The sequence below is a fragment of the Streptomyces sp. 4N509B genome (assembly GCF_052245655.1).
Classification (GTDB): Bacteria; Actinomycetota; Actinomycetes; order Streptomycetales; family Streptomycetaceae; genus Streptomyces.
In genome coordinates, this window is the sequence record NZ_JBQQBZ010000052.1 from 1 (window position 1) to 40,907 (window position 40,907).

Annotated in this window: 27 protein-coding genes; 8 read left to right on the forward strand and 19 right to left on the reverse strand. The window is 73.8% G+C overall.

Annotated features, from left to right (window positions below; translation table 11 throughout):
* A partial coding sequence (locus ACTWP5_RS29695; RefSeq protein ID WP_443224258.1) for an SDR family NAD(P)-dependent oxidoreductase occupies nt 1-11,059 on the reverse strand: 11,059 nt, incomplete at its 3' end.
* A 517-nt stretch (nt 11,060-11,576) separates the two neighbouring features.
* Here ACTWP5_RS29695 and ACTWP5_RS29700 point away from each other — a divergent pair.
* The gene (locus ACTWP5_RS29700; RefSeq protein WP_443224259.1) at nt 11,577-12,020 is read left to right on the forward strand and encodes a nuclear transport factor 2 family protein; all 444 of its coding nucleotides are present in this window, start codon (nt 11,577-11,579) and stop codon (nt 12,018-12,020) included.
* A gap of 51 nt (nt 12,021-12,071) precedes the next feature.
* Nucleotides 12,072-12,494, forward strand: a complete 423-nt coding sequence (locus ACTWP5_RS29705) for a nuclear transport factor 2 family protein (RefSeq protein ID WP_443224260.1) — start codon at nt 12,072-12,074, stop codon at nt 12,492-12,494.
* 166 nt (nt 12,495-12,660) lie between these two features.
* Here the strand turns inward: ACTWP5_RS29705 and ACTWP5_RS29710 are convergent, their stop codons facing one another.
* Together ACTWP5_RS29710 and ACTWP5_RS29715 are read right to left on the reverse strand one after the other, a co-directional pair.
* Nucleotides 12,661-14,076, reverse strand: a complete 1,416-nt coding sequence (locus ACTWP5_RS29710) for an NAD(P)/FAD-dependent oxidoreductase (RefSeq protein ID WP_443224261.1) — start codon at nt 14,074-14,076, stop codon at nt 12,661-12,663.
* A 340-nt stretch (nt 14,077-14,416) separates the two neighbouring features.
* Entirely contained in the window at nt 14,417-14,962 is a 546-nt protein-coding gene (locus ACTWP5_RS29715) for a GbsR/MarR family transcriptional regulator (RefSeq protein WP_443224262.1), read from the reverse strand.
* Between the two features lie 96 nt (nt 14,963-15,058).
* Between ACTWP5_RS29715 and ACTWP5_RS29720 the strand changes: the two genes are divergently transcribed.
* From ACTWP5_RS29720 to ACTWP5_RS29730, 3 genes are all read left to right on the forward strand, one after another.
* On the forward strand, nt 15,059-15,979 hold the full coding sequence (locus ACTWP5_RS29720) for an ATP-binding cassette domain-containing protein (protein ID WP_443224263.1): 921 nt from the start codon (nt 15,059-15,061) through the stop codon (nt 15,977-15,979).
* A complete protein-coding gene (locus ACTWP5_RS29725; RefSeq protein WP_443224264.1) occupies nt 15,976-17,586 on the forward strand; it encodes an ABC transporter permease in 1,611 nt (536 codons plus the stop codon). Before ACTWP5_RS29720 ends, ACTWP5_RS29725 begins: the two co-directional genes overlap by 4 nt.
* 1,035 nt (nt 17,587-18,621) lie before the next feature.
* Complete coding sequence (locus ACTWP5_RS29730; RefSeq protein ID WP_443224265.1) at nt 18,622-21,183, forward strand: AAA family ATPase; 2,562 nt, start codon at nt 18,622-18,624, stop codon at nt 21,181-21,183.
* A 45-nt stretch (nt 21,184-21,228) separates the two neighbouring features.
* On the opposite strand, the gene ACTWP5_RS29735 is transcribed toward ACTWP5_RS29730, so the two are convergent.
* From ACTWP5_RS29735 to ACTWP5_RS29770, 8 genes are all read right to left on the reverse strand, one after another.
* The gene (locus tag ACTWP5_RS29735) at nt 21,229-22,032 is read right to left on the reverse strand and encodes a thioesterase II family protein (protein ID WP_443224266.1); all 804 of its coding nucleotides are present in this window, start codon (nt 22,030-22,032) and stop codon (nt 21,229-21,231) included.
* On the reverse strand, nt 22,029-22,172 hold the full coding sequence (locus ACTWP5_RS29740; protein WP_443224267.1) for a hypothetical protein: 144 nt from the start codon (nt 22,170-22,172) through the stop codon (nt 22,029-22,031). Before ACTWP5_RS29740 ends, ACTWP5_RS29735 begins: the two co-directional genes overlap by 4 nt.
* Nucleotides 22,173-22,307: 135 nt before the next feature.
* Nucleotides 22,308-23,702, reverse strand: a complete 1,395-nt coding sequence (locus tag ACTWP5_RS29745; RefSeq protein ID WP_443224268.1) for a sulfatase family protein — start codon at nt 23,700-23,702, stop codon at nt 22,308-22,310.
* 144 nt (nt 23,703-23,846) lie between these two features.
* Nucleotides 23,847-26,147 (reverse strand): MMPL family transporter, encoded by a 2,301-nt coding sequence (locus ACTWP5_RS29750; RefSeq protein WP_443224269.1) that lies wholly within the window; start codon nt 26,145-26,147, stop codon nt 23,847-23,849.
* A 26-nt stretch (nt 26,148-26,173) separates the two neighbouring features.
* Nucleotides 26,174-26,719, reverse strand: a complete 546-nt coding sequence (locus tag ACTWP5_RS29755) for an ester cyclase (protein ID WP_443224270.1) — start codon at nt 26,717-26,719, stop codon at nt 26,174-26,176.
* Nucleotides 26,720-26,806: 87 nt separating this feature from the next.
* Nucleotides 26,807-28,024 carry a cytochrome P450 gene (locus tag ACTWP5_RS29760; RefSeq protein ID WP_443224271.1) on the reverse strand — a complete coding sequence of 406 codons (1,218 nt, stop codon included), beginning with the start codon at nt 28,022-28,024 and terminating at the stop codon, nt 26,807-26,809.
* Nucleotides 28,021-29,550, reverse strand: coding sequence for an NAD(P)/FAD-dependent oxidoreductase (locus ACTWP5_RS29765; RefSeq protein ID WP_443224272.1), 1,530 nt, complete (start codon nt 29,548-29,550; stop codon nt 28,021-28,023). The genes ACTWP5_RS29760 and ACTWP5_RS29765 overlap by 4 nt, the downstream gene beginning before the upstream one ends.
* Nucleotides 29,537-30,490: a prenyltransferase gene (locus ACTWP5_RS29770; RefSeq protein WP_443224273.1), complete on the reverse strand. Its 954-nt coding sequence runs from the start codon at nt 30,488-30,490 to the stop codon at nt 29,537-29,539. The genes ACTWP5_RS29765 and ACTWP5_RS29770 overlap by 14 nt, the downstream gene beginning before the upstream one ends.
* 242 nt (nt 30,491-30,732) lie before the next feature.
* Here ACTWP5_RS29770 and ACTWP5_RS29775 point away from each other — a divergent pair, with 242 nt between their 5' ends.
* On the forward strand, nt 30,733-31,098 hold the full coding sequence (locus tag ACTWP5_RS29775; RefSeq protein WP_443224274.1) for a hypothetical protein: 366 nt from the start codon (nt 30,733-30,735) through the stop codon (nt 31,096-31,098).
* Nucleotides 31,099-31,133: 35 nt separating this feature from the next.
* Here the strand turns inward: ACTWP5_RS29775 and ACTWP5_RS29780 are convergent, their stop codons facing one another.
* Genes ACTWP5_RS29780 through ACTWP5_RS29815 form a run of 8 tightly spaced genes read right to left on the reverse strand, consistent with a single transcriptional unit; the run spans nt 31,134 to nt 38,735 of the window.
* Nucleotides 31,134-32,648 (reverse strand): PEP-utilizing enzyme, encoded by a 1,515-nt coding sequence (locus tag ACTWP5_RS29780; RefSeq protein WP_443224275.1) that lies wholly within the window; start codon nt 32,646-32,648, stop codon nt 31,134-31,136.
* A complete protein-coding gene (locus ACTWP5_RS29785) occupies nt 32,645-33,646 on the reverse strand; it encodes an NAD-dependent epimerase/dehydratase family protein (RefSeq protein WP_443224276.1) in 1,002 nt (333 codons plus the stop codon). Before ACTWP5_RS29785 ends, ACTWP5_RS29780 begins: the two co-directional genes overlap by 4 nt.
* On the reverse strand, nt 33,643-34,707 hold the full coding sequence (locus ACTWP5_RS29790; RefSeq protein WP_443224277.1) for an SDR family oxidoreductase: 1,065 nt from the start codon (nt 34,705-34,707) through the stop codon (nt 33,643-33,645). Before ACTWP5_RS29790 ends, ACTWP5_RS29785 begins: the two co-directional genes overlap by 4 nt.
* On the reverse strand, nt 34,704-35,675 hold the full coding sequence (locus ACTWP5_RS29795; protein ID WP_443224278.1) for an ACP S-malonyltransferase: 972 nt from the start codon (nt 35,673-35,675) through the stop codon (nt 34,704-34,706). The genes ACTWP5_RS29790 and ACTWP5_RS29795 overlap by 4 nt, the downstream gene beginning before the upstream one ends.
* On the reverse strand, nt 35,672-36,397 hold the full coding sequence (locus ACTWP5_RS29800) for an SDR family oxidoreductase (RefSeq protein ID WP_443224279.1): 726 nt from the start codon (nt 36,395-36,397) through the stop codon (nt 35,672-35,674). Before ACTWP5_RS29800 ends, ACTWP5_RS29795 begins: the two co-directional genes overlap by 4 nt.
* Entirely contained in the window at nt 36,394-37,215 is an 822-nt protein-coding gene (locus ACTWP5_RS29805; RefSeq protein WP_443224280.1) for a hypothetical protein, read from the reverse strand. Before ACTWP5_RS29805 ends, ACTWP5_RS29800 begins: the two co-directional genes overlap by 4 nt.
* 7 nt (nt 37,216-37,222) lie before the next feature.
* A complete protein-coding gene (locus tag ACTWP5_RS29810) occupies nt 37,223-38,395 on the reverse strand; it encodes a beta-ketoacyl-[acyl-carrier-protein] synthase family protein (protein ID WP_443224281.1) in 1,173 nt (390 codons plus the stop codon).
* Entirely contained in the window at nt 38,388-38,735 is a 348-nt protein-coding gene (locus ACTWP5_RS29815) for a phosphopantetheine-binding protein (protein ID WP_443224282.1), read from the reverse strand. Before ACTWP5_RS29815 ends, ACTWP5_RS29810 begins: the two co-directional genes overlap by 8 nt.
* Before the next feature lie 327 nt (nt 38,736-39,062).
* Between ACTWP5_RS29815 and ACTWP5_RS29820 the strand changes: the two genes are divergently transcribed.
* Nucleotides 39,063-39,890: a MaoC/PaaZ C-terminal domain-containing protein gene (locus ACTWP5_RS29820; protein ID WP_443224283.1), complete on the forward strand. Its 828-nt coding sequence runs from the start codon at nt 39,063-39,065 to the stop codon at nt 39,888-39,890.
* 4 nt (nt 39,891-39,894) lie between these two features.
* Nucleotides 39,895-40,907, forward strand: a 1,013-nt coding sequence (locus ACTWP5_RS29825) for a PEP/pyruvate-binding domain-containing protein (protein WP_443224284.1), incomplete at its 3' end; no start/stop codon positions are given.

A 40,907-nucleotide genomic window follows, 5' to 3' on the forward strand; every position in this document is an offset into this window, starting at 1 on the left:
CCCCCAGCGCGCCCAGGCCCGCGACCAACTCCGACGGATCGGCACCCCACACCACCGCCCGGTGCTCCAACACCGACCGCGACGACACGAGGCTCCACCCCACGTCCACCGCGTCCAGCCCGCCCACAGCCTCGGCCAACCGCTCCGCCTGCCCCGCCAACGCCTCCGGGCTCGCCGCGGACACCACCCAGGGCACGACCGGGCCTTCCCACACCGGCCCGCCGTCGGCACCCCGCACCACCAGCGGCGCGTCGGCGGGCCCCACCGCCGGCGCCTGCTCGACGATCACGTGCGCGTTGGTGCCGCTGATACCGAACGACGACACACCCGCCCGGCGCGGCCGGCCGTCGGCGACGTCCCAGTCCCGCGCCTCGGACAGCAGCGACACGCCGCCGCCCGCCCACTCCACGTGCGGGGTCGGCGCGTCGATGTTGAGGCTGCGCGGCAGAACACCCGCCCGCATCGCCATGACCATCTTGATGACGCCGCCGACACCGGCCGCGGCCTGCGTGTGGCCGATGTTCGACTTCAGGGACCCCAGCCACAGCGGCTGGTCCTCGGAGCGGTCCTGGCCGTAGGTGGCGATCAGAGCCTCGGCCTCGATCGGGTCGCCCAGCCGGGTGCCGGTGCCGTGCGCCTCGACCACGTCCACGTCGGCCGTCGACAGGCCACCACTGGCCAGCGCCTGGCGGATGACGCGCTGCTGCGACGGACCGTTCGGCGCCGTCAGGCCGTTGGAGGCGCCGTCCTGGTTGATGGCGGAGCCACGGACCACCGCGAGCACGCGGTGCCCCTTGCGCCGCGCGTCGGAGAGTCGCTCGACCACGAGCACGCCGACGCCCTCGGCCCAGCCGGTGCCGTCGGCCGCCGCCGCGAACGGCTTGCACCGCCCGTCGGCCGCGAGCCCACGCTGCCGGCTGAACTCCACGAACATGCCGGGCGTCGACATCACGGTGACGCCGCCCGCCAAGGCCATCTCGCACTCGCCCTGCCGCAGCGACTGCACCGCCAGGTGCAGCGCCACCAGCGACGACGAACACGCCGTGTCCACCGTCACCGCCGGGCCCTCGAGCCCCAGCGTGTAGGCGATCCGGCCCGACACCACACTCGCCGTGCCGCCGGTCAGCGCGTAGCCCTCGACCTGCTCGGACGCCTCGTGCAGGCGCGCTCCGTACTCCTGGGCGATGGCGCCCGCGAACACGCCGGTGCGGCTGCCCCTCAGGGACAGCGGGGCGACGCCCGCGCGCTCCAGCGCCTCCCAGGAGGTTTCGAGGAGGAGCCGCTGCTGCGGGTCCATCGCCAGCGCCTCACGCGGCGACACCCCGAAGAAGCCGGCGTCGAACTCGGCCGCCTCGTAGAGGAAGCCGCCCTCGCGGGCGTAGGAGGTGCCCGACTGCGACGGGTCCGGGTTGTACAGGCCGTCCAGGTCCCAGCCACGGTCGTCGGGGAAGCCGCCGACGGCGTCCACGCCCTCCTCGACCAGCCGCCACAGATCCTCCGGCGAGGACACCCCACCCGGGAACCGACACGCCATCCCGACGATCGCGATCGGCTCGTCCACCGCCACAACCGAACCGGACACCGCCGGACGGCCTCCGGCCAGACCGTCGGCGTCGTCGCCCTCGGACCACACCTGTCCCAGCACGTAGCCGGCCAGGGCCGTCGGGGTCGGGTAGTCGAACACCACGCCGGCGGGGAGCCGCAGGCCGGTGGCGGCGATCATGCGGTTGCGCAGTTCGACGCCCGTGAGGGAGTCGAAGCCGAGGTCCTTGAACGTCCGGTCGGCCGCGATGGACTGTCCGGAGCCGTGCCCGAGGACCGCCGCGACGTGGCCCCGCACCACGTCCACGACGTGGCGCTCGCGCTCCTCCGCCGAGCCCAGCGCGGCGACGGCCGCGCCCAGCAGGCCGCTGCCCGCGGCGGCACCCGCCTCGACGGCGCGCCGCCCGGAGACCCGCACGAGTCCCCGCAGCGGAGCGGGCACGACGCCGTCCCGCTCGGCACGCCGCCGCAATGCGGCGAGGTCCATACGCGCGGCGACCAGAAGGCTTTCGTCCACGCCGCGCGTGGCGTCGAAGAGGCCGAGGCCGTCCTCCGCGGAGACGCCGACGACGCCCAGCCGGCCGAACCGCGCCACGTCGGCCTCGCCGAGGGCGCTGCCCATGCCGCCGACCTCGCCCGACCACAGGCCCCAGGCCACGGACACGGCGGCCAGGCCGAGGCTGCGGCGGTGCGCGGCGAGCGCGTCGAGGTAGGCGTTGGCGGCGGCGTAGTTGGCCTGGCCCGCGGTGCCCAGGACGCTGGCGACCGACGAGTACATGAGGAAGAGTCGCAGGTCGGCGTCGCGGGTCAGCTCGTGGAGGTTGACGGCGGCCTGGACCTTCGGCCGCAGGACGCGGCGGACCTGCTCCTCGGTCAGCGAGCCGATGACGCCGTCCGCCACCACGCCGGCCGCGTGGACGACGCCCGTCAGGGCGTGTTCGGCGGGGATCGCGGCCAGCACGGCGGCCAGCTGCTCGCGGTCGGCCGCGTCACAGGCCGCGACGCGCACCGTCGCGCCGTGCTGCTCCAGCTCCGCCACCAGCTCGGCGACGCCCGGGGCCTCGCCGCCGCGGCGGCTGGTCAGCACCAGCGACCGGACGCCGTGCTCCGTCACCAGGTGACGGGCGAGGAGGGAGCCGAGGGCGCCGGTGCCGCCGGTGATCAGGACGGTGCCGTCCGGGGCGAGCCCGGCCGGGATCGTCAGCACGATCTTGCCGACGTGGCGGGCCTGGCTCATGAAGCGGAACGCCTCGGGCGCCCGCCGCACGTCCCAGGTCCGGATCGGGGCCGGCCGCAGCACGCCCCGCGCGAAGAGCTCGACGAGTTCCGTCAGCATCTCGCCGGTGCGCTCGGGCCCGGCCTCCGCCAGGTCGAACGCCTGGTAGCGGACGCCGGGGTGGTCCTGCGCGACCTGCTCCGGGTCACGCTTGTCGATCTTGCCCATCTCCAGGAACCGCCCGCCGCGCGGCAGCAGCTCCAGCGACGCGTCGACGAACTCGCGCGCGAGGGAGTCCAGCACCACGTCCATGCCGGCGCCGTCGGTGGCGCTCAGGAAGGTGTCGCGGAAGTCCAGGTCGCGCGAGGACGCGATCCGCTCGGCGGGGACGCCCAGTTCGGCGACGGTCGCCTGCTTCGGCGCGCTCGCCGTCGCGTAGACGGTGGCGCCCAGGTGCTGGGCGAGCTGCACGGCGGCCATGCCGACGCCGCCGGCCGCGGCGTGGATCAGGACGGACTCGCCGGCCTGGAGGCCCGCGAGGTCCACCAGGCCGTAGTAGGCCGTCAGGAACACCAGCGGCACGGAGGCCGCCTGCTCGAACGACCAGTCCTCCGGCATCCGCACCACGAGCCGCGCGTCGACCACGGCCAGGGGACCGAAGCTCCTGGGCACGAGCCCCATGACGCGGTCGCCGACGGCGAGGCCGGTGACGCCCTCGCCGACCTCGACGACCACGCCGGCGCCCTCGCTGCCCAGCATGGTCTCCTCGGGATACATGCCGAGGCCCATCAGCACGTCGCGGAAGTTCAGGCCCGCGGCGCGCACCGCGACCCGCACCTCGCCGGCCGCCAAGGCACCGGTCGCGGCCGGCGCCGGCACCAACGCCAGCGACTCCAAGGTCCCGCCACCGGCGGGGGTGTCCAGGCGCCACGCCGTCTCGTTCGCCGGCGGCACCAGCGCTCCCCCGCCAGCCAGGGCACGCGTCAGGCGTGGCGCCAGCACCTCGCCGTCACGCACCGCGAGCTGCGGCTCGTCGCCGGCGAGAGCCAGCGACACGGCTCGCGCGAGCTGCTCGGTCGCCGCTCCGCGGGCGGCGTCGGCGGCTGCGTCGACGGCGGGGTCGTCTGCGGGGTCGAGGTCGACCAGCAGCAGCCTGCCGGGCTGTTCGGTCTGCGCGGAACGGACCACGCCCCAGACCGGGGCGAGCGCCAGATCCGACACGTCGCCGTCGTTGACCGACACCGCGCCCCGGGTGACCACCACGAGCCGCGAGCCGGACAGACGGTCCTCCGCCAGCCACTCGCCGACCAGCGTGACGGCGGCGAGGGCGGACTCCTCGGCGGCGGTCGCCTCGGCCGTGGCCTCGCCGGCCTGCGGCACGACCACCACGACGGGCGGCACCTCGCCGTCCGCCGTGGCTTCGGCCAGCGTGGCGATCCGCTCGTGGACCCGGGCGCCCAGCCCGAGTTCGTCGGTCTCGCCGAGGACGGCCCAGTCGGTCGTCGACGCCGGGCCCTCCGCGGTGTCGCCGCCGGCGAGCGGAGTCCAGTCGAGACGGAACAGGGCTTCCCGTTCGACCGACGTGACCGCGGACAGCTGCTCGGCGGAGGCCGGCCGCATCACCAGCGACTCCGCCGAGGCCACGGGCTGGCCGAGCGTGTCGGTCACCAGCACCGACACCGCGTCGGATCCGACCGACGCGAACCGCACGCGGAGCGACGTGGCGCCGGACGCCACGAGCGACACTCCCGACCACGCGAACGGCAGGCGGAGCCCGGCCTCGTGGTCCGTCAGCAGGGCGTGCAGGGTGGCGTCCAACAGCGCCGGGTGAATCCCGTAGCGGGAGGCCTCGGCCTGGACGCCGTCGGGCAGCGCGACCTCGGCGAAGATCTCCTCGCCGCGCCGCCACACCGCCCGCAGGCCCTGGAAGACGGGACCGTAGCCGTAGCCGGTCGCGGCGGCGGCCGGGTAGAAGCCGGAGACATCCACCGCTTCCGCGCCGGCTGGCGGCCACACGGCCAGCGCCGCGGCGTCGGGCAGCGCCGCCGGCTCCTCGCCGAGGAGCCCCTCGACGTGGCAGACCCACGCCTCGTCTCCCGAGGTCTGTTCGGGGCGGGAGTAGATGCGCAGCTCCCGCTGGCCGGCGTGGTCCGGCGCGCCGACGACGACCTGGACCTGCACTCCCCCGCGCTCGGGCAGGACGAGCGGCGCCTGGAACATCAGCTCACGGACTTCCGCGCAGCCGACCTCGTCACCGGCGCGGACGGCCAGCTCGACGAAGCCGGTGCCCGGGAAGAGAACGTTGCCGGCGATCGCGTGGTCCGCCAGCCAGGCGTGGCTGTTCAGGGAGAGTCGACCGGTGAGGACGACGCCGCCCTCGGCGGCCAGGCTCACGGCCGCGCCCAGCAGCGGGTGGCCGGCCGCGCTCTGACCGAGACCGGCCGGGTCGCCGGCCGTCTCGTTCTCCAGCCAGTAGCGCTGGCGCTGGAAGGCGTAGGTGGGCAGGTCGACGCGCTGGACGGCGCGGCCGGCGAAGGCCGTACGCCAGTCGACGTGGACGCCGCGCTGCCACAGGCGGGAGAGGGCGGTGGTGAACGTCTCCACCTCGTCCCGGTCCCGACGGGTGGAGGGAACGAACGCGGCTGTGGTGTCCCCGTCCTCCAGGCACTCGGCACCCATCGCGGTCAACGTGGCGTCGGGACCGAGTTCCAGGAACGTCGACACCCCGGCACGGCGAAGCGCGGCGACACCGTCGGCGAACCGCACGGCCTCCCGCACATGCCGCACCCAGTACTCCGCCTCGGTGACCTCAAGCTCCGCCAGCTCACCCGTCACGTTCGACACCAACGGAATGCGCGGCGCGTGGAAGGTGATCTCACCCGCGACCTGACCGAACTCGGCCAGCATCGGCTCCATCAGACGAGAGTGGAACGCGTGCGACACACTCAGACGACGCGTCTTCACCCCGTCCTCGGTAAAGCGCTCCGCGACCGCATCCAGCGCCTCCACCGGACCGGCCACCACGACGGAGGCCGGGCCGTTGACAGCGGCGACGTCCACACCGGAAACGGCTTCCAGCGTCTCCCGCACCTGCTCGGCGCTCGCCTGGACCGACAGCATCCCGCCACCAGCCGGCAACGCCTGCATCAACGACCCGCGCGCGGCGACGAGACGACAGGCGTCCGACAGATCGAACACCCCAGCCACATGCGCGGCGACGATCTCACCAATCGAATGACCCGCCACGAAGTCCGGACGGACACCGAACGACTCCGCCAACCGCCACGCCGCCACCTCCACCGCGAACAAACCAGCCTGCGTGAACACCGTCTGGTCGAGCAGAGCAGCCGTCTCACTACCCGGCTCAGCCGTCAGCACCTCCGCGAGCGAACGCGGCAGCAGACCCTCAAAGCCCGCACACACCTCCGCCAACGCCTCAGCGAACACCGGGAACGCCTCAGCCAAACCAGCGCCCATCCGCGCCCGCTGCGCACCCTGACCCGTGAACAGCACAGCCAGACGCCCCTGGGTCACCGCCTCACGCGCGCCACCACCGTCGGCGAACCCACGCAGCGCCGCGACCAACTCCTCGCCGTCCCGGCCCCACACCACCGCACGGTGCGACAGCTCAGCCCGACCCGACACCAACGACCAACCCACATCCACCGCGTCCAGCCCACCCGCAGCGTCCGCCAGGCGCCCGGCCTGCGCCGCCAACGCCTCACCACTCCGGGCAGAAACCACCCACGGAACGGTCGGCAGCGCCTCACCCGGCAGGACCACCGGACCCGGCACCGCGTCCTCCGGCGCCTGCTCCAGGATCACGTGCGCGTTCGTGCCACTGATCCCGAACGACGACACGCCCACCCGGCGCGGACGGCCGTCGTGCTCCGGCCAGTCCCGCGCCTCCGTCAGCAGCTCGACCTCGCCGGCCGACCAGTCCACGTGCGGCGTCGGCGCGTCGATGTTGAGGCTCCGCGGCAGCACACCCGCCCGCATCGCCATGATCATCTTGATGACGCCCGCGACACCCGCCGCCGCCTGCGTGTGACCGACGTTGGACTTCAGGGACCCCAGCCACAACGGCTGGCCCTCCGGCCGCCCCTGGCCGTAGGTCGTGAGCAGCGCCTGCGCCTCGATCGGATCACCCAGCGAGGTGCCCGTCCCGTGCGCCTCCACCGCGTCCACATCAGCCGTCGACAGACCAGCACTGCTCAACGCCTGCCGGATCACCCGCTGCTGCGACGGACCGTTCGGCGCCGTCAAACCATTCGACGCACCGTCCTGGTTGATCGCCGAACCCCGCAGCACGGCCAGCACGCGGTGGCCCCGGCGGCGGGCGTCCGACAGCCGCTCGACGACGAGGACACCCACGCCCTCCGCCCAGCTGGTGCCGTCAGCGGCCGACGCGAAGGGCTTGCAGCGCCCGTCGGCCGCGAGCCCGCGCTGCCGGCTGAACTCCACGAACATGCCCGAGGTGGCCATGACGGTGACGCCGCTGGCCAGGGCGAGGTCGCACTCGCCGTTGCGCAGCGCCTGCGCCGCCAGGTGCAGCGCCACCAGCGACGACGAACACGCCGTGTCGACGGTCAGGGCCGGGCCTTCGAGCCCGAACGAGTAGGACACCCGGCCCGAGACGACGCTCGCGGCGCCGCCGGTCAGGCCGTAGCCCTCGACGCGCTCGGACGCCTCGTGCAGGCGGGACCCGTACTCCATGGACGTGGCGCCGGCGAACACGCCGGTGCGGCTGCCGCGCAGCGAGGTGGGCGCGATGCCGGCGCGCTCCAGGGCCTCCCAGGACGCCTCCAGCAGCAGCCGCTGCTGCGGGTCCATCGCCAGCGCCTCACGCGGCGAGATGCCGAAGAAGTCGGCGTCGAACTCCCCGGCCTCGTGGAGGAAGCCGCCCTGACGGGCGTAGGTGGTGCCGGAACGGGACAGGTCCGGGTCGAAGAGCGCGTCGAGGTTCCAGCCGCGGTCGGTCGGGAAGGGGGTGAGGACGTCGCGACCCTCGGAGACGACGCGCCAGAGGTCCTCGGGGGAGGAGACGTCGCCGGGCAGGCGGCAGGCCATGCCGACGATGGCGATGGGCTCGTCGGAGGCGGACGGGGCCGTGACGAGGTCGGCGGTGTCCTGGTTGAGGTCGAGGAGCTCGGCTCGCAGGTGGGCGGCGAGCGCGGCGGGGGTGGGGTAGTCGAACAGCAGGCCCGCGGGCAGGGACAGTTCGGTCGCGGCGGCGAGCCGGTTGCGGAGTTCGACGGAGCTCAGGGAGTCGAAGCCGAGGGCCTTGAAGGTCCAGCCGGTGTCGACGCTGTCGTCGGCGCCGTGGCCGAGGACGATGCCGATCTCGGCGCAGACCCGGTCGAGCACGGTGCGGATCTGTTCGGCCGCGGGCAGGCCGACCAGGCGCTGGCCCCACGCGGTGACGGGCTCGCGTCCGGCGTCGCCCTCGCCGTCGGCGTCGGTGTCGGCGAGGTACGCGGCGCCTGCCGTCCCGCCCGCTGTCTCGTCGGCGGCCGGGGTGGCCGTCAGGGCAGCGGGGGGCGGGGCGTCGTTGGGCGCGATCCAGTAGCGCTTGCGCTGGAAGGCGTAGGTGGGCAGGTCGACGCGCTGGACGGCGCGGCCGGCGTGGAGGGCGGTCCAGTCGACGGTGGCGCCGTTGACCCACAGCTCGGCGGCGTTCGCCAGGAGGCGGTTCGTCTCCTCCTCGGCGCGGCGGAGCGTGCCGACGACGAGGGTCGAGCCGGTCTCCGTCTCGGTGGACTCCTCGGCGATGGTCTGGACGCTCATCGTCAGCACGGGGTGGGCGCTGACCTCGACGAAGCGGCGGTGGCCCTCGGCGAGGGCGGCCTGGATCGCGGTGGCGAACCGGACCGGCTGGCGCAGGTTGCGGAACCAGTAGCCCGCGTCCATGTGGGTGGTGTCGATGGCCTCGCCGGTGACGGTGGAGATGATCGGCACGCGGGAGGGCAGGGGCCGCATGGGTGCGAGTGCCTCGGCCAGCTGCTCCTCGACGGCCTCGACCTGGGAGGAGTGGGAGGCGTAGGTGATGGGGACGCGGCGGGCGCGCACGCCGGCGGCCTCGGCGGTGGCCGTGACCGTCTCCAGCGCGTCGAGGTCGCCGGCGACGACGGTGGCCGTCGGGCCGTTGAACGCCGCGATCGAGACGCGGTCCGCGACGTCCGCGGCGGCCAGGAGTTCCTCGGCCCGCTGAGGGCTGGCGGCCAGGGACAGCATGCCGCCCTGGCCGGCGATCGCCTGGATGACGACGGCACGCAGGGCGACGGCGCGGGCGCCGTCCTCCAGCGACAGGGCGCCCGCGACGACGGCGGCCGCGATCTCGCCCTGCGAGTGGCCGATGACGGCCGACGGGCGCACGCCCACCGACTCCCACACCGCCGCCAACGACACCATCACCGCCCACAGCACCGGCTGGAGCACGTCGTCCCGCTCCAGCCAGGCGTCGTCCTCGGACGCCAGCACCTCGCTCAGCGACCAGTCGACGAACGGCGCGAGCGCCGCCTCGCACTCCGCGAGTCGGGCGGCGAAGACGGGGGAGGCGGCGAGGAGGCCGCGTCCCATGCCGAGCCACTGCGAGCCCTGGCCGGGGAAGACGAACACGGTGCCGGCGCCCACGGTGCCGGTGTCGGGGGAGACGACGCCGCGCGTGACGTGGGCGGCCGGGTCGCCGGCCTCCAGGGCCCGCAGGCCGTCGACGAGTTCGGGGGTTCCCGCACCCCAGACCACGGCCCGGTGTTCGAGCGCGGAGCGGGTGGAGGTCAGCGACCATCCCACGTCGGCGGGGTTCAGGCCGGCGTCGGTGACGGCGTCGGCGAGGCGGCCGGCCTGCCGCTCCAGGGCCCTGGCGCCGCGTGCGGACACGGGCCACGGCACGAGCGGGGTGCCGGGCAGCGCCGGCTCGCCGGACAGGACCCGCGGGCCGCGGGCGGCGGCCTCCGGTGGGGCCTCGGCCAGGACGACGTGACAGTTGGTGCCGCCCATGCCGAAGGAGGAGACGCCGGCGAGGAGCGGCTGGTCGTCGTGGGGCCAGTCGCTCAGCTCGGTCTGGACGCGCAGGCGCAGCTCGTCGAGCGGGATCGCCGGGTGGGGCGTTTCGAAGTTGAGGCTGGCGGGCAACTTGCGGTGGTGCAGCGACAGAGCGACCTTGAGCAGCCCGGCGACGCCGGCCGCGCCTTCGAGGTGGCCGATGTTGGTCTTGACGGATCCGACGGCGAGCGGGGTGTCGGCGTCGCGGTCGGCGCCGAGGACCGCGCCGAGGGCCGCGGCCTCGACGGGGTCGCCCCGGCGGGTGCCGGTGCCGTGGAGTTCGACGTACTGGACGCGGGTGGGGTCGACGCCGGCCTGCTCGTAGGCGTCGCGGAGGACCTGCTCCTGGCCGTCGGAGGTGGGGACGGTGAGTCCCTCGCCGCCGCCGTCGTTGTTCATGGCGCTGCCGAGGATGACGGCGTAGACGGTGTCGCCGTCGGCGATGGCGCGGTCGAGGCGCTTGAGGACGACGAGGCCGGCGCCCTCGCCGCGGACGTAGCCGTTGGCGCGGGCGTCGAAGGTGTAGCAGCGGCCGTCCGGGGAGAGGGCGCCGAACTTGGCGGTGCCCACGGTGCTCTCGGGTATGAGGTTGAGGTTGACGCCGCCGGCCAGGGCGATGTCGCAGGCTCCGCTGCGGAGGTTCTCGCAGGCGAGGTGGACGGCGACGAGCGAGGAGGACTGGCCGCTGTCGACGGTCATGCTGGGGCCGCGCAGGCGCAGCGCGTAGGAGACGCGGTTGGCGATGATGCTGCGGTGGAGGCCGGTGACGGTGTGGGCGGTGATGTCCTGGGCGCCGTGGCGGTACAGGAGGGTGGCGTAGTCGTCCCAGATGGCGCCGAAGAAGACGCCGGTGCGGGCGTCGGCCAGCGAGGTGGGGGCGATACCGGCGTGTTCCATGCCCTCCCAGCTCAGTTCGAGCATGAGCCGCTGCTGGGGGTCCATGGCGGTGGCTTCGCGCGGCGAGATGCCGAAGAAGGTGGGGTCGAAGCGGTCGACGTGGTCGAGGAAGCCGCCCCACCGGGTGTTCATCGTGCCGCGGCGTGAGAGGTCCTCGTCGAAGTAGGTGTCGGCGTCCCACCGGTCGGCCGGCACGGGGGTGACGGCGTTGGCGCCTTCCGTGAGGAGGCGCCAGAACGCGGCCGGGTTGGCCGCTCCCGGCAGGCGGGATGCGAGACCGACGATGGCGACACGCCGGTCGGGTCCCTCGTTCGTCCGTCCGGAAGTCGTGGTCGTCGCGGGGATACCCGTATCTGCCACCGTTGCTCCATGGGGGATCTAGCGAAAACACCTAGACGCGGACTGAAGGACCGCACGTCCTGGCGGGGACCGCCTCCGGCCATGACGCCGGTGGGCATGGTGGTCCTCAAGATGCGGCAGGACGCGGCTCACAGTAGGAGGAGCCTTCGAGAGGGCACTACCCCTAATCTTGCGGTCGCGGGGGCGGCTTCCGGTTCTCGGCGGCGGGGTCTGCGCAGGTCGCGGGCCTGTGTCCGTGGGCTGGCGGCGCTCGACGGGTGGCCGGTGGGGTCGCTGTGGGGCGTGTCGGCCGGTTCGTGCCGGGATGGCCCGGGTGCTCGGGGGCCGGTGGGCGTGTAGGGGCACCGTTGGCGATCTTTAGGGGTTCCCCTGACCCGGCGGTGCGCTGTGGGCTTGTCGGGTGGAGGGAGCCGTGGCGTGGTGTCGCGGGCGGCCCTCCGCGACGCCGTGGGTCTGGGTCGGCCGTGGGTCTGACGGCTCGTGTGTGTGCCGGGCCGTGAGTGTGCTGGGAGTGTTCGTGCCTGAGGAAGTGACGAGCAAGCAGTTGGCCGTGGAGCACTGCCGCCGGGTCAACACGGGTGATCCCGAGGCGGTGCTGAAGCTGTACGCGCCCGCCGTGCGGTTCGAGGACCCGGTGGGTTCCGGGGAGCGGATCGGGCTCGGCGCGCTCCGTTCCCACGTGCGGAACGCGATCGAGTGCCGGGTCAACGAGGTGCCCGACGAGCCGGTGGGGTCGCCGACCGGCCGGTACGCGGCGGTCGAGGTGACGTCGACCATGAACTACCTGCCGAACGGTCCGTTCATCGCCAGGACAGGCGTCATCGCGCCGCCGAGCAACCCGGAGACGGCGCGGATCGAGATCGTGTGCGTGATGGTGATCCAGGTCGGCGCGGACGGCCTGATCGAGGACATGCGCTCGTACTGGGGGCCCTCGGACGTGCGGGTGTTGGAGGACTCATGACCGTCACGACCGTCATGACCGTTGAGGATCGCTTCCCGGAGGTGTGCCGTCATGCCTGACGACGCGACGCGTAAGGCGTTGGCGCTGGAGTACTGCCGTCTGCTGAACGAGGGCGACCTGGAGGGTGTGCTCGCGCTGTTCGACCCGGCCGTCCGGTTCGAGGATCCGGCGGGGACGCCGCCGCGGGTGGGGAAGGCGGCGGTGCGGGAGTACCTGGCCAAGGTCATCGGGGCGCACACCAAGGAGGTGCCGGGGACGCCGAGGACCTCGATGGAGGGCCAGATGGTGGTGCTTCCGGTGACGGGTGAGATGGACGCGCCGCCGGAGGTGAACGCGCCGCCGGGGGCGCGGATGCGGTTCCGGATGGTGAGCCTCATCCGGGTGGGGCCGTCGGGCCTGGTGACCGAGGTGCGGGTGTTGGTCGGGCGGACCGACTGTCAGGTGGTGGACGCGTCGGGGGCGCCGGTCGGCTGACGCCGGCCGGCCCCGCGCCGTGGGGCGGCCCCGGTTCGTGTACGTCGCGTACGGGGTGCCGCACGGGGCGGCGCTGACGCGACTGAGAACGCGACTGGGAGAGGCCGGGTGGTCGGCCACGGGGGGACCGTGGCCGACCGGCGCAGTGACGGCTCGTTCTCGCGGTTCAGTCCTCGGGGTCGGCCGTGACCTGGGCCCATTCCTCGTCGGTGAGGGTGGGTCCTGTCGGCGCGCCGCCGGTTCCGTTGCGCAGGGCGCCGAGGACGGCGGGGGCCTGGAGGCTGGTGGCCGGGGCGGCGAGGGCGCTGACGCCGGCGACGGCCGCGGCGACCGGGGCGGACTGGAGGCCGGCGGTGCAGACGAGTTCGGTGAAGCGCTCCTGGCTGTTGAGCTCCTCCTCCAGGCGCGGGTCGTCGGCGTCGATGCGGCAGCCGGGGTAGAAGATGTCCTGCGCGGTGGCGAGGTTCCACGGGTCGTCGACGGCCTTGGATATGCCGCGCAGCGCGGTGGCGGTGAAGTCGGGTGTGCCGCGGTGGCGCTGGAGGGCGCGGTCGAGGGCGGCGGCGCTGCGGGCGGCGGAGGACATGCCGTGGCCGTAGATCGGGTTGAAGCCGGCGACGGCGTCGCCGAGGGTGACGAGTTGGGCGGGCCAGACGGTGTTGCGCTCGACGTAACGCCGGCGGTTGGCCGTGCTGCGGGAGCCCTGGACGGGGGTGAGGGGGGTGGCGGCGCCGATCAGCTCGCTGATCAGGGGGTGGTTGAGGTTCTTGGCGAAGGTGGTGAAGCCCTCCTCGTCCGTGGGCGGTTCGCCGCCGCGGGTGCCGGAGAGGGTGACGATCCACTGGCCGTCCTCGATGGGCAGGATGAGGCCGAACCGTCCCGGCTCGCGGGTGCGGTAGTCGCTGTGGACGCTCACCATCGGGAACTTCGCGGCGGTGCGGCCCGGGGCGCGGTAGTAGCGGGTCGCGTAGGTGATGCCGGAGTCGACGACGTCCTCCTGCGGCGGGGGCACGCCGAGGGCTTCGAGCCACTGGCGCAGCCGGGAGCCGCGGCCCGTGGTGTCGATGACGACGTCGGCGGCGAGGTCGGCGGTGTCGCCGCTGTCGAGGTCGCGGACGGACGCGCCGGTGACCCGGGCGGCGTCGCCGAGGAGCGAGACGGCCTCGGTGCGGGTGCGCAGGGTGATGGCCGGGTCGGCGAGGGTCTGCTCGCGGACGGTCCAGTCGAGCAGGGCGCGGCTGGCGGCGAGGAGGAACTGCGTCTCGGGGAAGCGCTGCTGCCAGCCGTACGCGGTCAGGGAGACCATGTCGCGGTAGACGCCGACGCGGTTGGCGCCGGCGGCCGTGAGGCGTTCGGTGGTGCCGGGCAGCAGGGACTCGATCAGCCGCAGGCCGCCGGACCACAGGAGGTGGGCGTGCCGTGCCTGGGGGACTCCCTTGCGGTGCTGCGGCCCGTCGGGGACCTCGTCCCGTTCGATGACGGTCACCTGGTCGAGATGGCGTCGCAGCACGCGCGCCGTCAGCATCCCGGCGAGACCACCTCCCAGTACCAGGCCGTGCGTGGTGGTGCGGGTCGCCGACAAGGTCATCATTCCTTCCTGACGCGAAGAGCCGCTGGAGGCTGTTGGGCTGCCGGGGCGAGCCGGTCGGTCGCTCGCGGCGGTTCGCGTGGCGGCCGCCGGGGTCGGGGCCGGTGGGGCGGCCTGCTGCCGCCGGGGTGCGCGAACCGTTCCGTCATGTTTCCCGGTTCGCGTGGTGGTCGGTAACCCTTGATTTTCCCCCTACCGGCGGGGGTGCCGGGGGGTGGGAGCGCCGCTGGGCGTGCGCCGGGCGGTGTGGTGGGCGGGTTCGGCGGTCGGGGGCGGGGCGGGTTCGCCGGGAACGGACGGCGATGTCCCGTTCAGGGGCCCCTACTGTGCCTGGTCAGCCGCGCCCCGTGGGGGCGTGCGCGGCTCGGTGACGGCGCCACTCCACGACGATAGTGTCGAGCCGGGGCATGACGAACAGGGCGAACTCCCGCATGACGGCGAGCCGTTCCCTGGCGCCCGGGGCGCCGTCCCCGAGGCGGTCGATCTCCTCCTCCGCGCTCTTGGCGAACTCGCGCAGCCAGTGGCCGCGGATGGCGAAGACGTCGGGCCAGGGGTCGTCGAGGATCCGGTAGAGGTCCCGGCGGGATCCGGGGACGTGTTCCCTGGTGATGAGGCCCAGGCGCGACAGGTACTGAACGGACGTGGAGACGGTGCCGGAGCTGATGGACAGACGCTGCCCGATCTCCGCGGCCGTGAGGGCGCCGTCCGGGGAGACGATGAGCGCCGCGAAGACGCGGGCCGCCATCCGGGAGAGTCCCGTCTCGGCGAACCTGCCAGCGAGCCGTTCGATGGCGCGTGACTCCTCGACGGCGTCCGCCGCGGTTTCCCGGCGGATCGGGGGGTCACTCGTCGGCGGTGGTGTCTCTTCTGTCGCTGGCACGGTCGTGTCTACCTCCTTGTGTGTAAGCCTAGCCCCTTCCCTTCACGAGTCTTTCAATTCTCGCGGAATACTGAAACTTGACCTAGTCTTGACCTCATGACGACTCAGATCTCCGTCTCCTCCCTCGTCAAGACGTTCGGGGCCACGCGCGCGCTCGACGGTCTCGACCTCACGGTCGAGGCCGGCGAGGTGCACGGCTTCCTGGGGCCCAACGGCGCGGGAAAGACGACCACCATCAGGATCCTGCTCGGCCTGTCCAGGGCCGACTCCGGACGGGTGGAGCTGCTGGGCGGCGACCCGTGGCGTGACGCCGTGGAGCTGCACCGCCGCATCGCGTACGTCCCGGGGGACGTGACCCTGTGGCCGACCCTCTCGGGCGGCGAGGTCATCGACCTGCTGGGCCGGCTGCGGGGTCGGGTCAACCCCCGGCGGAGAGACGAGCTGATCGAGCGGTTCGAGCTGGATCCCCGGAAGAAGGGCCGGGCGTACTCCAAGGGCAACCGCCAGAAGGTGTCGCTCGTGGCGGCGCTGGCCTCGGAGGCGGACCTCCTCATCCTCGACGAGCCCACCTCGGGGCTGGACCCCCTGATGGAGTCGGTCTTCCAGGACTGCGTCGCGGAGGAGCGGCGGCGCGGGCGGACCGTGCTGTTGTCCAGCCACATCCTCTCCGAGGTGGAGAAGCTCTGTGACCGTGTGAGCATCATCCGCAGCGGGCGGACCGTGGAGTCGGGGACCCTCACCGAGCTCCGTCACCTGACGCGGACCTCGGTCCACGCCGAGCTCGACGGGCCGGCCACCGGCCTGGAGTCGCTGCCGGGGCTGCACGACGTGCGCGTCGACGGGCACAAGGTGGACTTCGACGTGGACGCGGCCGAGTTGAACACCGCGGTCCGACACCTGACGGACCTGGGCCTGCGCAGCCTCGTGAGCTCCCCTCCCACGCTGGAGGACCTGTTCATGCGCCACTACACCACGGCGGCGGACCGGGTGCCCGTCGGCGCGGAGGCGGGCCGGTGACGGAGTACGCAGGCACGGGCGCGCTGCTGAGGCTCGCGCTCCGTCTCGACCGGGTGCGGGCCAGCGCGTGGATCCTCGGCATGGTGGTCTTCACGGTCTCCTCCGCCTCGGCCAACAACGACCTCTACGGCGAGCCGTCGGAGCGGGCCCAGCTCGCGGAGAGCCTGGAGAGCAACCCGGCGCTGCTGGCCCTGGGCGGACGGGCCTTCGACCTGTCGACGGTCGGCGGGATCAACGCGTACCAGCTGATCGCCTTCATGGGCACGCTGATCGGGCTGATGAGCGTCCTGCTGACGGTGCGGCACACCCGGGTGGAGGAGGAGAGCGGCCGGGCGGAGCTGGCGGGCTCCGCGGTCGTCGGCCGGCGGGCGTGGCTGGCGAGCGCCCTGCTGCTGACCGTCGGGGTGAACGTGGTCATCGCCGTGCTCACGGCGATGGGCCTGGTCGCTACGGGTCTTCCGGTGGCCGGCTCCGTGGCGTACGCCGCGGGCTGCGCCGGCATCGGCGTCGTGTTCGCCTTCGTCGCCGGGCTGACCGCGCAGCTCACGGACTCCTCCCGCAGCGCCACGGGCCTCGCGGCGGCGGTTCTCGGCCTGTCGTACCTGCTGCGTGCCACCGGTGACGCCGCCAGCGGCTCGGACGGCGGTGCCCTGTCCGTGCTGACGTGGTTCTCGCCCATCGGCTGGGCCGAGATGGCCCGCCCGTACGCCGGTGAGGACTGGTGGGTGCTGCTGCTCTTCGTGGCCCTCGCCGCGGCGTTGGCCGGCGGGATCGGGGTGCTGGTCGGCCGGCGCGACGTGGGCTCGGGTGTGCTGCGGCCGACGTTGGGGCCCGCGCGCGCGTCCGCCGCCCTGGGCGGTCCGCTGGCGCTGGCGTGGCGGCTCCAGCGTGGCTCGCTCCTCGGCTGGGGGGTGGGCTTCCTGGTGGTGGGCGTCTCCTTCGGCGCGCTGGCCGAGGGAACGGTGAGCATCGCCGAGGACAACGAGAACATCGACGAGTTGCTGCGCGACCTCGGCGGCAGCGGGGACATCGTGGACGTCTTCCTGTCCACCACGATGTCCCTGACCTCGATCATCGTCGGCGCCTACGCGGTGCAGTCCGCGCTGCGGCTGTCGAGCGAGGAGTCGGGACGCCGGGCGGACACCCTGCTGACGAACGCGGTGGAGCGGCTGCGCTGGGTCGGCAGCCACCTGTCGGTGGCGGCCCTCGGCTCGGTGTTGATGCTGCTGCTGGCGGGGCTCGGGGCGGGCGTGGCCCACGGCCTGAACACCGGTGACCTCGGCGGGGAGCTGCCGCGGGTGCTCGGCGCGGCGCTGGCGCAGGTGCCCGCGGTGTGGACGTTGGTCGGCGTGTGCGCGCTGTTGTTCGGGCTGGCGCCCCGGTTCGCGGCGGTCAGCTGGGGCGTCCTCCTGGCGGCGCTGGTGATAGGCCAGTTCGGGGACCTGCTGCGGCTGAACCAGACGGTGCTCAACCTCTCGCCGTTCACGCACGTGCCCGACCTGCCGGGGGCGGCGTTCGAGGCCACACCGCTGCTGGGGCTCGCGGTGCTGGCCGCGCTGCTGACGGCGGTGGGGCTCGGCGGCTTCCGGCGGCGCGACATCGCGTGACGGCCGGCCCGCCGGGGTCGACGGGTGGGCTCGGCGGGTCGGGGAGCCCCGTCCCGCCGAGCCCTCGTCGTTCCGCGTTTCCTCGCTGGGGCCCGGTGGGTGTCGCCGCCGTGGCGCGGGTATCCGGGTCACCGGCTGGAATGGCGTGAAGCGTGCCGGGACGGGCGAAGCGGGACCGTGCGGCCGTTCCGTCCGTCGGGCGGGGTCCGCCCCGGCTCTGGTTCGAACAGGAATCGCAAACGGCTGGTCCGGGGCGTGGGTGGCGCCCACGGGAGCCACGGGGAAGAAAATTCATCCGTCAATCAAATCTGGGGTGGCGGGCGCCTGACCGGAGTGTCGGGAGGAGGGAGAGATCCGTCTCCTCACCGTCGGTCATCATGCGCCGTGCCATCGTGCGGGGACCGCGCGTCGTTTTCGAGTGCGTCATCGATATCGTTTCCCCGAATACGCGGAAGATGTAATGGTTCGCGAGACGGAAATGATCACCTACCGGGTGCGGACCGGCGCCGCGATCTTGTCGTCGAGGAAATCGTGGCCGCTCGCTACCGCGCCTTCGCGGGCGCGGCGCGGCGTTTTACCGGCCCGCGCGACGCGGACGCCACCGTCGCGCCGGCTGCCCTCTCACCTGCGGTGACACGCTCCGCGTGCGCTAGTCTGTCCCCGTCGGCGCCACCGCGTGGGAATGGGTGGTGGCACGACGGAAAGGGAAACCGCTTACGATGACGAAGCGTGACGCGACAGGAGATCAGGGACCGCCTCCGGTTACCGGACAGAATCATCCGGAACTCGGCGACATTCCCGGCGGAACCGACCAACCCGCCTCCGACAAGCGCCGGCCACACGTAATGGGAGGTCACAGGCGACGCGCCGATGTCCGCAACGTCCAATTACGCAGATATACGTACGAATGGTTGACACGTGCATGAGCGGCTGTTAGTGTCCGTGCGATCGCGTGACGGCGATTGAACCATCAGTCGGCAGACGCCTTACACGGCTCGACCGATCACACACGGGGAACGGGGAAGCACCAACGCAATGCGATCCGTTGCATTCGCCAGTAGAAACAGACAAACCAAGAAACTTCATCACTTGTTAATACGGTGTCGCGCTGACGGTAACGCGCGAACCGTAGCCATCACGGGAGCCTTCGGCTCCGGTAAGACCACGATGATCAATGGTTTCGCCGAGGATGCCCGGCGAAACGGCGCACTCGTCCTGACCGCGACCGGGTCACGGCACGAGCGCGCCTTCCCGCTGGGCGTGGTGTCCCAACTCCTCGCCTCCGCCGGTCCTGACGCTCCAGGATCGACCCCCGGCACGGCCTCCGTGTCGGCGTCCCCGGCTGAGGTCATGCGCGACGCGTTCGCCAGCCTGACCGAACTCGCCACCAGGAACACCGTCGTGGTGGCGATCGACGACGCACACCTGTCCGACACGCTGTCGCTGTTCTGCGTGTCGTACCTGCTGAGTTCGATGCCGCCGCTGCCGATCATGGCGGTGCTGACCGGCCCTCCCGAGATCACGCGCGTGGCGGGACACGGCTGCGGCCCGGCCGGGATGACGACGCACCTGCGGCTCGATCCGCTGTCCGAGCCGGAGGTCCACCTGCTGGCCACGCAGGCGCTGACGGGTCCGGTCAGCGACGCCTTCGTCCACGACTGCCACGCGGCCTCGGGCGGCAGCCCGCTGCTGGCCGGCGCCCTGATCTCCGACAGCCGGGCGTCCGCGACGGGCGACGCGGTGGTGGCGGGCGAGGAGTTCGCGGAGGCGGTGCGCAGGTTCCTCCACCGCGGGCCCGACACGGTGCTCCAGGTCGCGTCCACCGCGGCCGTGCTGGGTGACGACGGGTCAGCGGACCTCCTCGGCCGGACCTCGGACCTCGACGCCGCCGGGGTGACGCAGGCGCTGGCGCTGCTGAACGACGCCGGTCTCCTGGACGGCACCCGGTTCCGGCACGCGCGGACCCGGGACCTGGTCCTGGACCGCATCAGTCCGTGGGACCGGGTGCGCATGCACCGCCGGGCGGCGGACGTGCTCCGCGCCAGCGGGGCGTCCGAGCAGGCGTGGTCGCGCCACGTGGCGGCCGCGCGGCGGCTGTCGGTGCAGTGGATTCCCCCGATGCCCCGGCTCTCGGACCAGGCGCGGCCCGAGGAGTCGGACGCCGACCTCGTGTACCTGTGCCTGGAGTCGGCCGCGCTCAGCACCGTGGCGGAGCGGGGACCCGCCGCCGGCGGTCGTGGGCCGGCCGGCGCGGACACCGCGGCCCCGGCCGCCGCGCCCGTGGTCTCGGCCGACCCGGTGGGCAGGCGGACCAGGGCCGAGCCGGTGCTCGACCCGCGGCGGCGCGTGGAGCGGGCGTTCACCACCATCGTGACGGAGGGTCCGAACGCGATGGCCGTGGCCCGGCTGGAGCAGGCACTGCACCAGTCACCGCTGGAGCACGCCACGGTCGACACCATCGCGCTCGCCCTCAGCGGGCTGGTCTACAGCGACCTGACCTCGCGGGCACGCCCGTGGTGCGACCAGTTCCTGCGGGAGGCGGCGAACGGCCCGGCGCACTGGCAGGCGAGGTTCGCGGCCATCCGGGCGGAGGTGGCGCTGCGCGGCGGTGAGTTCGAGCGCGCGGTGGCCGACGCCGACGCGGCGCTGCACCACGCCAGCGTGGAGGCGTGGGGCGTGGGCGTGGGTGAGCCGCTGGCCACCTACGTGATGGGCTGCACCGCCCTGGGCGAGCACCACAAGGCGGAGAGCCTGCTCGCGCTGGAGCTGCCCGACGAGATCATCCGCAGCCGCTTCGCCCTGCCCTACATCAACGCCCGCGGGCACCACCACCAGGCGACGAACAGGCTGTCGGCGGCGCTCGACGACTTCCTGACCTGTGGTGAGCTGGCCGCGGAGTGGGGCCTTGACCAACCGGCGTTCGTGTCCTGGCGCACCGGCGCGGCGCAGACCTTCCTCCGGCTCGGCGACCACGACCGGGCCCGGCAGCTGCTCGACGAGCAGCTCGTCAGGCTCGGGCAGACCCCGGGGCGTACCCGGGGTGTGACGTTGCGGCTGCTGGCGATGACGCGGGACGGGGAGGAGCGGCGCGCCGTGCTCTCCTCGGCCGTCGGCGAGCTGGAACGGCACCGTGACGCGCACGAGCTGTCGTTGGCCCGGCGGGACCTGGCGGAGGTCGAGGCGCGGCTGAGTGACGAGAGCGCTCCGCGGACGCTGGCACTGTCCAAGGCGCCCCTGTCCGGGCCCGCCTCGCGGGTCCCCGGCGCGGGGCGGCCGGCGGCGCGGATGGCCGGGACGGCCGCCCAGGCGCAGGTCTCCGCCCTGGGGGTGCAGCCGGCCGCGCGGCCGGAGAGCGCCATAGAGCGGTTGAGCGAGGCGGAGTGGCGGGTGGTGACGCTGGTCGCCCGGGGCCACACCAACAAGGCGATCGCCACGCGGCTGTACATCACGGTCAGCACGGTCGAGCAGCACCTGACGCGGGTGTACCGGAAGCTCGGGGTGCGTCACCGCAAGGACCTGGTGGCGTACATCGACCGCTCGGGAAGGACGGCCGGTCGGGAGGGCGTCGGTCGGGAGGGCGTGCGGCGTGACGCCTGACGCGTGAGCGGTGGTGTGCCGCCTGGTGTCGGAGGTGGCGGCCCGTCAGGGTCGCTTCAGCATCAGGCGGCGCACGTGGTGCTCGACGAGGTCGGTCACCTCGGGCCAGTCGGTGTCGGCGATGCCGGGGCCGCCGGACCGGATCTGGACGTCGAAGTCGCTCTCGGTGTGGTGCTCCCACCGTTCGACGTCGATGCCCTCCGGCCCGGTGCCGTCCTCCCCCGCCCCGGCCGCTCCCGTCCCGTTCTCCCCGACGAGGGCGACGATGGGGCAGCGCACGGTCGCCACGGGGCTCGGGCGGTAGCTCCTCATCGCGCGGTGGTCGCAGCGCAGCAGCGTCTGCTTCCAGTGGGCGGGGGCGTGCTCGTCGACCGTGGTGAGCCGGTCCGGGCTCGGGCCGGCGGCGGGCGCGGGCACCGGCGCGTCCCACAGCGTCAGCAGGTCGCGCGAACGGGCCAGGTGGGAGGGTGCGATCCCCTCGGAGGCGAACAGGCCGCGGGGCAGGAGCGGGGCGCGGCGTTCTAAGCGGCGGCACAGCTCGAAGCCGACGGCGGCGCCCATTCTGTGGCCGAAGACGAACAGGGGTTTGTCGGTCCACGGCTGGACGGCGAGGTACGTCTCGTGGGCGAGTTCGGGGATGCTGCGGGCGCAGCTCTCCTCGTGGCGGTCCTGGCGGCCCGGGTACTGGACGGCCAGGACCTCCACTCTCGTGGCGAGCTCCCGCGAGGCGGCGAAGTAGAAGCTGGCCGACTCGCCGGCGGGCGGGAAGCACAGCAGTCTCGCCGCGCCGGTGGGCGAGGGGTGGAACCTGCGGATCCACGTCCCGCTGGCCTCGCGGGCCCGGGTCATCGCAGGGCCACCCGCCTCGGCCCGGTCGGCGGCTCGGCCACCGGACTGGTCGGCGGCTCGGTCGGCTCGCGGTGGTGGCGGTCACCCGGCGGGCCGAGGGCCGCCGTGTCGCGGGTGACACGGACGTGTTCGTCTGCCATCTCCCCCATCGCACCCATCCTTCTCGAAGCCCCGCGCGTGCCCGTCGTCCTCGGGCGACTTGCGCGAACAGGCATGCGGCACCATACGGTGGGTGTGATGCGGCGCCAACCCCTAAGCGTGGCGGCCTTCGGGGGTCAGTCCGGGTAGGGCAGCAGTTCGGCGTCGGTCGTCTCCCACGCCGTCCGCAGCTCGTCGAGGAGCTCCGGCCGGACGGCGGCCTTGTCGGCCTGCTCGCGGGGATCCTCGCCGAGGTCGAAGAGGTGGTCGGCCCCGTCCTGGTCGCGGTGGTACTTCCAGTCACCGCGGCGCAGCGCCCGTTCGCCGCGCACCCGCCAGAACAGGTCGCGTTCGGGCACCTCCTCGCCGTGGCGCAGGTATCCGGCGAGGCTGTGCCCGTCGAGCGGGTGGGAGGCGGCGGGTCGGGCTCCGGCGAGCTCCAGCAGCGTCGCCGTCCAGTCGGGCGAGTAGGTCGGGACGTGGCTGACCTGGCGGCCGTCGAGCACCGCGGGCCAGCGCACGATCTGGGGCACGCGGATGCCGCCCTCCTGGAGCGACGCCTTCTCTCCGGAGAGCGGCCACTGGTACGACCAGCGTTCGCCGCCGTTGTCACTCGCGAAGAACACCAGGGTGTCCCGCTCCTGTCCCGAGGAGCGCAGCGCCGCCAGCACCTCGCCGACGGAACGGTCGAGGTCCTGGACCATCTCGGTGTACTTCTCCAGCGAGCCGCCGTCGTCGTGGAAGAGGGCGCGCCGCTCGCCGTTGCGGATGCGCCGGACGATCTCCGCGGCGGCGTCCTCGTCGCCCTCGGCGATCCACGGCCAGTGCGGGGTGGTGAAGTTGAGGTTGAGCAGCCAGGGGGTGTCCTCCTCGGCGCGGGTGGTGACGTGCTCGACCGCCCGCTCGGTCAGGACGCGGGTGTAGTACCGCAGGTCGTGGTAGGTGGCGTCGCCCTCGTACAGGTCGTACTCGCCGCCGAGTCCGAGCTTGGAGTAGTACTCCAGGGCGCCGCCGAGGTTGCCGAAGAAGGTGTTCCAGCCGGACTTCGTGGGGCTGTAGTCCGGGAGGTAGCCGCAGTGCCACTTGCCGATGAGGGCCGTGTCGTAGCCGGCGTCGCGCAGCAGTGAGGCGAGGGTGGGGTGGTCGGGTGCCAGTCCCACGGACTGGTCGGCGATGGGTTCGGCCAGGCCGCCCTCGGTCCGACCCGGGTAGCGTCCGGTGTAGAGGGCGAAGCGGGTGGGCGAGCAGGTCGCGGAGCCGGCGTAGGCCTGGGTGAAGCGGACGCCGTCGCGGGCGAGCCGGTCGAGGTTCGGCGTGTGGATGTGCGGCGAGCCGTAGCAGGACAGGTCGGCCCAGCCCAGGTCGTCGGCGAGGATGACCAGGATGTTGGGGCGGCGCGACGGACGCCGCGTCGTGGCCTGGAAGGGACGCTCGGCGGCGGCGGCACGCGGAGCGGCGGCGCCCAGCGTGGTGGCCGAGGCGGCGGCGCCGAGAAGTCCCCCGAAGGCGCGGCGGGTCGGCAACAAGGACATGGGGCTCCCTCTGCTCCGTGCTGTTCTTCGCTGTCTTTCGGACCGCAAAGTTTCCTATCTTCCCTACTGGATAAGTAGGAATACGCGACGAACGGAGGGCGCGTCAAGGGTTGTCCGAGGAGAGGGACGGCGGCCGTCCCCCGGCTACCGGGAGCGGCGGGCCGCGCCCGCGCGCCCGGCGCGGCCGTGCAGGCGGCGCAGCGGGCGCGGCGCCCACCAGTTGGCCCGGCCCATCATGCTCATCAACGCGGGCACCAGGAACGTGCGGATCACCATGGCGTCGACGAGGATCGCCAGCACGATGCCGAGACCGGCCATCTTGATGATCGACACCTGGGAGGCGACCAGGCCGGCGAAGACCACGGCGAGCAGCAGGGCGGCCGAGGTGAACACGGCGCCGGTCTTCCTGATGCCCTCCACCACGGCCTCCTCGTTGCTCCGGCCCCTGAGGTGTTCCTCGTGGATCCGGGAGACCAGGAACAGCTCGTAGTCCATGGACAGCCCGAAGGCGGCGCAGAACATCAGCACCGGCATGGCGTGGTCGAGGTACCCGGAGGAGGTGAAGCCGAGGAGCTCCTCCAGGTTGCCGTCCTGGAAGCCCCAGACCATCACGCCGAAGGTGGCGGTGAGGCTGAGCAGGTTCAGGAACAGGGCCTTGAGGGGCACGACGAGACTGCCCGTCAGCAGGAAGGTGAGAACGAGGCCGCACAGGGCGATCAGGCCGACGGCCCAGGGCAGGCGGTCGGCGATGGCCCGCTTGGCGTCGACCAGGCGGGCGGCCTCGCCGGAGACCCGCGGGCGCTGCTCGGCGGCGGTGTCCGACCCGTCGGTGTCGTAGCTCAGGGCCCGGATGGCGTGGACCGTCTCCTCGGCCTGTGTCGAGTACACCTCGACGGCGGGCCGGAGCAGGACGAGGAGGTGGGAGTCGGTGGCGTTCGCCATCGTGAGCCCCTCTCCCCCGCCGCCGAGGCGGCCGGCGAGACGCTGGCCCCGGCTCCACTCGCCCTCCGCCGCGCGGGCGAGGCTGACGTGCGGCAACGCCGAGACGCGGGCGGCGACCTCGGCCCGGGTGCGGCGCTCGGCCTCGGTGTCGTCGCCGAGCCCCGGCAGGTGGACGGTGACGGGGAACGCGGTGTTGCTGGGGAAGTTGTCCCGCAGCTCCTGTTGGACCTCGCGGACGTGCGCGTCGGCCGGCAGCACCGTCTCGTCGACCTTCCCGATCCGCACGTGGAGGAAGGGCAGCGCCAGCACCGCGAGCGCCACGACCAGGACGGCCGCCACGGGGACACGGCGGCGGATCGCCCACCGCGCCACCCGCTCCCACCCGGCCTCGTTCGCGCCGAGCCCCGGCAGCCGGGGCAGCCGCCAGCGGTCGATCCGGTGACCGAGCACCCGCAGCATCGCCGGCAGCACCACGAGGGCACCGGCGACCGCGCCGAAGACCGACGGGATCGCGGCGTAGGCGAAGGACCGCAGGAACGGGAGGGGGAAGAGCAGCAGCGTGGCCAGGGACAGGCCGACGACCAGGCCGCTGAAGAGCACGGTGCGGCCGGCCGTGCGCTGGGTGACGCGGACGGCCTCCGGCACGGTGCGGCCGGCGGCCAGCTCCTCGCGGAAGCGGGTCACCGCCAGCAGGCCGTAGTCGATGCCGAGCCCGAGGGCGAGCGCGCTGGTCAGGTTGAGGGCGAAGATCGACACCTCGGTGACCTGGGCCAGCAGCCGCAGCACCGCGAAGGTGACGCCGACGGCGAGCGCGCCCATCACGAGCGGCAGCAGCGCCGAGACGACGCTGCGGAAGACGAACAGCAGCAGGAGCAGGCTCAGCGGGACGGCGATGGCCTCGGAGACGACGAGGTCGGCGACGATCTGGTCCTGGATGGCGCGGAACACCTCGGCGTTGCCGCCGATCTCCACCGTGAGCGGGCCGGACGCGTCGTCGTAGCGGTCGTGGGCGGCGCGCAGCCAGTCGCTTCTTGCGTTCTCCTCCCCCGCGAGTTCGAGCAGGAGCAGCGCCTGGGTGCCGTCCTCGCCCCGCAGGCCGGGCACCTGCGGCGTCTCCCAGTAGGAGGTGAGCGCGTCGACGCCGGGGTCGGCGCGTAACTCCGCGGCGAGGGCGGCGCCCGCGGCCGCCGCCGGCGCGTCGTCGACGTCGCCGCTTTTGGCGGTGGCCAGGAGCGCCACGTCGGTGTCGCCGACCCCGAACTCCCGTTCCAGGGTCCGGGTGACGGTGTCGGACTCGCTGCCGACGGCGTCGAAACCGCCGCCCGAGAGGGAGGGGATGACGCCGACACCGAAGCCGAGGGTGAGGACGAAGACGACCGCGGCGACGACGAGGACCGCCCTCGGGCTGCGCTCCAGGACGCCGCGTCCGCCGCCCCCGCCGCCCGTCCCGCGCTGCTCCTCGTCCACCACGGCGCGCGTGTCGGTACCCAGTTCGGCTCCCACCTCGTGTGTGCTCCGTCCGCCCGCGGTCAGCGCCTGCCGCGCAGGGCCTGGCGCAGGGCGCTCCGCAGGTTGAACACGCCGCGCATGACCGTCTCGGCGGGGCTGCCCTCGGCGGGCATCAGCCCGATCTGCCGGGCGAGGTCCACGCTGTCCATGTAGGCATCCATCCGGGTGATCAGTCCGTCCTCGGTGACGAAGATCTCCGCCATGCGGGTCGACCACGGCCTGCCGTTGGCCCGCATGCCCTCGAAGCGACGTCCGCTGAACGTGCCGGACAACCGTATCTGGGTGGCGACCCCGCCGTCATCGTCGGCGAGCAGCGACAGCAGCTCGACGCGGGCGTCGGGGAAGGCGGCGAAGAAGCCGGCGAGGTGGGCGCGGAGCTCGTCGGGGACCTTCTTCTCGCCGAAGGGCGGGACGAGTTCGATGCCGCCAGGGCGCCAGCAGGCCAGGACGGCGTCGAGGTCGTGGGCGTTGTACGCGTCGTACAGGCGGCGCACCACGGCGGTGGCGGCCTGCCGCGCGGTCGCGGTGGTGGACTCGGAGGGGCTGTGGGGCGGGTGGGGCGTCATGGCCTGGTGTCCTTCCTCGGTCTCCGGCTCTGGTCGTCGCGGGAGCGGAGGGTTCGGGCGGGGGTTTCGGGCGGAGAGTTCGGGGTTTCAGCCGTCCAGTGCGAGGGGCAGCCGGTCGAGCGACCGCAGGATGGCGGTGTCACGCCACTCGTGCGGCGCGGCCTGCCGGAGGTGGGGGAAGCGTCGGGCGAGGGTGGCGAAGGTGATCTCGCCCTCCGTCTTGGCCAGGGCGGCGCCGAGGCAGTAGTGCGGTCCGTGGACGAACGTCATGTGCTTGGCCGCGTTCGACCGGGTGAGGTCGAGCCGGTCGGGGTCGTCGAAGACGCGTGGGTCGCGGTTGGCGCCGCCGAGCAGCACCACCACCTGCTCGCCCTCCCGCACGGTGGTGCCGGCCACGTCGATGTCCTCGACGGCGACGCGGGAGGTGACCTGCACCGGCGCCTCGAAGCGCAGCAGTTCGTCGACGGCCTGCGGGACGATGTCGGGCTCGGCGCGCAGCCTCTCGAACTGCTCGGGGTGGGACAGCAGGGCGTGGACGCCGTTGCCCAGGTGGTTCATCGTCGTCTCGTAGCCGACGGTGAGCAGCAGGACGCACATGAAGATGATCTCGAAGCTGTCGGAGGCCCGCCCCTCGGCCCGCGCCTTCGTCAGGGCGCTGATCAGGTCGTCGCGGGGCTGCTGCTGGCGTTCCTCCAGGACGTCGACGAAGCGGTTGCTGATCTGCATCATCGACTCGCCGCCGGCCAGCACCCGCTCCACGGGGGCGTCCCACTCCAGCAGGCCCGCCAGGGCGTGGCCGATGTCGGCGAAGAAGCGGTGGTCCTTCTCCTCGCTGACGCCGAGGATCTCGGTGATGACCCGCATCGTCAGGGGATAGGAGATCTCCCACATGAACTCGACGGTGCCGTTCCTCGCCAGCGTCTCGTCGAGGAGTTCGTCGAGGATCTGCTGGATGCGCCCGCGGAAGTTCAGGACGACGCGGGGGGTGAAGGTGGTGGAGACGATGCTGCGCAGCCGGCGGTGCTCGGGCTCGTCGAGGAAGTAGTAGAAGCCCTGCATCAGCTGGTTGACGGTCTCGTTCGCGGCGAGTTGGCGTTCGAGGAAGCGGGAGCCGGGACGCACCTTCCAGCGGGTGCCCTTCAGGACGTCCATCACGTCCGCGTAGCGCGGCACGACGTAGGCGGCGTAGCCGTCGTGCCAGAAGATCCGGTGCTCCTCCTGGAGCGCGCGGTACCGGGGATAGGGGTTCGCGCGGAAGGCGCGCCCGTCGAGGGCGAAGTCGACGGTGGGGATGTCTGTTCTCACGGTGTGACCCTTCTCGTGGGGCGGCGCGACGGCGCGGTGTCGTCGGCGGTGTCGTCGGCGATGTCGCCCTGCCAGGCGTCCCCCGCGCGGGCGCGGGCCGCGGAGGCGGCCGACGGTTTCGGCAGCGGCTCGTAGCGGGGCCGGCGCGTCAGCGCCTGGCGGCGTGCCTCGACGGCCAGGCGGCCGGCGATGACGCGGGCCACGGCCCGGCGGGAGGACCCGGTGCGGCGCATGTGGCGGGCGGCCCGCAGCAGCAGGCGGGGGCCGACCACCTCGTGGGGCGACACGCGGTGGGAGAGCACGCCGTCCACGAAGCGCTGGCGGACGGAGGGGTCGGCGGCGATGCAGGCCATCAGGGCGCGCTCCAACGGGCCGAGCTCGCCGGCGGCCGAGAAGTCCCAGGCCAGCCAGTACATGGCGGCGGCGTCGCGGTCGCGCCAGCGCCGCCAGCGGGTCAGCTGCCGGTCGAGGCGGGCGGCGTCGCCCACGTCGACGGCCGCCACGTGGTCGGCGAGGGTCTCGGCCTGCCGGAGCGCGTCGGAGATGCCCTGGCCGAGCGTGGGGTCCTTGAAGTGGCCGGCGTCGCCGACCAGGGCCCAGCCCGGACCCGCCGACTCCCGGAAGAAGCCGGGCGCGTAGGCGGTGCCGACCGGCCGGCTGACCCGGCGGGCGTTCGCCATCAGGGGCTTCAGCGGCGCGCAGGCGGCCACGGCCGCGTCGTAGCGGGCCGCCAGGTCCCGCTTGAAGTCGGCGAAGGTGTCAAGGCCCGGGCAGATCATGACGACGAAGCGCCCGCCGTCGGACTGGAAGGCGACCGTCAGCTCGGCGCCCTGCCGGTGGTGGTGCACGCAGGCCGGCCCGGTCTCCGTGACGCCGTCGAACTCGGCCCAGTACACGAAGCGCTGGTTGGCCGTCACGTTGTAGGTGCGCGCGCCGACGAGGTCGGCGACGGTGGAGTTCCGGCCGTCGGCGCCGACGAGCAGGCGGGTGCGGACGGTCTCGTGGCGGCCGCGGGTGCGCAGCAGCACGCCGTTGACGCGGCCGGTGGGGTCCCGCGTCACGTCGCGCAGCGAGGTCCGCGGGCGGACCTCGGCCCCGGCCGCGCGGGCGGCGCCCACGAGGATGGCGTCGAGCGTGCTGCGGTTGACGCTGATGCCGCCGGGGGGCCAGTCGGCCTCGGAGCGCACGGGGGTGCTCAGGTCCACGCCGTCGTAGACGACGTGGGCGGCGGTCAGGAAGGGGGCGCCGGTGCGTCGGAGCTCCTCCAGCACGCCGAGGCGCTGCATGGAGCGCACGCCGCTGACCTGGACGAGGTGGGTGGAGAGCGTGTCGCTCGGGAAGTCGGCGCGGTCGACGGCGAGGACGGTGAGGCCGCGCCGGGCCAGGTGGGTGGCGAGGCAGGCGCCGGCGATGCGGGTGCCGACGACGACCACGTCGTACCGTCGCGGCGACGGCGACGGCGACGGGGACCGCGACGGCGACGGGAGGCCGGGGGCGGGGGCGCGGGCCGGGTCAGGCGAGGACATTGGCGACCACCAGTCCCAGCACGCCCAGGCGCAGCGCCTGGAACCCGTAGTTGCGCCGGTTGCGCCACCGGCCGCGCCAGCCGTTGCGCAGCACGTACGCCTGGAGGGTCCATGCGGGCAGCAGCGCGGGCACGACCCAGGCACCGAGCGCGCCGGTGAGCGCGCCCAGCACGGTGAGCAGCCAGACGGAGCAGAAGACGGTGGCGACGAAGGCCCGGTTGGCGCGAGGCGAGGTGCGGGCGGCCACCGTGCGGCGGCCCACCTGCCGGTCGTCCTCGGCGTCGGCGCTGTTGGAGCAGATCATGACCTGCACCAGCCAGGCGCCGAAGAGCACCGCCTGGATGACGGCGGCGGCGTCGACCCGCTGCGTGGCGGCCACGTACGGCAGCAGCACGCTGCTCGCCAGGGTGAGGCCGGTGACCGCCTCGCCGCCGCCGACGACGCGGTAGCTGAAGCTGATGCCCACCGAGTACTGCACGCCGAGCACGACGCTCGTGACACCGGCGGGAAGAATCCACCAGGGCTCGAATTCGGCGACGAGGGAGAACAGCACGACGAAACCGATGGCGACCGCCGTGCAGACGTACGCGAAGGCGAGCGCGGAACGGACCGTGAGCTGTCCGAGGACCAGCGGCTTGACCTGGCTTCTCCGCCTTTCCGGTGCGTAGTTCCGCAGATCGCTGCCGTCCCGGTATCCGGCGACGTCGTCGAAGGCGTGACTGGCCGACATGCCGAACACGAGCACGAGGAAGAAGAGCAGGCACAGCAGCCAGGAGCGGGGGTGCGCACCGGCTTCCGCGCTGATCAGCGACCATGCGACGAGCGGCCCCAGCCATATCTCGAACAGTGCGACCTTTCCGAGTCGCGCGAATGCTCCGGAAAGGTTTCTGGCCTTTCTGCCGGTGGTGGGGCGTTGTGCTGACGCGACCTCAGTGATCATGGTTCCAACCCCTTGCCGAGTCACGGTTCCTGGGTGAATAATCTGCTCGGTCGCCGTGCCTCAGTTTCGTTTCCCGGAGGTATTTCGTGCCGTCGCGCAGTGGATTTCTCGGCCGTGGTTTCCCGTCCTGGGCGTCTCGGGCACTTCTCGCGGGCGTCGCCGGCACCGCCGGGTACACCGCGGTCAGCGCGTACCTCAGACGGCGGCACGGCGACGGGGGCGCGGCAACGCGTCCCGTGGAGGTGGCCGCCACGCTGACGCGGCGGGAGGACGGCGACGGCGGCGCGCGGGCCGCCTCCTCCCGGCTGGTGAACGCGACGCTGCACTGGGGCTACGGCGCGCTGGGCGGCGTGAGCCGGGCGGTGCTGGTGCGGCGGGGTGCCGCCGGGTGGCGCCTCGAGGTCGCGCACCTGGCGGCGGTGTGGGGCCCGTGGCTCGCGCTGCTGGCGCTGTCCGGGAGGGCGGGGCGGCTCGGCGGCCGGGCGCTGCTGGTGGACGGCGGCAAGCACGTGGTGTACGTGCTGGTCACCGGCCGCGCCCTCGACCTGCTCTCCGCCGGTCCGCCGGCCGCGGGGGCCGACGGGAGCCGGGGCCGCGACGTTCTCTGAGGGCCGGCCGGGCGCGCGGGGGTGTCGGGTCGTCGTCATCCCACCGCGCCCGCCTCGCTGAGCGCGGGGGCGCCCGCGTCCACGGTCACCGTGCCGGTCCAGCCGTCGACGACGGCCCGCCGGCCGAGCGCGGCCGGGTCGGTGCGGACGCCCGCGACGAACGGGATGCCGAGTTCGCGGCAGACGATCGCGACGTGGGAGAGCACGCTGCCGTAGGTGCTGACGACGCCGTCCGGCAGCACGGCCAGCACGTAGTTGCCGTCGACCCGGTCGCCGACGAGGATCCGGCCGGCCTCGCCGTCGCTCTCCCTGGTCAGCACCCCCTCGGCCCAGCCGGGTGCCAGCGCCCTGCCGGTGTTGGCGCCCGTGCCGCGCTGGGAGCGGCGCAGGGCGGTCAGGCCCTTGCCGAGCCGCACGTCCACCGGGTACTCCAGCGCGGCGGCCTCGGCGAGTTCCTCCGACCGCCGGGCGACCAGGCGTCGCCGCGTCCGGGCGTCGAGGGTCCGCAGCTCGTGGACGCCGAGGAGCGCCGCCTCGCCCGGCTCCGCGCCGAAGGCGCCCCGGTCCAGCAGCAGGCGGACGCAGTGCAGGGCGCGCAGCCCCACCTCCTTGGAGCGTTCCCGTTCGCCGAGCGCGAGGCCGAGGAGGTCCGTCACGCGTTCGAGGACGGGCCCGAGCGCCGTGCCCAGCGGGATGCCCACCTCGTCGGCGCCGCCCTCGCCGCGGTGCTCGGTGCGCCGGTCGTGCAGCACGGACGCGGCGGCCGACAGCGCCGCCGAGGAGAAGCGGGCGAACGGCTCGTCGCGGTCGGCGACCTCGTAGGTGTTCAGCCGGTGCAGCTCCTGCGTGAGGGCGCCGCCGCGCGCGCTGGCCCCGCCGCCGTCGTCCTTGCGGTGGGCGCTGGCGCGCAGCAGCTCCAGCGTCGTGTGCGGGTCGTACTGGGTGCGCAGTGTCCGCTTGGCCAGGGAGGCGGCCAGCAGCGCGACGCTGGTGGTCCTGATGTGCAGCGCCCAGGCGGTGCGCGCCGCCTGGACGGCCGCGTCGCACGCGGCGCCGGTCTGCCAGACGCCGCCGGAGTCGAGGGCCGCGGCGACGGCCTCCTCGGCGGCGGCGAGCTCGGCCTGGGCCCGGCCGAAGACCTGCGCGTTGCCGCGCAGGAAGGCGAGGGCGCCGGGCAGTCTGCGCGCGCGGTGCAGCCGGCCGGGCCGCCGCTCGCGCTGGACGTCGGGCCCCGGGCCGCCGAGCAGCATCTCCCAGATGTCCTCGGGGTCGACGACGAGGAGTTCGTCGGCGAGGCGCTCGATGGTGGTCATCGTGAAGTAGGGGCGGAAGCCGAGGTAGCTGACGAAGTGGGGGCGGGGGCCGCTCGGCCGCTCACGGCCGAACTCGGCGGCGGCGTCGCGGAAGCCGCGTTCCATGCCGGAGCCGATGATCGACCAGGTCAGGGGGGAGAGCAGCTCGGGGGCGACCTCGCGGAAGTTGTGTCCGCTGTGGAGCGTCACGCGCTCGCTCTGGGGGGTGTCCAGGGAGAAGGTGGGGAGGGTCGTCACGGCAGCTGCCCCCTCAGGCGCTCGAACTCGACGTCCAGGGACCGCACGAGGTAGTCGCGGTCGGGTGGCGGACTCAGGCGGCCGGCGGCGATCAGCGTCGTCAGGCACCGCAGGTCGAGGTCCCAGTGCGCGGTGCAGTAGTCGAGCACCTCCCGGTTCATGGGGAGGTCGAGCCACCGCGGCCGGAGCACGGCGGCGACCGTGCGGGCCAGGGCGGCGTTGCGGACGCGCTTCACGCGCAGGCCGTAGCGGGCGTTGACCAGGTCGAAGATCTCGGCGTTGGTGGGCGAGGCGGGGTCGACGGCCCACACCGAGGAGCCGCCCGTGCCGTGCTGGGCGCGGTCCAGGACGACGTCGGCGGCGAAGTCGGCCGGGGCGCACCAGTACCGGTTGTCGCCCGCGACGGCCAGCGGCCAGCCGGCGGCCATCAGCCGCAGCAGCTCGAACAGGGCCTGGGGCGCGCCGCGTCGTCCCTCGGTGGGCTCGCTGACGACGACGTGCCCCGCCCGCACGATGTCGACCGGCAGGCCGGAGGCGCGGGCGATCTGCTCGCCGTGGAGCTTGGCCCACTCGTAGAAGTTGCGGTGGCGGGCGGCTCCCGGGACGAGGTCGCTGCGCATCCGTTCCCGGGTGTCGCCGAGCGCGAGCAGGCTGGAGACCACGACCACGGTGCGCAGCCCGGGGCAGTCCCGGGCGAAGCGCAGGGCCCCGCGCAGCGGCGCGATGTGTCGGGCCTGGGCGTCGGCGAGGGAGAGGGAGAGGTCGAAGCTGCCGGCGGTGAGGACGAGGGAGGTCACCTCGGCGGCGAGTTCCCGCGCCGTCTCCGGCGGCAGGCCGAGGTCCGCGCGCCGGGCGTCGCCGAGGTGGACCTTGGCGAACGGTTCGACGTGGGGGGCGGGTTCGCGGGCGAGGCCCACCACGGGCAGCCCGCGTTCCGCGGCCCGCGCCGCGACGCGCGAGCCGATGTGTCCGCTGATGCCGACGACGAGCATGGTCATGTGGGCCACCCCGCGTAGTAGCTGTCGAGTCGGACGGGTTCGTCGGCCAGCGGCAGGCCCAGGGTCCGCACCAGGCTGCGGATGGACACGTCCTGGCCGAGGCCGGCGCCGGTGTAGACGGTCGGGGAGGCGAAGTAGCGCAGGCCGATGGCGGCGGCGTTGGTGGGGCTCTCGGCGAGGCGGTCGGCCTGCCGCGAGACGGCCTTGAGCCAGGCGGCGGGCGCCCTCACCGGCCGGGGGAACGCCGTCGGCTGGCGGCGGCTGGCCACCGCGGCCTCCCGGATGAACGCCTCGACGATCGGGGCGCCCGCCGCCTGGCCGATGTTCCGCACCTCCGGGGTGGCGGTGGGCTCGGTGTCGAACAGGTCGACGACCCGGGCTGCCACCAGGTCCCTCGGGCAGACGTCGAGGCGGGCGCCGGTGCTGTAGGGCAGCAGGGGCCACCGGCCGCCGGTGACCAGGCGGGAGAGCGGCACCTTGCGGGCCCCGTTGTCGCCGTCCACGGGGGCGAGGTCGCCGGAGAGCGCCGGGATCCTCGCGATGAAGGCGGGGACGTCGTGCCGGGAGGCGACGCGCGCGACGGCCCACTCGCCGCGCAGCTTGGCCCGCTCGTACTTGGTCAGGTGCTCGCGCTCCGGGAGCAGGTACTCGCCGACCTCGGCGCCGTAGTCGTAGCCGACGTAGAGGGAGCCGGCGTGGACCAGCTTCGCCCCGAGGGTGTGGGCGAGCCGGGCGGCGTGGGCCGCGCCGTCGATGTTCGTCTCCGCCAGCCGCGCCCAGGGCGCGGACCAGCTGACGTCGCCCGCGACGTTGAGCACGATCCGCACGCGGCCGGCGAGCTCGGCGAGCTGGGCGTCGGTCAGGCCCCAGTGCGGGAGACGGACGTCGCCCTGGCGGGACTCCACGCGGGCGCCGCTGCGCCGCGCCAGGGAGCTGGCCCTGGCCGCGTGGTCCCGCCCGCGGATCACCGCCACCACCGGGTCGTCGCCGAGCACGCCGCTGATCCTGCGCAGCAGCGCCAGGCCGAGGAATCCGGTCGCGCCGGACATCAGGACGGTCACGTCAGTGCCTCCAGCGCCGTGTCGGGGGCGGGGCGGGGGGCCGGCTCCCCGGGGTCCTCCCCGTCGGTGCCGGCCTCCGGGAGGGAGGCGAAGCGCAGCACGCCCTCCCTGCGGCCCAGCTTGGCCAGGGTCGTGCCGGGGCCGGCGTCGTAGAGGGTGTGGAAGCCGGCGTCGCGGACGGCCCGCACCGCGTCGGTCCAGCGGACCGGCAGCAGCAGCGCCCGCACCAGCAGTTCCCTGATCTCCTCGGGGTCGTGGTGCTCGGCCGCGTCCGCGGTGGACACGTACCGGGAGCGGCCACGGCGGAACGGCACGGACGCGACCTCGGCCCGCCAGGCGGGCAGCGCCCCGGCCATCAGCGGGCTGTGGAACGAGCCGCCGATCGGGAGGATCTCCGCGAGCAGCTCCGTCTCGCCCGCGACCTCCAGGGCGGCCTCCACGGCGCGCGGGTCGCCCGACAGCACGGTCTGCCGGACGCCGTTGTACCCGGCGACCTCCAGCACGCCGCCCGTGCGCGCGACGACGGTGCGCCGCAGCCACTCGATGGCGGTGCCGCGGGCGCCCATCACGGCGAGCATCGCGCCCGGCAGGCCGTGGTCGCGGCTCACCTCGCCCCGGCGGACGGCGAGGCGGTAGCCGTCCCACACGTCGATCATTCCGGAGCAGGCCACCGCCGTCAGCTCGCCCAGGCTGTGCCCGACGACCAGCGGCACCGCCGGCTCGGGGCCGAAGGCGGCCTGGGCGGCGGCGACGCCGAGCGCGTAGGTGGCCGGCTGGGCCACGGTGGTGTCGTTGAGGTCCAGGGCCTCCGGGTCCTCGCCGTGGGCGCGCAGGAACGCGTCGACGAGCGGGTGGGCGCGGTGGGTGTGCAGCGCCCGCACCATCGCCGGACGCTTGTTGCCCTGGCCGGGGAAGGCGACGCCGAAGCGGTCCGCGTCGCCGTCGCGGGGCACGTCGGGAGGGGTCATGACACGGACATCCCTCCGTCGATGGACAGCACCTGGCCCGTCATCGCGGCGGAGTCCACGAGCAGTTCGACGCCCCGCGCCACCTCGTCGGGCGTGACGAAGCGGCGGATGGGGGTGCGGTCGGCGAAGGTGTCGCGGACGGCGTCGGGGACGTCGCGGGTCAGCTCGGTGACCATGAAGCCCGGCGAGAGGGCGTTCACGGTGACGTGGCGTCGCGCGGACTCCAGCGCCAGCGAGCGGGTCATGCCGATCACGCCGCTCTTGGAGGCGGAGTACGCGGTCTGGCCGCGGCTGCCGATCAGGCCCGCCGGCGACACGACGTTGACGATGCGTCCCCAGCGGGCGCCGAGCATGCCGGGCAGCACGGCGCGGCAGGTGTGGAAGGTGCCGATGAGGTTGACCTGGATGGTGGAGGTCCACTCGCTGACCGACTGGGTGGCCATGAGGCCGTCGCGGCGGACGGCGCCGGAGTTGACCAGCACCGACACCGGGCCCAGCTCGTCGGTCACCTGCTCGACCATCGCGGTGACCGAGGACCAGTCGGCGACGTCCGCGCGCACGAGTGCCGTGGGGTTGTTCAGCTCCGCGGCCAGCTTGCGGGCGCTGTCCTCGTTCTCCACGTGGTGGAGCGCCACGCGGAAGCCGCGGGCGTCCAGGACGCGGGCGCAGGCCGCGCCCAGGGCGCCGGAGGCGCCGGTGACCAGGGCGACGCGGCTCGTCATCGCGCCTCCCCGGTCAGCACGCCGGTGCGGCCCGCGCCGTGGTCCGTTCCCCGGCCGGCGAGGTCGCCGGCCGCGTCCCCGCCGAGGTGCTCGACGAAGCGGTCGAGGGTGGCGACCGCCCCGGCGCCGGGCTCGGCCGCGGCGGCGAAGCGGGCCAACGCGGCGGCGCCCACCGCGCCCACCGCGTCCACCGCGTCCCGGCCCTCGGCGAGGCCGTCGGCGGCCGGGCCGATGAGCACGGCGGCGGCGGTGGCGTCGCTGTCCCTGGCCAGCAGGTGCTCCGTCCCCTCCGGCAGGTCGAAGGCGACCAGCAGCGCCGCGCTGGCCATGCCGCTCGCCACCGTGGAGGCGGCGACGGTGGTGAGGAGGGACAGGGCGTCGGCGCCGCCGATGTAGTGCATGCTGGGACCGCGCAGGCCGGCGGTGATGGCGACGTTGCACAGCGGGTTGTTGGGCATCCGGCACAGCCAGTCCGTCGGGTTGGCCGGGCGGATGTAGAACGTGCTGAGCCGCTCGACGAGGTCGGGCGCCGGCTCGCTCGCGTAGTCGGGGATCGGGATCGAGGGGTCCCAGTTGCTCACCGTGTAGAGGGCGACGTTCTCCCGGTCCAGTGGGGGTGCCGCGCCGTCGGCCGCCCGGTCGGCGGCTCGGTCCAGAAGCTCCGTGGCCGCGACGAACGGGGCGTACAGGGCCCGTTCCAGCAGTCGGTTCACCTTTCGCGGCGCCCTGGCCCTCGTCCGCTTCTCCAGGTCCGCCGGGAGGTCGGCGGAGCCGATCGCGGACAGCAGGACGGCGTCGCCGGGTGGCGTGCTCTTCATCCGTCTCTCACACCTTTCCGAGCACCAGGGACGCGTTGTGGCCGCCGAACCCGAAGCTGTTCTTCACGATCGTGCGCAGGGGCCGCTCGCGGGCCGTGCGCGGCACGTAGTCGAGGTCGCAGTTGGGGTCGGGGGTGGTGAGGTTGGCCGTCGCCGGTATCACGTTGTGGCGCAGCGCCTGGACGCACAGCGCCGTCTCGACGTCGCCGGCCGAGGCCATGCTGTGGCCGAGGGCGCCCTTGAGCGAGCTGATCGGTACCGACTCGGCGGCGGGGCCGAACGCCCGCCGGATGCCGAGCGTCTCGCACCAGTCGTTGTCCCGGGTGCTGGTGCCGTGGGCGTTGACGTAGTCCACGTCCTCGGGGTTGACGCCGGCGTCGTCCAGCGCCCTGCTCATCGAGTACTGCGGGCCGAGCGCGTCGGGCGGCGAGGCGACCATGTGGTAGGCGTTCTGCGAGAAGCCGAAGCCGTCCACGGCGGCCAGGGGCTGCGCGCCCCGCGCCGCGGCGTGGCCGGCGGACTCCAGGACGACGAAGGCCGCGCCCTCCGACAGCAGGAAGCCGTCGCGGCGGGCGTCGAACGGGCAGGACGCCTCGGCGGGGTCGCAGTCCCGCGCGGTCATCGCGTACAGGCTGCAGAACGAGAAGAAGTCGATCTCGCGCAGCAGGCAGTCCGTGCCGCCGGCCAGGACCACCTCGGCCTGGCCGGACTGGACGAGCTTCATGCCCGAGCCGATCGCCAGCCCGCCGCCGGCGCAGGCGCCGTACAGGCCGGTCGCGCGGCGGGCGCCCGCCGCGCGCTGGACGGCCGTGACGATCTCGGCGGCCGTGCCGATGACGGGTCGCTGGCCGGGGAGCGGCAGCTGCCGCTCCCCGTGGGTGGCGACGAGGGCGACGTCCACCGCCGCCGCCTCCCGCGTCAGGCCCGCCTGCTCCAGCGCCTGGCCGACGGCGTGCTCGCCGAACTCGACGGCGTGGGACCGCGTCGCCGCGTTGGCCGTCCTGCCGGGCACGGGGGCGCCGACGCGGGTGCCGGCGTCGAACAGCGGGAAGTGGTCCAGCCGCTGCCCGAACCGTTCGCCCTCCGCGACGGCCGACCAGGTCTCGTCCACCGACCAGCCCGCCGCGGTCACCACGCCGAGGCCGGTGATGACGACGCGGTCGGCCTCGTCCTCACGCATCGGAGCCGACCCGGTGGGCGATGAACTCGACGACGTTCGCGACCGCGAGCCGGCGGGAGACCTCGGCCAGGTCCTGGTCGGTCAGCTGGCCGCCGTTGCCGACGGCGTCGGGCAGGAAGCGGGCCAGCTCGGTCAGCAGCTGCTTGACCTCCCCGTCGTTGACGGCGATCCCGAACTCGCCCTTGAGGGCGAGAATCAGCTCCAGCAGGTCGAGCGAGTCGGCGTCGAGGTCGTCGACGAGGCGCGATTCGAGGTGAATATCGGCCTCGTCGACCTCCAGGTTCTTCGCCATCTGCACCCGCAGTCGGGAAAAGATCTCACCACGATCGACAGACACCACAAACCTCCCATGGTCGGGGAACTACTCCGTGGCCGACGGCCAGGGAACCAGCCGAACGGAAATCGCCGGTGGGCGTGGGGAACGAAACGCAGTGCAGCACGGCGGCGGGTGGCGGAACAATCCCAGAACCGCACTTGCCGCGGGCGCGGTGCGAAAGCCGCACATGCGGGAGGCGACCGGGATTTCCGGTCGTCACTTCCGCACTTGCGTCTTTGTTTCCGCCACGCCGCGACCTAGGGTCTGCCGCGAAAGCGCGGCGCGTTGTTGCGTGAAGTCGTTGCGTGAAGTTGTTGCGTGAAAAGGGTGAGAACCGACGCGGAGGGACGCATGCCAGACCGCAGGGCCCTGATCGGCCGCAGTTACGAATCGACGGGGCTGCGCGTGGACGCCGACGCCAGCAGCGCCTACGCCGAGGCCATCGGCGACGATCCGGCAGACCACCTCAGGCACGGCACCGCCTCGCCGTTCTACGCCGTGCGGCTGGTCGCGCCCCTGTGGCGGACCATCTACCAGTCGCCGGAGCTGAACACCCGTGACCAGCTGGTGCTCCACGCCGAGCAGCGCATGCGCGTCCACCGCGAGCTGCGGGTGGGTGACCGGCTCACGGGGCGGGTGAGCGTCACCGACGTCGTGGGCTTCGGCTTCAACGACGCGGCGATCGTCCACAGCGTGCTGCTGGACCGGGACGACCGGCCCGTGGTGTCGATGGACAGCACCCTGGCCGTGCGGGGCAGCACCGGCCTGCCGCCGGCCCCCCGGCGCGCCGGCCCGCCGGAGAGGGGCCCTCTCGCGACGCGGCTGCGCCGCGTGTTCGACGCGGGGGCCCCGGCGCGCTACGCGGACGCCGCGGACGACCACAACCCGCTGCACCTCGACGACGACGCCGCCCGCGAGGCCGGCCACCCCAGCCGCATCGTGCACGGCATGTGCACCCTGGCGACCGGGGTCAGCGCGCTGGTCGCCGCCCTGCGGAAGCGGCGGCGGGAGCGGCTGGTGGACCTCCACGCCAGGTTCAGCCGGCCCGTGCTGCCCGACAGCGCCGTCGACTTCGTCGCGCACACCTCCCCCGTGGCCCACACCTACGTCGTCGGGGCGAGCCTCGACGGGCGCCCGGTGTTGAAGAACTGCTGGCTGCGGCTGTCCGGGGAGGACTGAGGTCGTGAACGAGGCCACCACGCCCTCCCCCGGTACGGCCGGCGGGGCAGGCGGGAGCGGTGGGCCGGGCGAGCGGCTGACGGTGCCGCTGGACGGCTCGGTCCCCGCCGACCGGAACCTCCTCGGCGGCAAGGGCTGGGGCCTGCTGCGGATGCACCAGCTCGGCCTCCCCGTGCCGCCGGCGTTCACCCTCACCACGGCGGCGTGCCGCCGGTACGTCGAACACGGCGACCGCGTTCCCGACGAGCTGTGGGACCGGGTGCGCGCGGAGCTCGCCGTGCTGGAGCAGCGGACCGGCTCCCGCCTGGGCGGCCCCCCTCCCCTGCTGGTGTCCGTGCGGTCCGGCGCGCCGGTCAGCATGCCGGGCATGATGGACACGGTGCTCAACGTCGGGCGGACGCCGCCGAGGGAGCGCGCCCTCGAGGAGCTGCGCGCGGCCGTCTGCCGCGTCTTCGACTCCTGGCGTGGCGACCGGGCACGCGCGTACCGGGCGGCCCACGGGATCCCCGACGACCTCGGCACCGCCGTGACCGTCCAGGCGATGGTCTTCGGCGACCGCGACGACCGCTCCGGCACCGGCGTGTACGTCACGCGCGACCCCGTCACGGGCGAGCCGGCGCCGTTCGGGGAGTGGCTGCCCAGGGCCCAGGGCGAGGAGCTCGTCGGCGGCCGGACCACCCCCCGCCCGCTGGCGGAGCTGCGCCGCGCGCTGCCCGAGGTGTACGAGCGGCTGCTCGGCTTCGGGCGGCGGCTGGAGCGGGCCCACCGCGACGTGCTGGAGATCGAGTTCACCGTGGAGAGCGGCGTCCTCCACCTCCTCCAGGCGCGCACCTCCACCAGCACGCCGCTGGCGGCGGCGCGCTGGGCCGTCGACCTGGTGCGGGAAGGGGTCATCACGATCCCGCAGGCGCTGGCGCGGGTCGACGTCGAACGGGCCGCGAGCCCGCGGGCCGTCGGGGTGGGCGGGTCGTGGGCGCGGGTGGTGGCGACGGGCGTCGGCGTGGCGCCCGGCGCCGC

Coding starts and splice junctions, on each gene's coding strand:
- ACTWP5_RS29745 (WP_443224268.1), bottom strand. CDS start 23,702: ATGTCCTTGTTGCCGACCCGCCGCGCCTTCGGGGGACTTCTCGGCGCC.
- ACTWP5_RS29810 (WP_443224281.1), bottom strand. CDS start 38,395: ATGCGTGAGGACGAGGCCGACCGCGTCGTCATCACCGGCCTCGGCGTG.
- ACTWP5_RS29755 (WP_443224270.1), bottom strand. CDS start 26,719: ATGACGCCCCACCCGCCCCACAGCCCCTCCGAGTCCACCACCGCGACC.
- ACTWP5_RS29770 (WP_443224273.1), bottom strand. CDS start 30,490: ATGATCACTGAGGTCGCGTCAGCACAACGCCCCACCACCGGCAGAAAG.
- ACTWP5_RS29800 (WP_443224279.1), bottom strand. CDS start 36,397: ATGACGAGCCGCGTCGCCCTGGTCACCGGCGCCTCCGGCGCCCTGGGC.
- ACTWP5_RS29765 (WP_443224272.1), bottom strand. CDS start 29,550: ATGTCCTCGCCTGACCCGGCCCGCGCCCCCGCCCCCGGCCTCCCGTCG.
- ACTWP5_RS29805 (WP_443224280.1), bottom strand. CDS start 37,215: ATGAAGAGCACGCCACCCGGCGACGCCGTCCTGCTGTCCGCGATCGGC.
- ACTWP5_RS29795 (WP_443224278.1), bottom strand. CDS start 35,675: ATGACCCCTCCCGACGTGCCCCGCGACGGCGACGCGGACCGCTTCGGC.
- ACTWP5_RS29735 (WP_443224266.1), bottom strand. CDS start 22,032: ATGACCCGGGCCCGCGAGGCCAGCGGGACGTGGATCCGCAGGTTCCAC.
- ACTWP5_RS29740 (WP_443224267.1), bottom strand. CDS start 22,172: ATGGCAGACGAACACGTCCGTGTCACCCGCGACACGGCGGCCCTCGGC.
- ACTWP5_RS29785 (WP_443224276.1), bottom strand. CDS start 33,646: ATGACCATGCTCGTCGTCGGCATCAGCGGACACATCGGCTCGCGCGTC.
- ACTWP5_RS29720 (WP_443224263.1), top strand. CDS start 15,059: ATGACGACTCAGATCTCCGTCTCCTCCCTCGTCAAGACGTTCGGGGCC.
- ACTWP5_RS29730 (WP_443224265.1), top strand. CDS start 18,622: ATGCGATCCGTTGCATTCGCCAGTAGAAACAGACAAACCAAGAAACTT.
- ACTWP5_RS29820 (WP_443224283.1), top strand. CDS start 39,063: ATGCCAGACCGCAGGGCCCTGATCGGCCGCAGTTACGAATCGACGGGG.
- ACTWP5_RS29705 (WP_443224260.1), top strand. CDS start 12,072: ATGCCTGACGACGCGACGCGTAAGGCGTTGGCGCTGGAGTACTGCCGT.